Here is a 56,682-nt window from a genome sequence, read left to right on the forward strand (position 1 = left end):
TGGTCCCTTCCAAGGCTAAGAGCCCGGAAGGCTTTTTCGAGTCCTTCCTCCGACGAGTTTTAAGGACCCATTCTCGGAAGGACTCAAAAAGCTGGTGAAGTATCGATGTAACCTACAAGGGGAGGTGTCTGCGCTTGTCGCAGACGGAGGGGTCAGTCCTCGTCCTCGTTGACGAAGGACCAGATATTGTGGCGGCCGTAGGGTTTGATGTGGGCCACGAATTTCTCCTTTTTCAAGTGCAGGGGAATGTTGGGGACGGCGCGGTCGACATAGACCCGGTTGCCCGGGCAGGCGCTGCAAAGTCGGCTGGCGATATTGATTGGACGGCCGATGTAGTCATGGCCGGTCTCCAGATGGGAGGCCAAGCCGAAGCAGATGCCGGCGCCGATCATTTCCGGAGCCCCGTGGGTGAAGTGGGGGCTGTCCTGCACGATCTTCCACTTGTGCCGGAGACTCAAGGCCGCGGTCAGGGCGACATTGACGGCGATTTCGCGGTCGGCCGGGCTGGTTTCCCAGATCGCCAGCATGCCGTCGCCGAGGAACTTGGTCATTTCCGGGGGAAAGCGCTGGAGCGAGTGGTTGGCCATGTTGTAGAAGGCCGACATCAGGCCGCAGATGTAGGGCGACTCGATATTGGGCTCCTCGCAGAAAAGGCTGAATCCACGGATGTCGATGACCAGGGCCAGGATTTCACAGGGCTTGCCGAATTCGACGTCCGGTTCGGTATTCTCGATAAAGGGGTAGGTGCTGTAGATCTCCTCCTCGAACTGGTAGTAGTTCGCCTTGTTCACCGAATCGCTGTAGAAACTGAGCCCCTGCAGGTAGCGGTCGTAGGTGACCGGGCGGTATTGCAGCTCGGATATCCCGTAGCCTTCGGTGTGCTGGGTCCGGCTCGTGTAGAAACGGGCCGAATACTTGCGGACCTTGTTTTCACGGCCTTCCAGCCGCTTTAGCACCTTCGAAACATCGGGCTCATCCAGTACCAGAAAGGAATCAAAGCCATCGACCGTGAAGTAGGCATGGCGAAATTCAGGATGATTGGTCTGGAAACGGCTGCAGATGTCCCAAAAATCCCGAAAATTCAGATTCGGGATCGGGTAGTGCCGTCGTATGATGCTGGATGCCATGGAGTCGCTTGCTAATCTCGGATGCTGGGACAGGGGAATCAAGCCATTATGTCGCAGTTTGGGGACTGGTCGTGACTTGGCGAAAACAAACTGATGTAAACGGAGTGGCAGTTCGGCTTCGTCGCGCGCTACATTTACCTCTTGGAGGTGGATGATTGCCTGGAGCGTTTGAAGCAAGCCTCCGCCGTATTGGCCCCGATGCTTTCCGCCCTGCGTTCAGCGAAACAGACTTATTAGAAACGTAAATACTAGGGCCGATATTTCTCGACTCTTTACTAATCGACACCTCTTATGGCCAGCTTATTTGATGCCCCGGCCCTTGGTCACAGGCATCAGGTAAGTCTATTACTGTATTCATGTCTTCTTATTTCATCAGTCTCCCCCGAATTGGCGTTTTGCGTGTTCACTCATGCCTTATGCACGAACGGGTCGGCCGATAGGGTTTATCTGTTATGCATTGGATCGATTGGGTTATCACGGTAGTTCCTGTTACCATTATTTTATTTCTGGCGGTATACAGCCGTAAGTATGTGCGGGGGGTCGTCGACTTCCTGGCGGCGGGACGTGTGGCCGGTCGCTATGTGCTCTCTGCGGGGGACATGACCGCTGGCTTGAGCGTGATCACGCTGGTGGCGCTGGTGGAATCCAAATATCAGGTGGGCTATGCCTTGACCTTTTGGGAATACCTCACGGTGCCGGTGGGGATCATCATGGGCTTGACGGGCTATTGTCTCTATCGCTTCCGCGAGACGCGCTCCCTGTCGATCGGTCAGTTCCTGGAGATGCGCTATAACAAGCCGTTGCGTGTCACCGCCGCGACGATCCGCACGATTGCGGAGATGGTGACCAATGCGATCGGTCCGGCGGTGGCGGCGAACTTTTTCATCTACTTCCTGGGCTTGCCGCACAAGGTGATGATCTTTGGAATCAATATGCCGACCTTCGGCTTGATTGTGGCGGCATCGCTCTGCCTGTGCATGGTGGTCATCTGGCCGGGTGGCCGGATCTCGCTGCTGATCTCGGACGCGTTCCAGGGCCTGATGTGCTACCCGATTTTCGTGATTCTTGCTGGCTATATCCTGCTGCACTTTGGTTGGCATGATACGATCGGGCCTGTGATGATGGACCGGGTCAAAGGACAGAGTTTCATCAACCCATTCGATATCGAGAAGCTGCGTGACTTTAACATCTTTGCGCTCTTCGTAACGATTATGGGGAGTGTTCTCAACCGGGCCAGTTGGATCGGTAACGACACGACCAGCAGCGGTCGGACCCCGCACGAGCAGAAGATGGCCGGCATCCTTGGGACCTGGCGTAATCTGTATGCCGGTTTGATGATGCTGATGGTGGCGGTGATGATCATCGCGCTGATGACGCACCAGAAGTTTGCGGACGAGACTCACGAGATTCGTCATGAGCTCATGGGCAAGGTGGCCTTGGAAGCGGTGCCCGATGCAGCCTTGCGCGAGCAGCTCAATGCCAACTTGGCGGCGCTCCCTATCGAGCGCCATGAGATCGGAGTGGACGCCCCCCTGTCTCAGGATCGGAATATCGATACACCCTATATGGAAACGGCACTGGAGACCCTTGGAGGCACTCCGGAGGGGAATCTACAGTATCAAAAATTCCGCACGCTTTACCACCAGATGATGTTGCCGGTGGCTTTGAAGAACATTCTGCCGGTCGGCCTCATGGGCTTGTTCTGCTTATTGATGATCATGTTGCTGATCTCGACCGACGACTCGCGGGTTTTCAATGCATCCTCGACGATCGTGCAGGACATCGTCATCCCGTTTTTCAAGAAGCCGCTCACACCGAAGCAACACCTGCTTCTACTGCGCCTGACCTCTGTCGGCGTCTGTCTTTTCTTTTTCGTCGTCTCGATCTTCTTCGTGCAGATCGATTACATCATCATGTTCACGACGATCATGTGTGCGCTCTGGTTGGGCGGAGCCGGTCCGATCATGATTTTCGGTCTTTACAGTCGTTTTGGTAATACGGTTGGCGCGTTCGGGGCCTTGATTTTCGGTTCCGGGCTCTCGGCGGTCGGACTCTACATGCAACGGAATTGGGCGGAGACGGTCTATCCTTGGCTCGTATCCCATGGCTGGGAGGTCTCAGTCGGGCATTTTCTGGAGGCTGTTTCCCGTCCCTTCAATCCCTATATCATGTGGGAGATGAATGCGGTGAAGTTCCCCATCAACTCCTACGAGCTGTATTTCATGGCCATGGTTTCCGGGATTTTGGCTTATGTCATTGGATCGGCTCTAACCCAGCGCAAGCCCTACAATCTGGACCGCTTGCTTCACCGCGGGGTATATGACCTTTCCAATGAATACAAGGAGCCGTTCAAGTGGGGTCTGCGCAGCTTCTATAAGAAGCTGATCGGTATCACTCCGGAATACACGCTGGGTGACCGCATCATCGCCTGGTCGGTCTTTGGTTACGCAATCGTTTATAAGTTCGGTTTCTGCTTCATCGGGTCGCTGATCTGGAATGCGATTAAACCATGGCCGGTCCAGTGGTGGAGCAACTATTTCTTTATCACCAGTCTCTGTGTCACGTCTGCGCTCGGTATCGTCTCGACTTTCTGGTTCCTGATCGGGGGCATTATCGACATTCGGAAGCTCTTCCGTGATCTGGCCGGCCGCGTCGACGATCCGCTCGACAACGGTATGGTCGAAGGGCACGTCTCCCTCGTCGACAAAAAGGCATTCGAAGAACGCACCCACGAGCCGCAGGACGATTAATGCCGAACTTTAGGATTCGCGGCCCCGATGCCTGTCGGGATTTGGGCCGCGGACCGTTCTATACCGGCTGCGTCCGGCTAGTGTGGTGTCAGCTAAGTATCTTACATTATAAGTTGGCGTCAACGGAGTCAGGGCATCCTGCCCTGATATGATAGTGTTGCGAGGGACTAGGGCGGGACGCCCTATCTCCGTTAGCTTTCACCACTTCGAAGAACGAGGTGTATTTCTGAAGCTTACTTCGCTGACACCACACTAGAGCAAATTGCATAAAAATAGTCGTGTTGGCTGGGCTGTAATTTGCTCTAGCAGATCACGATTTCCTGTCGTGGCTTGCCGGGCTGAATCGGGATGGATAAGCCGACTGTCCAAGCATTCCGCACTCGAGGTTGGTTCCCCAATTCGATGCAACTACTCCAATCGCTCAAAGACTCGGCCAATGGACTCATTATTTTCATTAGTCCATTACAACCGGAACTCAATGGGAAGCCCCGGGCCCTGGATGCCAAAATCCTTTATGCCGATGATGAGAGCCGGGAATCCTATACCAGCCGGAAATGGTTTCTCAGCCCGGGACAAAAGAACATGATGATCCTGACTGCCGACCCTGCGAATCCGAATCGGTATCAGCTGACATCGATCCGTTATTGAGTTTCTCATGAAACCATGAGGGTGTTGGTATTCGTTTTAAATTTCAGCCAAGGCCAGCCCTGCGATGCGTCCCGTCGTCCAAGCCCCTTGGAAGTTGAATCTTCCTGTAATCCCATCGTAATCGATGCATTCTGATGGTCCACGTGCAGACCGCATGTTGTTGAGTTAATGCAGTATTCTATCTGAACTCAATATGCTCCGAAGGCTCATTGAGTGGTCGGAGATGACCTGTTGAACCTTTGTCTGTGTCTCGTTTTGAGGGGTCTGGCACGCGTCATTGAGTCGATCAATAAATTGCAGCGCCTGCCTACGGGCTTGAGTTGCTGAAAATCCGATGGCTTCCCAATAAAGATCCCAATCCCGAATGCGCAGTTCGCTCGGAAGATATGACTTGCCTATTTTCATGGCCATTTTGGCAGATAGCTCCGGGTAGCAAGCGGTGCAGATCAAATCGTAGAAGGGGGCAAGGCGAGTGGAGTATGTTTCTGAAGGGGCAGAGTAAAGCAGTGAGAAATTTTTACCATGGGCATCGTTATTTCCAATCAGGTAGTTGAAGAGCACCGCGTTGGAAAGCTGTAGCAAGTCTCTGGCGGGATTGGCGGACACCTTACGGATCAATTGAAAGCATTCGGACAACCCCGGGCCTCCCTCTGTCTGGTATTTGGTTCGACTTGGAATTCCCAGCGCTTGGCAGAAATCCTCTTGGTGGAGGCGATGGATCTTTGCATCTTGCTGGATTCGATCATATCGCTGAACCAAGAGGCACTTGTGGGGACCAAATTGTTTGGCTTCAGCTTTACATGTGGTGAGTCCCACTTCAGCTGCGAGTTGAAGGCAATAGGCTTCATTCTCGACCAAGCCGGGAAAGCGTTCGATTTCCGGTTTAAGGATGTGTGTGCTGGGGGCCTCGTGTAACGGGATTGCATAGCCCGAGGCGTCTAGTTTAAGGGCGACCTTATTCTGAGCGCCTGCCAATGAGAGCCGAATCTCTGACTTGCCTGCCAGTAGGGGGCGTTGCGGCAACTGGTCCAGAATTCGTATCAAGTCGCTTTCCGAAATCGCCTCGTAGCGGTTTGATTCCGGTTCGGGGTTCGCTTCAACTGGGATTAAGGTGACCGATCCTGCGCATTCACCACCGATCTCCTTCAGGAGCGCGAAATCGTTTCTAGCTGTTATCCCAAGGTTTCTGGCGATGACTTCACGATTATGTTCCTCCGGGAGGAGTCCTCCAAAAAATGAAATGCACTCCCGTTCATTGAACGATTGGCTCTGCAGCGGGAGTGACTGCGAGAGGGGACGTGCTTCACTGTTGGCCAGCCATTCCGGTTTATAACTGAATGCGATACGACCATCCGCACCCTGTTCGAGGCAGCCGACTTCGTTCCCCTGTAAAATGACCTTCAGCTGCTTCATCGTCATAGAACGAGTTCGATCCGAATACCTAAAGCTGCTGCGACGTGGATCGCTTTTCCGATTTGGCAGGTTGCCTTCCCATTCTCCAAATCGGAGATGAATCGGGGGGCTGTGTTTGCGGTCAATGCCAGTTCCTGTTGAGTCAGACCTTGGGCCTTACGTGCTTCCCGGATCGACTTCCCAAACTGCTCGGAATTCTGTATGTTCGCTTTCATTACTGATCGGTAATATTTCTCTAAGTTAACAGTTTTTCAAGCTTAATATTACCGTTCGGTATTATTGCTGCGCCTGCAACCCTGATAGACCTACTTCATTACTGATCGGTAATATACTCTCATGGGCCGGGTATTATGGGCATGACCCAGCTAAACTCAGTCCTGCAATGCGTCCAGTCAGTCGTCCATGCTCCCTGAAAGTTGAATCCGCCTGTGATACCATCGTAATCGAGGCATTCGCCCGCGAAGTGGAGGCCGGGAACGCACTAGCTCCATTGCCGATCGTTGGCCCACTCTTTGGCCCACTCGTCAGTTGGAGCCCATGCCTCGGGGAAATCCGGGTGCAGTTTTTCGGCAATCAGTTCTTCGTTCAGTGCTTCGATGCCGAGGCCGGGTGTATTCGGCACTTGGATATAGCCGTTGTTAATCAGAGGCGAGGGGAGGCCGATCGCCAGATCTTGCCACCAGGGGATGTCGACGGAGTGGACTTCGAGCGCCATAAAGTTGCGGGTGGCTGCGGCTACGTGGACCGCTGCCATGCAAGCAATCGGGCTTTCAGCCATGTGGATCGCCATGGAGACGCCGTAATCTTCGGCCATGTCTCCGATCTTTTTGGTTTCGAGGATGCCTCCGGTGGAGAGCACATCCGGATGGGCCACCGCCAGATTGCCGGACTTGAGCAGCGGTATGAAGTTCTCCTTCAGGTAAATGTCCTCACCGGTGCCGATAGGAACAGTCGTGGCGTTTGCGAGGCGTGTGTATTGCCCGGTCATTTGCCAGGGGATGGGATCCTCCATCCACGCCAGGTTGAACTTCTCCAGGCGCTTGGCCAACTTGATACAGTCCTCCAGCGGAATGTGCCCGAGGTGATCGATCGCCAGTGGAATCTCATAGCCAATTTCGGTACGCACATCGGCCATGTATTGCTCCAGATAGTCTAAACCTTTTTCAGTTAGATGGATTCCGGTGAAAGGGTGGGCCGTATTGAACAGGTCGTAGGCTTCTCCGCGCATGGCACGTGGATCGATGGAGCCACCCGGGGTGCTGAAGACCGTCTTCTTGTATTCTTTCATCTTCTCCAGGAAACCCAGCGGTGCACTCAGGCAACCCGGCTGGTCGATCAGTAGCTCCAAGCCCAGGTCCATCTTGAGGTAGGTGAAGCCCTGAGCCATGCGTGCCTTCAAGGCCTTGCCCATATCGCGTCCACCGCCTTCCGAGTCGGTGTCGCAGTAGATTCGGATCTGATCGCGGAACTTCCCGCCCAATAACTGCCAGACGGGGACGCCCCAAGCCTTGCCGGCTAAATCCCAACATGCGACCTCGATGCCGCTCACGCCACCGCCTTGTCGGGAGTGTCCTCCGAATTGTTTAATGCGGCGGAAGATCTTCTCTACGTTGCAGGGGTTCTCGCCGATGATCCGGCTCTTGAGCATGGCCGCATAGGTTCGGCTGGATGCATCGCGGACCTCCCCATAACCAACGATACCTTGGTTGGTATAAAGCTTGATGAGTGTGCAGCGTTTGGGTGCGCCGTCGATGTCGGCAAAGCGCATGTCTGTGATTTTCAAGGTAGCGGGATCCAGGTCGCTAACGGTGTTTGTCTGATTGGTTTGAGTCATGGTGTTTCCTTTTCTGGCCATCAGCGTGATGCTTGGAAAACTCTGGTCAAAATAATATTGATAAATAAATTACCAAATATGATAATTGAAGAATGGCTTCTTCACAAACCATTCCGGCGCTCCACAAGGCGGTTTCGATTTTAGAATATCTGGCAGACCGGAACGACGCGGTTCCCGTCAAGGAGCTGAGTTTCGCGCTCAAGATCCCCCGCCTACTGTTCCCGCATGGTTAACACGCTGCTCGCTCATAACTGGCTCTGTGAAGAGCCTGCTTCGAACTGGGGCAATACCACCCGTCGATTTTTGCTTGTTCGGTTCCACTGCAACTGACGAAAACGGATCTGGTGTCACTTACCGCGGTCGGCTGGCCCGAGGACTAGTCGATGCGACCGGTAAGCGTGTTCAGCAGGTTCCGTTGATTCTAAAAGACGAACTCTTGACCTTGCATGCTCAAACAGTGCATAAGGCTGGTGTTCAAGTCGCCTACGAGATTGTGACCGTTTTGGATGATTGAGTCATTGCCAAACCCGCGATGCGTCCGGTCGTCCAAGCCCCTTGAAAGTTGAATCCGCCGGTGATGCCATCGTAGTCGATGCATTCGCCCGCGAAGTAGAGGCCCGGGACGATTTTGCTCTCCATCGTGCGCCAGTCGATTTCATTCCGGGAAACGCCGCCGCAGGTGACGAATTCGTCCTTGTTGGTGGTCTTGCCCTGAACCTGGTAGCGGCCTTGGACGAGTTCGTTGACGAGGGCGGTTTCGGCTTTCTTGGGGATTTGTGCCCAGGTGCTTGTTTCCTCGATGCCGGCGGCTTCGGTGAGCTTTTCCCAGAGACGGCGGGGAATCGAATCGAGCGGGGTATTCTTGACGCGTTTCTTTCCTTCGACGGTACGGAGCTGCTTGAACTGCTCGCGTAGTTCATTCTCGGATACGTCACCCAGCCAGTTGACGTCGATTTCGAAATGATAGTCCTGCTCCTGCAGGCTGCGGGCTTCCCATGCGGACAGCTTGAGGATGGCGGGACCGCTGAAGCCGCGGTGAGTGATGAGGAGCGGGCCGGTCTGAGAGGCGGGGGCCTTCTTGGAGGCGGCGGTTGAGGACAACCGCCCTCCCAGGGAGACAGTTGCGTGCTGGACGGAGAGGCCGGCGAGCTGGCTGATGCGCTTGTCGGAAACGTTGAAGGCGAAGAGCGAGGGGGCGAGGGGCTCGATGTGGTGGCCCAGGCTTTCGATGGCTCGGACGAGGGGAGAGGCTTTGAGGGATCCGCTGGCGATACAGACCTTGTCGGCACGGTCGAAGCAGGCGTCGGTCCGCTCCAGCGTGAAGGTGCCGTCTTCTTCGGGGGCCAGTGTCTGCAGGCCGACACCTTTCAGCAGTTGAACATTGTGCCGTTTGGCTTCGTTGAGAAAGCAATCGATGATGGTCTGGGAGTCGTCGGTGACGGGGAACATGCGACCGTCGTCTTCCTTCTTGATTCGCACGCCGCGCTCCGCGAACCAGTTGAGCGTGTCCTGTGGCTGCCAGCGGTGAAAGGCGGCCCGCAGTTCGCGGGCACCCCGCGGATAGTAGGCGGCGAGTTGTTTGGGATCGAAGCAGGCATGGGTGACGTTGCAGCGTCCCCCGCCGGATATCTTGACCTTAGACAGGTACTGGCGGCCGCGCTCGTAGATCGTGATCCGCGCCTGTGGGTTGGCCTCGGCCACGGTGAGTGCGGTAAAGAAGCCGGCCGCGCCGCCCCCGATGATGGCGATGGTCATCGTCTTTGTGGCTTCTTTGCTCGCTTGACTGGCTGCATGGGCTCCGCTCATGGCCCTTTGTCTGACGTTCTATAACCGGCTAGACAAGCATGGATGGAGGTCTCGTCGGAGCGGGGAAGCGTCCGTTCAAGCGGTTGCGACATTTAAGGGGTCGAGGGCGCGCTGTTTCTTGCCCAGGAAATGGCTGAGGCTACGCCGTTCCGTCGGAGTCAGGCAGGTGCTTGCCAGGGGGGGCAGCATCTCGCGGGCAAGATCGCAGTCGCGCGCATCGCTGAGGGTGCTCTCTTCGGCTTTGATGGATGCCAGATATTCGTCCGTGAGTTCCAGGCGTTCCTTGAGGAAGATACTTTGATAGAAGCAGTCCTTGAGACGCTTTCGCCAGTTGTGGAGGTGTTTCTCGGTCGGGGCCTCCATGCAGCTTTGCCGCGCTTTGTCTTTGCTTGCCTCGTAGTTGAGAAGGTTCTTCTTCAAACTTTTCCAATTCACGCTGCTAAGGTCGAGTTTGTGGAAGCGCTTTCCGGCCTGCTTGAGCTTTTGGGCGAAACGCTCCTGGAGGAGGCGACACTCCTCCTCGCCGGGAAGTGCCGCCGGCTGACTCTTGATTGCATGAATCAGTTTGCTCAGCGCCCGGTCCAGGACCGGACTGCGTCCCAAGGGCAGTTCGCGGTTCCATTGCTGCAGCAAGTCCAGCAGGACTTCGCGGTCACGCAGATGGTGCAGCTTGCGGGATGCTTTGCCCAAGGTTTGGTCGATCTCCCTGCGTTCTTTGTCGGGGACGATGCCTCGGAGCAGCCTCAGGAGGGCGCGCAGGCGCTTGACTGCCTTCCGGGCTTCGTGCAGGCCTTCCGGGTTCGATTCCGGGTAGTCGGCCAAGACCGATACGGCCTCCCCGCAGAGTGCATCAAAGCATTTGCGGATTTGAGGGGCCGCTTTCTTTTGGGCTGCCAACGCGAGCTTCATCCTAGCGGATCTGTTGGCATTTTTCGCAGAGTGCGCTGGCGATCAGGCCTGCTGCTGCTTCATCGTTGAGATGGTCGGTGTTGACGATCAGGTCGTAGTGGGTGGGCTCGTCGATGTCGCTGTTGTAGTGCTTGCGTACGTAGCTGGCCCGGGCGTTGTCTTCATTGCGCAGGATGGTTTCGGCCTGCTTGGTGCTGACGTTCGCGCGGTTCATGACTTCCTGAATCCGCCGGTGCTTGGAGCCGACAATACGGACCTTGAGCACTTGCGGGAAAGCCTTGGTGATGAAGTTGCCGCCCCGTCCGACCAGGATGCAATGCCCTTCATGGGCGAGGCGCCTGATGGTATGGACGCTGTCCTCGTAGAGACTCCAGAGGGACGGGTGGCGTCCCAGCAATTCATTGATGGTGGACTGATATTCGCTGACGGAGCCGTCTGGCATGAATTGGGCCAAATGTTCCGGCAAATTGTGGTCACGCAGGATCTGGCGCACCAGATCGTGGTCGTAGAGGGTCCACGGGTTTTCTCCGCCCTTGTTGCTTTCTTCGAGAATCGTGACGAGGCGCTCACAAACCGCGGCACCACGGGAGCCGGTTTGCCGGGAAACGGTCACAGCGGGGATGGTTTGGCTGGCCGTTTGGCTGTGATCCGGATTAAAGAGATTGGCGGCCACATAGGAGCCGCATCCGCGGGAGCTGGTAGAGGTAGACATGGCGTGGATCGGGGTTGGGGTGAAATGTATCTGTGAACTGATTCAGCTGTTTTTCCGGCAATGGCTGGTTGTCTTAACCGATAGTTATTATTTAAGCCGATTTGGCCGTTTTTGCAATGGAAATCGGTGGGTCGCCGGAGGTGCTGAACCCTTGGTCAACTCATGTATTTATTTCGAACCCCTCCGTCCGCGGCGAGCGCGGACACCTCCCTTTTGCAAGGTGAGGAGCTTTTCACCGTGGAACAGACATTCTTGTCTGTTTTCTACATAGTCTGGCTGTTGGAGCTTTAGGACTCCAGTGCGCTGAGGGCTTCCCATTGCTCGTAAGCGGCGAGGGTCTCGGTTTCGAGGGCTTCGAGGCGGGCGGCGTCTTTCGCCGGGTCGTTTTTGGGGTCCTGGTAATACTCGTTGGTCGCCATTTGGGCGCTTAAAGCCGCATGCTCATTCTCGAGCTGCTCGATACGGCCGGGCAGGGTTTTGAGTGCCTCGCGCTCCTTGTTGAGTAGTTTCCGCTTTTGCGGTTTGGCGGGTTCTGTCTTGGGTGGGGGGGACGAGGCTTTGGGGGCTTCCGGCTTTTTCTGCCTGGCCTCGTAGCGCTTGAGCCACTCCTCGCAGCCGCCGACATATTCGGCGATCTGGCCGCCGCCTTCGAGCGCGATGGTACTGGTCACGACATTGTCGAGAAAGCTGCGGTCATGGCTGACGAGGAGCAGGGTACCGTCGAAATCGAGAAGACGCTCTTCCAGCAATTCGACCGTTTCGATATCGAGGTCGTTGGTCGGTTCGTCCAGTACGAGGACGTTGGCTGGTTGTAGGAAGAGACGGGCAAGGAGGAGACGCGCACGTTCCCCGCCGGAGAGCTTTGTTATGGGGGATCGCGCGGCGTGCGGGGTGAACAGGAAGTCCTGCAGATAGGTCAGGATATGTCGCTGCTGCCCGTTGATCGTAACGGTGTCGCTGTACGGGCTGACGTTTTCCATCACACTGAGAGATTCGTCCAACTGGGCGCGGTGCTGGTCGAAGTAGGCGACTTCGAGCTTGGTCCCGTGGGTGACACTGCCGCTGTGAGGCTCCAGTTGCTTGAGCAGGAGGTTGAGGAGGGTGGTTTTACCGGATCCGTTGAGGCCGACGATGCCGATCTTGTCGCCCCGCCAGATCGTGGTCGAAAAATTGCCGATGAGCGGTTTGTCGTCCCACTGGTAGCTGATGTCATCGACCTGGATGACCTTGCGACCGGACAGTTGACCTTCGTTCAGTTGCAGTTGGCTCTTGCCCTGTTGGTTCCTGCGCTGGGCCCGCTCTTCGCGCATCTTGAAGAGTGCGCGGACGCGGCCTTCGTTGCGGGTACGACGGGCCTGAATCCCCTTGCGGATCCAGACTTCCTCTTCAGCCAGTTTCTTGTCGAAGACGGCCTGCTGTTTGGCCTGAGCCGACAAGAGTTCGGACTTTCGGGTCAAGTAGGTGTCGTAGTCGCAGTTGAAGGAAGTGAGGCCGCCGCGGTCGAGATCCAAGATGCGGTTGGCCACCCGGCGTATGAAGGCACGGTCGTGCGAGACGAATAGCAGGGTGATGTCCGCCTTGCGGAGAAATTCCTCCAGCCATTGGATCCCCGGAATGTCGAGATGGTTGGTCGGTTCGTCCAGCAGGAGGATATGCGGGTCGGTGATCAGGGCGCGGGCGAGGAGTGCACGGCGCTTATTGCCGCCGGACAGGCTGTCGAACCGGCTGTCGCCATCAAGCTCCACCCGGTCGAGGATATTTTCCACCTTATGCTCCAGCGTCCAGGCATCCTTGCGGTCGATTTCCGCCTGTAGCGTGTCCAGTTTGGCCGCAAGGGCTTCATTGCCCGGGTCTTCGGCGTAGGCGTGGGTGAGTTGGTGGTATTCGGCGACAATGGCCGCATCCGGTCCGAGGCCGGATGCCACGAGATCAAAGACGGTTCCTTCAATCTCCGCCGGCACTTCCTGATCGAGTTTGGCTACACGTAGGTCGGGAATCTGTTCGATCTCTCCCTTGTCCGCTTCGATTTCACCGCTGAGGATCCGGAGCAGGGTGGACTTGCCTTCACCATTGCGGCCGATGAGGCAGACACGCTCACGCTTGTCCAAGGTCAACGCCGCATCGTCCAGCAACTTGGGGCCGCTGAATGAGATGCTCAGGTTACGGTAGCTTATGAGGGACAAGGTGGTGTTGTTTGTTGAACGTTGATCGTTGATGGGCCAAAGAGGCTGGTAGCTCGAACCAACCAACATATCAACGCCCAACTTTCAACGGATGCTTAACCTTCCGTGCTGAAGCGGTACAGCGTGGTGGACTGGAAGACTTCACCGGGCTGGAGGAGCGCGCCGCCCATCTCCGGGAAATTGACACTGTCCGCGTAGTCCTGGGTTTCCAGGCAGAGCCCGTCGCAGGGTTCGTAAATGACGCCGCCTTTGCCTTTTTCCGGCTCCTCATCGGAGAGGGAGAGCCCCGCGTAAAACTGGACACCGGGTTCGGTGGTGAGCGTTTCCATCACGCGGCCGGTGGTCGGTTCCTTGACGATGGCTGCCAGCTTTGGCTCTTGCGTCCGCCCACCATCGAGGAAGAAATGGATATCGGCATTGCCGACCACCAGTTCCTTGAGGTCACCGAGCACGACAGGCTGGCGGTAGTCGTTGAAGCCTGCCACGACGGGATCACGGCGGCCGATTAGGGTCGAGTCCTCGTCCACCGTGGCCACGGCATCGGCGAAGATCTGAACGGAGTGTCCCAGTACCTTGCCCTTGTTCTGTCCGAGCAGGTTGAAATAGGCGTGATTGGTAATGTTAAAGGGGGTGGTTTTGTCGGTGGTGGCCGTGTAGGTGATCTCGAGGGAATTGTCCTCCAGCATGGCATAGGTCACCGAGCAGGTCACGGTTCCCGGGTAGTGGTTGGTACCATCCGGGTCGGTATAGCTGAGCTTAAGCCTCTCGGTACCGTCGATTTTCACGATTTCGGCCGCCCACAGGCGCTTGTCGAAACCGACTTCGCCGCCATGCAGGCTATTCGGGCCGTTGTTGATGGCGAGTTGATAGTCTTTGCCATCGAGGCTGAATTGTCCCTTGCCGATCCGTCCGGCGACGCGCCCGGTGATGCAGGCAAAGGAGGGGTGGCCGTCGAGATAGCCCTGGAAGTCGTCTTTGCCGAGCAGGATATCCTCCAGCTTCCCGTCGCGGTCCGGTACACTCAGGCTGACGATGATGCCGCCGTAGTTGGTGACGGTTGCGCTCAAGCCGTTTGAGTTGGCCAAAGTGAAGAGGGAAACGGATTCGCCGGTGGGGAGTTTGCCGAATTCTTGGGATGTGATGCTCATGGTTTGAGCAGGAATAGGCCTGATCAGCGGAAGAGCAATACGGGAATCTTCACTGTACGGATCATTGCAGTCGTGGTGCTTCCCACGATAAGCTGACGGATTCGGGAGTGCCCGTAGGCTCCCATGACCAGCAGATCGACATTGTCCTGGGCCACAATTTCGCCGATCACTTTTTCCGGATCGCCTGCGCGCTGCTCGATTGTGACCTCAAATCCGGCGGCCTTAAGTGTGGCTTCGGCCTGGGCGAGAGCGGCCTCCACCTTGGCATTACCGGCGCCAACGTAGAGCAGATAGCAATGCATGCCCTTGAGTAGCGGGTTGGCGGCGACATATTCGACCGCTTTCTTCGAGCTGGATCCGCCATCAAAGGCGATGACAAAGCGATCCATTGGGCTGAAGGCACGGGCGGCCACCAGAACCGGGTGTCGGCAACTGCGGATGACCCGTTCGAGGTTGGAGCCCAAGTGTCCGGTTTCGAAATTGGCGTTGTTGCCGCGCTTGCCGATGACGACGAGGTCGGCGTCACTTTCGTAGTTGTCGATCGAATCGCTCAACTTTCCATGCTTCTGCTCGGCGGCGACCTTGGCGACACCGGCTTCCTTCAGTTGCAGTTCCGCATCATCGAGTATGGCTTGGCCTCGTTTCTGGGCAATACGGGCATTGGCGGCTTCGAGCTCGACCAGTTCCTTCAGCAGATGATCCCGGGCGTTGAATCCGATACTGCCGCTGTAGTCGGTTTTCACCGGAGCCTCGTGATGCGGGTTGAGCATGTGGAGGACATGGACGCTGGCATCCATGCGTTTAGCCGCCCATGCGGCGTGTTGGTAGACACTGGGGGCGTAGAGGGAACCGTCGGTACAGGCGAGAATGTTTGGCATCTTATGGATCGGTTGAGGTTGGGGATACAGATTAATGACCGCCGAGTCCTTCCAGGGCGCCGGGCTTGTCGTGTTTGGCGATTTGGAGCACGAGTGTCTTGCTGGCCTCGTTGAGGCCAACGATCTCTACTTCAGTGCCTTCACGGCGGAATTTCAAGACCACACGGTCGAGGGCGTTGATCGCGGAGAGATCCCAGAAGTGCGCCGCCGACACATCGATCGTGACTTTTTCCAGCACTTCCCGGAAATCAAAGGCCTCGCTGAAGGTACTGGCGGAGACAAAGAACAGTTGTCCACGGATGGAGTAGGTGCGCTCGGTTTTGCTGACTTCCAGCTTGGAATCGATTTCCAGCAGGCGGGACACCTTGTAGGCGAAAAAGAGGGCGCTGAGCAGGACGCCGGCCCCGACGCCGTAGGCCAGGTTGTGGCAGAGCACGGTGACCAGGACGGTGGTCAGCATTACGCAGCTGGAGGTGCGGTGGTGGACCTTCAGAGTTTTGAGCGATTCCCAGCTGAAGGTACCGATCGAGACCATGATCATGACGGCGACCAATGCGGCCATCGGAATCTGGCGCACAAAGTCGTCCAGGACCAGGATCAGGATCAGCAGGATGATGCCCGCCGCAAAAGTGGAGAGGCGTCCGCGGCCGCCGGATTTTACATTGATGACCGACTGGCCAATCATGGCGCAGCCAGCCATGCCGCCGAGAAAGCCGGAGAGGATGTTGGCCACGCCCTGGCCGCAGCATTCCCGGTTCTTGTTGCTTCCGGTGTCGGTGAAGTCGTCGACGATGGCCGCGGTCATGAGTGATTCCAGCAGGCCGACGATGGCGAGGGAGATGGCATAGGGGAAAATGACCTGCAATGTTTCCCAATTGAGGGGGATTTCGGGCAGCAGGAAGACCGGGAGCGAGGCGGGCAATGTGCCCATGTCTCCGACTGTTCTTAGGGTATCGCCCCAACCCATGAGCATGGAGAGTGCGGTCAGGAGGATAATGCAGACCAGTGGTGAAGGGACTGCCGTGGTCAGGCGGGGCAGTCCGTAAATGATCGCGAGTCCCGCTGCCACCATGGCGTACATGAGAAGGCCCTGCTCATGGAACTGCGGCAGTTGGGCCATGAAGATGATGATGGCGAGGGCATTGACAAAGCCGGTCACGACCGAACGGGATACGAAACGCATCAAATTCCCCAATTTGAAGACGCCGGCCAGTATTTGAAAGATGCCGGTGAGAATGGTGGTTGGCAGCAGGTATTCCAGACCGTGGTCGCGTACCAGTGAGACGAAGAGCACGGCCATGGCACCGGTTGCGGCGGAGATCATGCCCGGACGTCCGCCGAGAAAGGCGATCACGACTGCGATACAGAAGGAGGCGTAGAGGCCGACCTTGGGATCGACGCCCGCAATGATGGAGAAGGCGATCGCTTCCGGGATCAAGGCCAGGGCCACCACGGTGCCGGCGATGAGATCCTTGCGCGGATTGGAGAACCATTCGCGGAAATAATTGCTCTGTGTCATAGTGAGTTGCTGAAAAAAAGAAACCGCCTCCGCAGGGGAGACGGTTTCAAACAGGAAAATAGATTCGAAGAAAATTAGGGTAAGGGGGCCTTTAAAGGGATCGTGGCGGTATTGTGAAGGCTAAAATGGTTGAGACGGTGCGTTGTTGGGGGAGGGCAGGATGGGTAGGGCAGGATGCCCTACCTCCGTTGGTTGTAAGAGCGGAGGCGGTGCGTCCCGCGCCGCTTGTGTTGTAAGGGTAGGGCAGGATGCCCTACCTCCGTTGGTTGTAAGAACGGAGGCGGTGCGTCCCGCGCCGCTTGTGTTGTAAGGGTAGGGCAGGATGCCCTACCTCCGTTGGTTGTAAGAACGGAGGCGGTGCGTCCTGCGCCGCTTGTGTTGTAAGGGTAGGGCAGGATGCCCTACCTCCGTTGGTTGTAAGAGCGGAGGCGGTGCGTCCCGCGCCGCTTGTGTTGTAAGGGTAGGGCAGGATGCCTTACCTCCGTTGGTTGTAAGAGCGGAGGCGGTGCGTCTCGCGCCGCTTGTGTTGTAAGGGGTGCGGTGTCGGGACAAAAAGAAAGCCCCTCGCTTTCGCGAAGGGCTTATCAAAAGTGGCACACCCGAAGGGACTTGAACCCCTAACCTCTTGATTCGTAGTCAAGCGCTCTATCCAATTGAGCTACGGGTGCATTTGGGAAAGTTCGGGATAAAGGCAAAGACTCCGTCCCAGATCAAGCAGAACTTTCAAAAAAGTTTACCGAATCGCCACAGAGGCGGTTTAGACGTAGAGTTTAACGATATAAACCATAATGGCGGCGACTGCGCCGAGGGCCAGCAAGACCCACCAGAGTTTGTCGGCCAGCGCCGGCTTGCGGTTGATCAGGGCGATCAATCCGCCGAGGGCCAGCCAGATCACGAGTTTGACCAGGATCCAGGGCGCGCTGAAGCTGTAGCCCAGCTTGGAAATCATGGCGAAGCCCGCAACCAGGATCAGGATCAGGCCGATCCCGCTGGTGATGGATCCGAGCTTGCGGACCTTGGTGTCTTCGGTGTTACCGGCCAGACTTCGGGCGAGAAGGGCACCATAGCCTGTAAAGACCATGAGGATGCCGATGATGTGGAGGACTTGGTAGATATATACAGGCATAGTAGCTCTAAAGAGGCACAGCCCCGCGAAAAGACAAGCCCTTTAGGGACATCTACTTATGAGAAGAGGTATTACAGGCTGCAGCCCTTCGAGGTCTCGCAGTTGGGCCGGGCCACCAGACCCTTGATCGGTTCGTCGGGAAAAGGCTGCTCGGCTTTGCCGCCGTCGACCAGGTGACGATCGCAAATTGCGTCCATTTCCGCCTTGGTCTTGGCACGGCGCATGTCGTGCATGAACTGGCCGTTGGTATCGACGCCGAGCCCCACGAAATTGAGGAATTTCTTCAGATGGTTGACGTGGTAGATCCCCGTGCGGTCCGGGATGGTGGTGGCCTCGAAGAGGTCTTCCACATACTGGCGGACATCGCCGAGTGTGGGCTGAAAGACAGGTTTGCCTTCAAAATGCTCCCGTAACTGACGGAAAATCCATGGATTACGGATACAGGAGCGTCCGATCATGAGGCCTGCGCAGCCGGTCTCGTCCAGAGTCCACTGGCCTTTGGCGAGCGAGGTGATATTGCCGTTGGCCAGAACCGGAATCTTGAGGCGTTTGACGGCCCGGGTGATGTATTCGTAGTGCACTTCGCTGCGGTAGGCCTCCTTGACCGTTCTGGCATGCAGGCTGAGCAGGTCGACCCGGTGCTTTTCAAGCAGGTCGAGGATCTTCTCGAAATGGATGTCGCTCTCGAAACCGATCCTCATTTTTACGGTGAAGGGGCCCCGGACCGCGGCGCGCAGGCAGCCGAGAACCTCGTCGATCCGAGCAGGGTCCCGGAGCAGACCGCCTCCGACATTCTTCTTGTAAACCTTGGGGGCGGGGCAGCCCATGTTTAAATCGATGCCGGCGACGGGCAATCCGGCCGCCTCAATGGAGGCGACTGTGCGTTCCAGATCGGGCAGGCTTTCCCCGATCAGCTGGGCAAATACCGGGCGCCCGGTTCCGTGGTGGAGAATGGAATCGACGATGTGCTTCTCCAGCGTGGAGTGCTCGTGGACGCGGAAGTACTCGGTGAAGAGCAGGTCCGGCGCACCATATTGACCCAGCAGCCGCATAAAGGGCAGGGTGGTGACATCCTGCATGGGCGCCAGAGCGGTCGCCTTGGTGGGAATATTGAGGGTTGTCGGTTGAGCGTTGATGGCAGCCTCCTGAGATTTTGAGCAGCGAACGAAAAACGCTCCGCGGCCAAGAAGCAACGCCCAACTACTCCTCGTTTTCCTTGAGGATCTTCTCTAGGATCTCGGTCATGTCGTCGACCGCATCGATGACCGAGCGGGCGGTGTACATCGGCTTTTGGCAGATGAGCGCGAGCACGATCGAGTCGCTGGGGCGCGCATCCAACTCGACGATCTTGTGCCCCAACTCGTTTTCCATGGAAATGATCAGCCGGGCGTAGAATGTGCCGTTGTTCACGTCGTTAATGACCACGCGCTCGACTTCGGCACCGAGCCCGTCGAGAATCGTGACCATTAGGTTATGCGTCATCGGACGCTCCAGTTCCTCGCCGTTGACTGCGCGCTGGATGGCTTGCCCGATGCCCTGATCCACATAGATGACGAAAGTCTTTTCCTCATTGCCGAGGAAGACGGCGCATCCGTTGGAGGTGGGCATGACGCCTTTGATTTGAACTGGCACAACGCTGTGACTCATTGGTCCTTAAGATGGTCCCTAATACGGCTGTCTTCAAGTGTTTTGGCGAAAGAGTCCGCTTTTGAGGAAATCGGGCCAGATTGAAGGGGCCTGCCGTAGGCATGCGTTCTTTTCTCTGAATCTTACTCCCTACGCAGCAAGGGATTAGGATTCAGATTAAGAGTAAGAGTCGGGATGCTTAGAAGAGCATCATTTGGTCGTCGGTCAGGGGGGCGGTTGCTTCCACGAGACGGCTGTCGTTGTTTCGGCTGCTATTGACCCGTTGCGAGACGGTGTGGGAGAACAGGTTGCAGTCGGCAGCCAGGCGGACCGCTTCGGTTCGCGGCAGGCGCCCCTGAATCCATTCGCCGGTGCAGGACTGGGGGAGAATGACCGGCATGCGGTTGTGTACCCCGCTGACACTTTGGTTGGCGGCGGTGGTCAGGATGACACAGGATGCGGGATTTTCGTCCAGAATGGACGGGAACCAAAGGCCGGCATAAAAGAGAAGTTCCCCCGACTCCGGGTAGAAATAGTAGGGTTGCTTGGTGACCCCGTCCTGGTACCACTCATAGAACCCGTTGGCGGGGATGAGGCAGCGGTAGTCCTCCCAGCTTTCGCGGAAGCGCGGTGAAGTATCCGCTGTTTCAATACGGGCATTGATATGGAAATTCTGCGGTGTGCGCAGGCCCCATTGCATCATGCGGGGCAATCCCGGAGCCGCGCCATCGGCGGTGAGGGACAGAACCTCGCGACCGGGGGCGATATTGAAGTCCGGCTCGTAGCTGTCCGGCAGCTCACGGCCGATGGCCTCGGCGAGCTTCTTTTTATTTATGTGGAGTGTATATCGTCCGCACATCGCCGGATGAAATGGAGGTGAGAGTGGTGTTGAAGATGAGAGTGCCGGTACGCCCTTGAGCGACCTTCCTAAGTATCTGAATGCTAGCGCTTAAGATTGCAATCATTTCATGCCCCCGGAGCGGCCGGATTGGGCCGTAATCTCCAGTTGGCAGGGTCAGCGGACGCTGGTCCAGATCCGGAGGGATTGGAGGAAGAAGAGCTCGAGCGCGGCGGCCTGGTTGAAATTGAGCTCCAGCAAGCCGGCACAGTGTTCGAGTTGCTGGGTGGCCTGTTGCAGAGCGGGAACGGGGAACTCGCCGGGGTTGGCCTCGGCCAGATCGCGGGTGAACAGGGCGGTGGCTTTCTCGATTTCACCGAACAATTGCTTGCGGAAGCCCTTGCTCATGCCGGCTTCCATGGCGGCCTTCTCGTCGTCGGTGGTATGCTCCGGCAGGCTTTCCTTCTGTGCGGCCCATGCTTCGGCGGTCATGCTGTCCAGAATTCCCTGGAAGCGGGTATTCAGGCCATAGGCCCCGAGTACGATATGGGGAATACTGTCGCGGTTGGGACCTTCGATGAGGCGAATCAGCCAGCTCCGGTAGTCTTCCTCCCACTGGGCCCAGTCCGGGTGTCGGATATTCTCCATTTCCGCGGGAATGCGGAAATTCAGGCAGCGGCTGCGAATGGTGTCGAGCAGGTCGTAGGGGCGGGTGGTGAGAAGAAAGAGCGTGGTGCCATCTGGCGGTTCCTCCAGCGTCTTGAGAAAGGCGTTGGCGGAGGGGCCCATCATACGGTCCGCTTCGAAGATAATCCCGACTTTTCGCCCCCCTTGGTTGGAGGTCTTCTGGATGTCGATGACAAGACGGCGCATCGTGTTCTTGGGCCATTCGCCCTGGACCCGTTCGCTTTCGGAACCGATACGAATGAAGCGTGCCTTGCCACTGGGCCGGAGGATGAAGCAGTCCGGGTGTCCGAAGGGGTCCCCTTTGGCGGCGAGAAGCTCCTTGCTGATGGCCCGTACGATTTGTTCCAGGCTGGCGAGGCTTTCACCATGCAGGAGAATGCCGTGTCCCAGTCGGTCCTTGCTCAGCGAGCGCTCGAGCACTTCGACCGCACGGCTGTTGCGCAGGATTTCAGGGAGGGCATGGCTTATTTGCATGGATCGGATGGTTCGTTCGTATCAGCGGAAAATGGGAAACTGTTCCGCATGCTGCCGCGGTGATGCGTCAAATCAAACCGATTCTCGAAATCTTGCCGAAGTGGTATTAATTCCGGATTTCCAGAATACGCCGGACGGCTTCTTCGGGCAGGGGGGCAGCGCTGTCGGCCAAATCGAGGAAGCGCTGTAGATGCTCCGGATTTTTCGTGCCCCCGATTGTGGTGCGCACATTGGCATGGTGTCGGGCAAAGCGCATGGACAGTTCGACCAAGTCCTGGCAGCCGAGTTCGGAGGACAATTGCTCCAGCCGCCGGAACTTGTCCTTCAAGCCGTCATCCGCGCCGCTACCGGCTCCCAGATAACCGCCCCCGAACACGGAGCGCAGGGCCAGGGCGGGAAAGTCGGGCCGGGCTTGCAGAAAGTCATGCACGGTTCCGGGGAGTTCATGCTGGATCAGGTTCTCGTAGAAGATGACCCCGTCAAAAAGGCCCTGTTCGAGGGCGGTTCGGGATTCCGGCGCACGGTCTTTCTGTAGATAGAGCAGTGCCTTGCCGATCTTGCCTTCCTGTTTGAAACGTTCCACCAGCTCCCGGCGTTCGTCGTTCTGCATGAAGCCGTCGACAATGCTGGAATCGGCCGGCTGCATGTAGACCAACTGGATCAGGTCGATACAGTCGACGCCCAAGCGGCGCAGGCAATCTTCCACTTCAAAGCGGACGAGGCGCGGTTCGGCGTCGCGTATCTTGATAATCAGGGGAGGACGCTGTGCGGGAGCCTCGTCGAAGGCCATGCGCAGGACCATATAGGTGAAGCCCTTGTTGTAAGTCGGACTGCTGTGAAACCAGACGCCGGCATCCATGGCTTGGCGTGCGACGGCAATGTCGGATTTAAGGTCGAGCGGTTCCTGACCGAGGGACATGGAGCCAAAGGTGAACGGGCTGAGTTCTGGGAATCCGGGCATGATTACAACTTGAGTTTGGCTTCGACCGCCGACCAGATCTCCGCCTCGATCGCATCGATGGTTTGGCGGCCGTCGATAACCAGGAAGCGGTCCGCTTCGGCCTCGGCGAGGTTCAGGTAGCCTTGCCGGACGGCATTGAAGAAGGCCAGCGACTCCCGTTCCATTCGATCGGGCCCTTCGGCCCGTGCGTGGGCCCGGGACAGGCCGGTCTCCGCGTCCAGATCGATCAGGACGGTGAGGTCGGGCTTGGTCGTTCCGACGGCGAACCGGTTGATGCTTGCGACATCGACAGCTGCAAGTTTACGGGCGACGCCCTGATAGACCGTGGTCGAGTCCATGAAGCGGTCGCAGAGCACACACTTGCCGGACATGCGTGCCGGTTCGATTAATTCACGGGTGATTTGGGCTCGGCTCGCGGTGAATAGCAGGAGTTCCGCTTCCGGGCACATGGCCTCGCCGGCCGGGTCATGCTGCAGGAGATGACGGATGGCTTCGCCGAGCGCTGTGCCACCCGGTTCGCGCGTCTGCACGACCTCCTGACCAACGGCTTGCAAGCGCTCCGACAAACGGCGGATCTGGGTGGATTTACCGCAGCCTTCCGTACCTTCGAAGCTGATAAAAAGACCGGCCACCCCTTAGTCTTCCCAGTTGCTGATAAAGGTGGCGATTTCGTCGAGCGAAGGGCTGACTGCGGTGCGGACGTAGAAGCCAGAGGTGGAAACCGCGACAGTGAGGGCTGCCAGCGGGGACATTCCCAACATGCGGGCGGTGACGAAGCCGGAGTTGAAATGGTCGCCGGCACCGGTGGTGATCTTCGGCTTTTGGCAAAGGGGGCCGGCGGCGTAGAAGCTGCCTTCCTCCGTCGCACAGACGGCACACTCCACCGGGTGGATCACTACGGTATCGACCTTCAGTGTCTCGCGGATACGGACGGCCATGGCTTGGAGGTTTTCCGGGTTCTTCTCCAACTTCTCGAAGCCCAGCAGCTCGTCGATTTGCTCGGCTTCACGGTAGTTCAGGCCGAGGATCACTTTGCCGAAGGCCTCAAACTTGCCGAAAATATTCAAGACTGCGTGCAGGTCCTCGCGGGAGCGCTTTTCCGGGTCGGCCAAGTCGAAGAAGAAGATCCGGTTCGGGTTGGGCTTCACATGGGGAAGGAGCCGGTTGAGAAAATCGTTAAAGACGTCGGAGAGGTAGGGGATCATGGTCCAGTTGACCATGGCGATGCAATCGGACTCCCCGAATACCTTGGCCAATTCGTCTGCACCCATGGCGCCGACGATATGCTCGTAGTTGATTTCATCGAGGCTGGCCATCATGCCGAGCATGATCTTGCCGTCTTCAAACTCCGCGGCGTGGGTGATGCCCGGGTCTGTAATCGATATTGCGTTGGTCTTCTCGGCGAATTCCTCGAAAACGGGGTGGATGTATTCCTTGCCCAGTGCCCCCAAGTACGTCACCTCGACGCCCTGTGCATACTGTGCGTTGGCCATGATGGGCCCGTTGCCGCCCAGTTTTTCAACCACCGGCGCGAGCTCGATGTTGGCGCTTTTGCCTGCGGCGGAGCTGATACGCGCCCCGAAATCCGCAATCGTGGGGATGGCTTTGAAATGTTCACCCGGACCGTAACGCTGATCGACGGGATGGACAATCTTGTCCACGAAACCGTCAATACCAACCAGGGCTTTTTTACAGCCGACGGAGGCAGCTTTATCTTTCAGTTCTTTTAGGGTCAGGGTCTTATTATCCATAGCGTAATTATCTAGTCGAGCGCATGATTAAACCTGTTAGCATTACGGGCAAACACTTTTCTAATGAATGTGATACGTAATTTCATTGAGTCTATGCCGCGGTTGCGTGCCTCTTCTTTCCCGGCCGCAGGCAGCTGAGCCCGATTAGTACTGCCTGGCTGATCCAGAAGGCCATGAGCCAGAGGAAGGCCTTGTCCATAAAACCGTAGCTGTGGAGCCCGACACCCAGCATGTTGGTGCCGAACCAGGACCAACTGGTGACGATGTTCCCCGCCACGGCCAGACGCATCAATTGTGCCGTATCGACCATCGTGGTGCGCAGCCCGTGGAGAATAAGGGCATTCCAGAGGACGATCATCAAGGCCCCGTTTTCCTTCGGGTCCCAGCCCCAGAAGCGCCCCCAGGACTGGTCCGCCCAGATTCCACCCAGAATGGTGCCGACAAAGCTGAAGAGCAGGGCGAAGCACAAGACACCGTAGACCATGCGGTGCAGGGTTCCGGAGGTTTCGTTGTCGGGCTGGCCGGGAAGGTGTTGCAGGACGATGTAGAGAATACCCAGAGCGCCCGCCAGGAATGTGGCTGAGTAACCGATCGTGATGGTTGTGACGTGGGTGGAGAGCCAAAAGTTCGAGTCGAGAACAGCCCGCATCATTTCCATGGTGTCGTTTCCGCCGCTTGCGGCCAGGTTGTGTGCGATGATCAGGGTGGTGAATCCTGTGAGGCTGGCGGCGGCGGTGGCGAGGCCGTTACGGAAGACACGCTCGAAGGGAAGGGCCAGTAGGACCGCAGCCCAGCCGACAAAGACGCTGCTTGAATAGAGATTCGTCACCGGCGCATACCCGCTCAGGTAGATGCGTGCGGCCAAGCCTGCCGTATGCAGGATGAGTGAGACCACTGCGATCCCGACGGCGGTCCGTGCGAGGAACGGATTGCCCAGCATCCAGAAGAGCGCGATGGCGATGAAGGATAGAATGTAGAGTTCCAGGCTCCGGTAGAAGGGCTGCCATTGGTTGAAGCGCACTTCGGTCGCACTCCGGGCCTGGGTGCCGGGGAGGCGTGTGCCGATTTCCTGATGGATGCTTGAGAGGGCGCGGTTGAAGCTTTCCGCATCATCCGCACGCCAGGCATCCGCGAGTTGCAGGTAGCCCCTCAAGACGGGGTCCGCTTCGGCCCGGACGGTCGAACCGAGCAGTGCCATGCCGGGGGTGGTCCAATGCTCCATGTCCTCGGCCTTCAAGAGTGGATTCTCGGTGGGGATGAGGAGGAGGCCGCTGCCCCGGTTCTGTTGCCTCAGGAATGCGGCTGCCGCGGCATCATCCCGCGGGGCGGTCTCCTTGTTGCGCTCGATCAAATGGTCGAGCATGGGTTCGAGGGCATGTTGTCCTCCGATCTGTGGGAGAATGCCGTTCTGCAGGCTCTGGTAGCGGATCAGGCTGCGGTGGAGCTTGAGCAGGGCGCTGTGGTAGGGGCTGCGCTCCTGGGCTTCCTCCGGCACCAGCTTGGCCTGTTCGTCAATCTTGCGTAGTTGCGGCTCCAGTACGCTGTAGGATAAATGGGCGGTTTCGGTGTTGGGCTGGCCGAGCAGGTCGAGCAGGTCCGGATTGTCGACCCGGAACATTTTGTACTGGGCGGCGTCCTCCGCCTTGAAGAGAAGGTCGGCCAGTGAGATGAGGGCCGGGATGCGTTTGCCTTCGGCATTGAGTGCGGTTTGCTTCGCCCGGGTCAGCAGCAGGGTGTTCCGGGCCAGGCTGTCGAGCGGTTTCAAACGGCCTCCGTCCAGCAGCGGCAGACGGGCAAAGCTTTTCATGTCATAGGCGGCATAGGCGTCGCCGCCAATCGGCCCGCCGGTCAGGGCTTTGTAGAGGATGGAGCCGGCGGTCAGTGCCAGCAGGCCTGAAAGGACGAGGGCTGGAATGCTGCGGCTCGCGGCGGGACCCCGCTGCGCCTTGGCCGCGGTTGCGGAGGTTTTTCGCCGCCGGGAAAATTTCAAGAGGCCCCAGCAGAACTGCCAGACCATGCCGATGGAGACGAGGGTGCAGGCAAAGTAGGGGCCGAGCCATCCGGGGTTGCGAACCACCTGCAAGCGGGAGGCGCGATCGGCACGTCCCATGGCGTCCTGCCCGAAGCCTGACTGGTAGAAGGTGAGCCCGGCGAAACGCAGCGGATGGTTCATCTTGATCAGGACCTCGCGGGATTCCCCGGTATCGGTATCCTCGATACCGATCAGGCTGGAAAAGTTGTTGGGGATCTCGGTGCCGGGGTAGCGGTCATGCCTGAAGTCGAGGAGCGTCATCCTGAAGGGCAGTGGCTTTTGGGCAAAGCGCAGGCTCAGCCCGTAGTCGCGTCCCTTGTATTGGAATGTCTGGAGGGGCATGCTGGTCTCGAACAGATTGCTGACCAGCCAGGTGCCGAGAACCGTTTCACCATCCCGCAAGCGGATGTACGCGGTGGTGCCGTTACGTTCGTTGCTTTTGTAGGTTGGCTCGAGGGCGCGGACGGTAAAGCCCCGGCTTCCCGCGAGGCCTTTGTCCGCAATGGGGACGTTGTTTCCCATCGCAGGGTTCCCGGGGAGGATTGCCGCGTTCGAATAGTAATGAAGGGTTTCGACGGTAAAGGGCAGATCCGGAGACTGGACGGGAGTTTTGGGGCGTAGAAGTTCGGCCGGAATCGCGACCACAGTGTCCGTGTCCGGGGCAGTCATGTCGATTACCGCCAGTTCATCCGCATGAAAACTCGTGAGGTGACGAACGCTTTGCCCCTCTTCAAACCAGATGTAATCCTCTTCCTGCAGGAGTTGGGTGGCGAGCTGACTGAAGATCAGCAGAAGGATGCCGAAGTGAATGCAGACGATGCCTCCGAGGGACCAGCGGGGCCTAAAATGCCTGAAGTGTGCACAGGCTAGATTCAGGACCAGCAACGGCCCGAGAAGGTAGCCGCCGGGGATGGGCAGGTGCACGACGTGCAGGTACTGTCCCAGTGGCCAGGACTGCGGGTAGCCCCAGGTGGTGAGCAGGCTCTCGAAATATTTCATCTGCGCCCCCCGGACTCCCAGGTCAACCTGGTCAAGGGTCCCGAAGAACACCAGTGCGAGGGAGGCCAGCAGGAGCCAGACAGTTAGACGGAGTGAGGCGAAGTATCTGTAGAGGGCATTCACGGCGTGCGCAGGACGGTCGGGTTACGGAGGCCGATCATTCGGCCAGCGTGCCGTCATGGCAATCGCTACATAAAAAACCTTCGACGTCGCCGCCGGGGTGCTTGAATTCCACGCCGTCCGGATGGAGGGTGCGCAGTTCCTCCGAGGTGGAGCCCTGGGCCAGGATGGAATGGCAGCTGTTGCAGTTGGACATTTCCACGGTGCGGGAACCGTCCTTGGTGCTGTGCATATCGTCGTGGCAGCGGAAGCATCCCGGCCAGTTCATGTGCCCGATGTTGTTCGGGTAGGCGGACCAGTCCGCCTTCATCTTGGGGAAGAAGTTCGCCGCGTAGATGCCCTGTAGCTCCTGGATGCCCGCAGTCAGAAGCTCATCGCCTTCGTAGGCCTCGGTGAGACCGGCTTCGATGGCGGCCAAGGCTTCGGCGCTATCTGCGTATTCACCGGTCAGCAACTCTACGGCGAGGCGCTTGACACCGGACAGCTCGGTGGGGAGTTGGCCGAGGTAGAGGGACTGGTCGACCAGTTCCGAGGGGGGCTTGAATACGTGGGCCGGCCGATTGTGGCAGTCCATGCAGTCCATCTTGTGGATTTCGTAGTCTGCAGGGTTGCCTTCGAAATCCGGGGTGACGTATTCCGCAACGGAGCCGTCGGGATAGGTCACCCGGATCCATGGAATGGTTTGCAGCTGTTCATCCTCCGCAATGAATTCGACCATATTGCTGGCGCTCATGTGCCAGTGGATGCCCTCGGCCGCACCGCGACGGGGATCCGCACCGCCGACATTGAGCGACATTCGTACGGTAAAAGGCGTGTTTTCGTCGTCGGCGAGAAAGTGGGGGTAAGTGCGGTCCAGGTTGCCGGTGAATTTCTCCGGCCAGTGGCAGGCTTCGCAGGTGTCGCGTGCCGGACGCAGGTTATGGACCGGTGTCTCGATTGGGCGGTTGTATTTATCGAGGGCGACGGAATAGACTTGGTAGAGCCCGCTCAGCTTGGATTTGACGTACCATTCCGCTCCTGAGCCGATGTGGCACTCCACGCAGGCGACACGGGCATGGGCACCGGTCTGGTAGGTGGTGTATTCAGGCTCCATGACCGCGTGGCAGACCTCGCCGCAGAACTCCACGGATTCAGTGACATGATAGGTCTTGTAGCTGCCGATGGCCGAGAGAATAAGGAAGATGAAGGTCCCCGCAGTGAAGATGATGAATTTTTTCCGGTCGCTGCGGTTCGCGAGATTGAGCGAGAAGGTCAGCGCCGAAATACCCGATTCATTGCGCAGGATTTGCCGGCGGTGCAGAAACCAGCCCACGAGCATCAAGCCCATGCCGAGGATGAGAAAGGCGGGGGAGGCAATGTAGGTCAGGATACCGAGGTAGGCATTGCTGTGCCCGGCAAAGAGGTCCATCACGAAGAGGAAGATGAATGAGAACGCACTTCCGATCGCGATGACTGCGCCACAGAGGCTGATCCAGTTGTTAAAATAGGACAGGCTTGATTTCCGGCTCATAGGTTCAGGGCCAGTTTGGGTTCAGATAAAAAATGATCCCGCCGTTTCCGGCGGGATTACGAAGCTTACTTTGCAAAAGAGCGAATCAATGGCACCATTGCCTGAATTTCTTCCTCGCTCAATTTTTCGGCATAGGGCGGCATTTTCTTTTTACCGCCGTCGAACACGCCTTCCTTTGTGGTCTTGACGATTTCCTCGTCGGTCATTGAAGCCTGGACGTTGGCATCGGTGTAGTCCTTGATGCCGAGCTTTTGGCCGATTTTGGTCGCACCGCTGCCATCCTCGGCGTGGCATTTCTTGCAGTTGGCTTTCCAGACTGCGGTGGCATCAATCGCTTCGGAGTCTGCCAGCAGGTTGAGGCTGGAGAAGGCGAGGGCGGTCAGGCCCAGAAGGGAAATACGAATAGTTTTCATAGACGACTATAAGGGTTAATGGTTCAGGGGTATCTTTCGCCCTGAATTCTAAGCGAATCCGTACCAGGAAATCAAGCCTGCAAGGCTTAGAAGCGGTACTCGTATTTGGCGCTGAGCATGTGGGCTGAGTAGTCCGAATCACCCGCAGTGGCATCGTCCTCATGGTCGAGGTAGGTGTACTCCAGCATGATCTTCTTGTTGGCTGCGAGCCGCTTGGTCACGCCGAAGCTCAGGCTGTATTCATCCAAGTCATTGCCGTACGGCACCGTGGTGGCGCTGTTGCTGGTGTAATTGTCGCTGGTCAGGGTGCTGACCGAAGCGCTGAAGTCGGTGCTTTCGTTGTAGGCGAAGTGGGCGCCGATCTGTGCGGTGAAGTAGTCCATCTCGCTGTCGGCGATGACATAGCTGCTGACGCTCTCGTAGTGGTCGCTGGCCGGGGTGGTCAACTTGTCCTGTACATAGTTCAGGCTGCCGAAGAGCGTGAGCCGCTGGGTGGCCATGTAGGTCAGCGACTGGCTGAGGAAATAACGCTCTTGCTCGGAGCTTTCCGTCTTTTCGGTCACCTTGCTGTCGCTTTCGATCTTGGACTTCTGCAGGTCAACCCGTGACACCGAGGTCAGGTTGGGGAGAATGCGCCAGTTCACCCGGACATTGAAATCGTTGGTCGCCCGTGTCTGGTGGGTGATGTAGGCCGGATACCGGTCGAGGTCGGTGGTGATGTGGTCGTACTGGTTGTCGGTCCACTGATGGTAAGCCTGGAAGGCGACGGTTACGGTGCGGTGGGCATTCCAGTTGGCTCCGACCGTGAGCTTGGCTTTATTGCGCTCATAGTCGGTGTCCCGCTCAATGTAGCTGCTGCCGCCAAACTCTTCCAGGTTGCCGCTGGTTTGGCTGCCGAGCAGGCTGCTGTACAGGGTCCAGTTTTGGCAACCGGTGTAGCGCGCGCCCAGTTCGGCGGTGATGACGTCGTAGTAGTCTTCGGTTTCCGTGGGTTCCGGATCATCGGTCAGATCAACGATGCCATCTGCATCCTGCTCGGTGCGCTCAAAGCGAAGCGATGGGGTGACGATCCAGTCCTCGGCCGGCTGATAGAGTGCGCTAAGGGTGAATGCGTACTGGGTCAGGTCGAAGTCGGCGTCCACTTCATGCTCCAAACTGGCGCCGGAGGCCAGGGTCGGATAGAAGCCGCTGTCCCCTTCGAGACGGATGGTGGAAACATCCCCGTCGAGATAACTGACCATGCCGGCAGCGTTGACGGTGAGCATTTCGGATACTTTGTGCTGCACACTGGCATGGCCGGTGAAGCTGTCGGTTTCCATGTCTTCCTCCTGGGCGACGAAGGTGGTGGATCGGCCGGTGTTTCCGCCGACCGGGTATTCGACCGAGCGCAGCGCGTTATCGAGCTCGACATGGTCCCAACGAAGGGCGGCGCCCCAGTCGGTGGCTTCCGTGTCGCGCTGGACTTCCACTTCGAGTGTGTGGTGGGTTTCATCCAGGTCCCAGAAGGAGGGGGAGATCTTGCGGCGTTCGCCCGAATCGTTGTTGATCGTTGCGTAGTTCCAGTGGGTGGTGGCCTTTTTCCCTTCGCGCTCACGCAGGGTATAGCGGAAGGTGTAGGTCATCTCCTCGTCCGGTGTGAACACGGATTCAATGTAGAACTTGCTGCGGTCGAGGTGGAGCTTCGGATCGAAGGGCACGAGTGCGTCATTGTTCGGAATCGCGACGCTGTTCCCGTCGGACCAGTAGCGCTGGGTTTCAAAGCCGATGGTGGTACGGTTGACGCCGAATTTCTCGAAGGTGGCTTCCAGTGAGTAGTCACCTTCGTCAATCATGCCTCTGGCATCCAGATTGAAGGTCCAACCATCCCGTACATCGGTTTCGAAGTGCAGGGATTCGATACCACCTTGCAGGTCCGCCGTGCGGTTCGTCCGGGCTTGCCAGGCGGCGTCGCTGCCGTCGAGGTCGATGCCGGTGACGCCGAAGACGATATAGTTCTTATATTCTGTATCCGCGCTCTCCTCGGCGGCCAGGAAACTGGCCGAGAGGGCGAGCGGTGTGATCCACCGAAGCCATTTGCCGGTGGAGCGGGGGGAAGTAACAGGCTTTTTCATGGGGTGGTGGGGTGAAGATTAATAACGCAGGTGTGAGTTGATGTTGGAGCCGTGGATCGCCTCGTGGCATCCGGCGCTCCAGCAGGTGCCTCGTCCCAGGAAGCTGGAGTGCTCGCGGCCACCGATCAACACGCTGCCGCCGGAGGCGGGCTCGAGCATGTGGCATTGGAGGCAGAGGTTGGCGTTTCGCACCTTGAGTAGTTTGGCATTCACCGAGCCATGAACCGTATGGCAGGTCGTGCATCCGTCCCGCAAGGCCTCGTGCTCGAAGACGTGGGGGCCTTTTTGTGCATCGTGGCATTGGAAGCAGGTCTGGTTCTCGCTCATCAGTGCCGTGCCGCCACCCATGACGGCCGGTCCCTCATGCGGGTTGTGGCAATCCGTGCAACTGATCTTGCCTTCCAGAACGGGGTGGGCGCTGGGAAGATGGAATTCGCCGCGCTTGTCCAGGTGGCATTGGAAGCAGCTCTCCGGATTCTTTCCAGGATTGACGATCTGTCCCGGGATTTCGCCGCCGTTTTCCGCGTGGAGCGAGCCCGGGCCGTGGCAGGCTTCGCAGCTCAGGTCCAAGCCCTCCTCCGAGCGAAGACCCAGGCGCGCATGGGAGGCGCTGTGGAAATTGCCGGTGACATTGTCGTGGCAGAGGGAGCATTCCTCGCTACCCACAAAAGTGGCGCCCGGAACACTGTTTGGAATGTTCATGACCGGGCCGTTCATGGTCATGCAGGAGGTGATCAGAATCGACAGGGCGATGCCACCGCCCAGGAGAAGTTTTTTGACGCCGCGCTTGCGGATGAGTTGACGCAGGCCGGCGACGTGAGTCGGGGATATGGGGTCCATGTGAGTTGTTGTTGAGCTAGGGGTGGGGCTTCGAGCAGAAATCCTGAACAGAATGCCTGCTTTGCTGTTAAAGATGCTAATAGTAGTATTTGAAATGTTGCAATTCCGGATCCTTGGACAGTTTGTGCTATTAGCAATTCTACAGTTGTTTATATTTCTGCTAATCCTTTGGTTCTGGCTTTTCTAAGTGCCTTTATCTTAGGCAGATGTCATTGGAATTGCAGGGCCCTAGAAATAGCGCTTTGACACGCTTTTATGGCGTTTGGGATGGGGTAAGTTAGGCGCTGCGCATGAGAAAAGATTCTTATTTTAGATCCGAATGAGTGGATTATTGAGAATATTTCTAATGTTATTCGCGTAGCGCGTGGCGCGATTTTACCGTAGTGCGGCGATGTCTGTATTTTGTGTGTGCGGGCTGGCCTGTTTTTTGAACTCTCGCCTGTTTTATGCTGGAAGCCTATTCCGGGGCTGTTGTTAATGGGCCACTACCGACTTTCGCATCTCCTTTGTATTTGAAATGAGTTTCTCTCTCTTCCTCGATTCGCTGATCATCCAGGCTGCGGGTGGTCCCAATGTCTTTACCTACTTTGCCCAATCCAATTTCGCCGGTAAGATCGTCATCTTTATCCTGGTTGTGTGTAGTGTGGTCGCGTGGTCGGTCATGCTGGGGAAATACATGGACCTCTCCCGCCTGCGTTCCCAGAATCAGCGCTACGAGCATATGCTGAGCAAGGAACCGCATTTATTGGCGCTCGATCCGGATCGTCCCGGAAAGGGGGGCGGGCCCTATTATAACATTGTGCGGGAGGCGCTGGAGGCCTTTTTCCGCTACGGCGGGCATGTCGCGGATGCGGATGTGCACCGCGCGACCCTGCGTATGGGGCATGTGGAAAATGCGCTGCAGCGGGGTGTGGCGGAGCAGACGATCCGCTATGAGGCTAGGATGGTCCTGCTTGGCTCGATCGTGACCGGCGCGCCGTTCCTGGGCTTGCTCGGTACGGTCTGGGGGGTGATGGATGCCTTTGGCGGCATGGCCGGTGCGGGATCTGCGAGCCTGCAGAGTTTGGCTCCCGGTGTGTCCGGCGCCTTGCTTACCACGGTGGCCGGCCTTGTTGTGGCGATTCCTTCGGTTTTCGGGTACAACTACTTGCTGCAGCAGACCAAGATCTCGGTGGTTGAACTCGAGAACTTCGCCAGCACGGTGGCCGACCGGATTGAACTCGAGGCGCAGGCGGCCGCGAACGCGTGATTTGCCGCTGCGATTGAATTTCCTATTTTTAAGACGTGGCTCGTAACTTTCATCGCAAAGACCGCCTCTCGGCGCTGACGGAGATCAATGTGACGCCTTTGATCGACCTGGCTTTTGCCCTGTTGATTATTTTCATGATCACCACGCCCTTGCTTGAGCAGACGATCGAGGTGAATCTTCCGGTCGAGTCGTCCAGCTCCCAGCCGGAGGATCGAGAGGAATTCCAGTCGGTGGCGATCGACCGGGCGGGGCGTTACTTCTGGGGTGAGGATCCCGTCAGTCGGGCCGAATTGGGCGAACTGCTCGATGTGCTGGCCCAAGATCCGGCGCCGCCGGTTCTCAGTATCCGGGCGGATGCGACCTTGCCCTATCAAAAGGTGATTGCGGTGATCGACATGATTAAGCAAAGGAAGCTTTCCAAAATCAGTTTGGACACTAAAGTCGAGTAGTGCGGATGAATTGGAAAAACAACCAGCCTTTCTGGACCTCGGTGATCCTTCACCTAGTGGTTCTGCTTGGTTTGTTTCTCGCGACCATCGTGGAGGCCTTTAAGCCCAAGGAAAAGGAACATGTCTTTATCATGGTCAGTCCGCCCGCCGATACGGTGGCGGATCGTCCCTCGGTGGATACGAATGAGCCGATTCCTCAATTTGATCTCCCCGAAATTTCGCAATTGCAGCCGGTGCCGGAGATTCCGGAGGTGCAACCGGCTCCGCAGCCAAAGCCGCAACCCGTGGTGAAGCAAACGCAACCGGCTCCTGCTCCAAAGCCAACGCCGAAGCAGAAGTCGATGACCTATGAGGAGTACAAGAAACAGTTTGGTGAGCCGAAGGCGCGCAAGCAGCCGACGGTGACGCGTCCAACGACGGAAGTGCGCCAGATCGATACAGACTCGATTCAGGATAATTTGAAAATCTTGCTGCGGAACCAGACGCCCCGGCAGAGCAGCGGAAATACCTTGGCCAAGCAGAATGCCTTGGCGCAGTATGGGGCCCAGCTGAATGCCCGACTGAACCGGGCCTGGGGCAAGCCGTCGAATCTGGCCGGGGTCCGATTGTCGGTGACCGTGGTTTTTGATGTATCCCCTTCCGGGCAAATTTATAAAATGCGGCTTCAGCCATCTTCGGGAAATAGTGCCTTCGACCAGTCGGTCTTGGCTGCGTTTCAGCGGGTGGCCAACGCCGGGCCCACGCCGACCGGTGAGCAGCATACCTTTACCATGACCTTCCGTATGACGGAGTAGGTGCGGGAAGGTCGATTTCCTGAACGAAGCGGCCTTTGGAACCGGTCATGTAGCAGCCGGTGTCAACCGGATGAGTACTGGGAATGCTACGATTATTCAGAATCGGTATTCGATTGTGGAGCCCAGTTGCCCTCGCTGCGTAACCACTCAAGTAGAGTCTTGAGGCGCGCTTCGTCGGTCCGTCGGGTGTCCCAGGCGAGGTAGGCCGGTACGGCGCGCTCCTTGCGGCCAAAAGGCGCGATCAGGCTGCCTTCTTCCAGTTCGGTCTCAATATAGGATTCCGGTGCGATCATGTAGCCCAAGCCCACCTTGGTGGATTGAATCAACATGGAAAGGTCGTCCCGCATGCTTGAGGGGGCCGTGTGGTCCTCCATCTGTGCGTAGTGCTGGTCGTTGATCCAATCGTCCAGTGACTCGGGGCGGATGGTGTTCATGATGAATGGCAGGGGGCGCAGGTCCTCGACGCTGTGCAGCGGCCCGTGTTTTTCCGCAAAGGCCGGAGACATGGTCAGGACGGCAATGTTTTTCCGGAAAGGTTCGAGCTGGGCAGTACGCATTTTGGGCCTGCGACCCTGGTCGATCCAGGCGTCCAGGGCGCGGAGTCCGCTTTCATCATTTTCGGGCAGGGGAACAATTGAGAGGGTTTGCTCCGGGTGGAGTCGGCTCCACTTGTGTAGTCGCGGCAGGAGCCAGTGGATGGCGAAGGCTGCGGTGCAGCCCAGGATGATCGGAGCACCCGGACCTTCGCGGCGGATTGCCTCCAGCCGGGTGCGGATCAGGCCGAATGCTTCGCTGGCGGCTTGTTGGACCTGTTTTCCTTTTTTAGTCAGTTCCAGGCGGTTGCCGATGCGTTCAAACAACCGGGTGTCCAGTTCGGCGGAAAGGTTGTGGATCTGCCGGCTGATCGCGCCGGGAGTGACATTCAGTTCCCGGGCTGCCGCTTTGACGCTGCCGCATCGGCAGACGCTTTCGAAGGCGCGCAGCGCGGTGAGGGAGGGGAGCAGGTCGTTCATGGTAGGCTCAATTCGTGAGAATAGTTGAGTTTATGTAAATATGAATTGAGCTTTTTGCGAGTTTAGGTGGCTCGAAAAGTGGTGTATTTGAATTCGTGTTTACAAATGATCAATTAACTGCGCTGCCCGATGAGTGAGAAGACCGAAATCAAGGTATTGGTCATTACGACCTTTGAAACAGGTGAAGATATCGGGGATGTGCCGGGGGAGTTCCAGTACTGGGTGGAGCGTGAAGCACTTTTTGAAACAATCGAGGTCCCAGGGCTGAAGCATCCCCTTCGCAGGAATGACCGCGGCTTGTATGCCATGGTTTGTGGCACCACCTCCCGTTGTGTGCTCCAGATCATGGCGCTTGCCGCGGATCCACGTTTTGACTTACGTAAGACCTATTTTCTGGTTGCCGGGGTGGCTGGTTCCGACCCCTTGACCGCGGCCCTGGCGACGACCAGCTGGTCGACCCATGTGGTCGATGGTGCGATGGCTTTCGAGATCGATGAGCGTGAAATTCCCGGTGACTGGCCTTATGGCCTGGTGGCTTTCGGTGCGACAGCGCCCGGGCTTGGGTCGCAGGATGTGGATGATGTACCCTCGCCTTGTGTGCCTGAAGGTAGCGCGGGGGGCGTGCAGACAGTCTGCTACAAGCTCAATCCCAGCCTTGTCGAATGGGCTTATGATCTGACCCAGACGCTGGAGATCCCGGACGACGAGGTGATGGCGGCTTACCGGGCTCAATTTGCCGAATTCCCGGAGGCACAACGCGCACCTCGGGTGATGAAAGGGGTGAGCCTGGCTTGCGATCGATTCTGGCATGGTGAGCTGAAAGCCCGTTGGGCGAGGGATTGGGTCCGCCTCTATACCAAGGGCGAAGGCGAACTGGTTATGTCTGATTGCGAGGACCAAGGTGTTTGTGGCTCGATCAAACAATTAGAACTCATGGGGAAGGCTGATTTCAGCCGCCTGTTGGTGCTTCGCGGCTCCTGTAACTTTGTCATGCCGCCGCCAGGCAGGTCGCCGGCGGATTGTCTTTTTGGCGAGACTATTGAAACCGCCTATCTGCAATCCTTAGATGCGGTTTACCGCGTTGGAAGCGTGGTCGTGCATGCGCTCCTCGAGGGCTGGGCGGACTATCGTGAGCATTTGCCGGAAACGGCCTCATAAAATCATCACTGCTGCTGTGTTTTCGGATGCAGCAGCTTTTTTATGGGTAAATGCCTTGACATCAAGGCAAATGACGCTCTGTTTGTCATCTTCTAATGGCAAAAATCTACCAGCACTCCGGGCCGCACTTGTTTCTTCTTCTTTGGAAGGCATCGCATGCGGTCATGGGCTACGATCAGGCAAGCATCGCGAAGGCCGGCTTTCGCTCGCTTTCCGATTTCGCGGTGATGGAGGTTATTCTGCACAAGGGGCCGACTCCGGTTAATGCGATCGGGGAGAAGGTTCTTTTGACAAGCGGTTCGATTACCACGGCGGTGCAGCGTTTGGAGAAACGCGGACTTGTCCGCCGTGAGCGGAAGGCTGAGGATGCCCGGGTTGTCCTGGTGCATTTGACGGATGCGGGGCGTGCACTGATCGAAGCGAGCTTTGCCGCGCATGCGGCCAATCTGGACCGCTTGTTCGAAGTCTTTGATACGGAGGAGCGCAATCAGTTTGACCGCTTGCTGAAGAAACTCGGCCGCCGGTCCCGGGAAATTCGCCCTTAATGTTTGCGATATATCTTGATGTGAAGATATATGCACCTCTGAAACAAAATTAAATTACATAGAAAGGGAAATTGTATGAAATTGAAAACAGTCCTTTTGGGAACGACGAACAGCTTGGCCTTTTTGCCGCTCCGGATCGGGGTGGGGCTGGTGATGGCCGGACATGGTGCACAGAAACTCTTCGGTTGGTTCGGAGGCTACGGCCTTCAGGGGACCGGGCAGTTTTTTGCGGAGAATCTGGGTTTGAAGCCGGGAGTTTTGATGGCCGCGTTTGCGGGCGGCACTGAATTTTTCGGGGGTGTACTGCTCCTCCTCGGTTTATTGACGCGGCTCGCGGGTCTTAGTCTGGTGGGGACCATGTTGGTTGCCATCATCACGGCTCATCCGGATGCCTTTTTTGCGAGCGACAATGGGATGGAATACCCGCTGACCTTACTTTTGGCCAGTCTGACTCTGACGATCGGGGGAGCCGGAGCGCTTTCGGTGGACCGTCAATTGGTTAAATAAAATCATCACAGGCCATCGTAGCCGACGGGAGTCAAGTCGGTTGCGATGGTCGCATGGGGAGGTACGAATCATGAAGCTGCCGAATTACATGATCACACGATCAGTCCAGCGGATGCGCACGCAGTTGGATTGGCTGGATAGCCGGCACAGTTTTTCGTTTGCCGGGCATTACGATCCGGACCGTATGGGCTTTGGTCCGTTGCGGGTGGTGAATGACGACCGGGTGGGGCCTCGGGGTGGTTTTCCGCCGCACCCTCACAAGGACATGGAAATCATCAGCCTGGTGCTGGAGGGGCGTCTCGAGCACAAGGATAGCCTCGGCAACGGGCGGGTCATCGGGGCCGGGGAAATCCAATACATGAGCGCCGGTAGCGGGGTGGTGCACAGCGAGTTCAATCCCTCGGAGACGGAGGCGGTGCACTTTCTCCAGATCTGGATCGAACCCTGGGAACAAGGTGTGGTGCCGCGTTATGCGGAACAGGCGATTCTGGGTACTTCCAGCAATGTGTGGAAGCTCTTGCTGTCGCCGGATGGCCGCGAAGGCTCCATGGCGATTCGCCAGGATGCCGAGCTTCGTAGTCTGCGGCTTGAGTCCGGAGCGTCGATTGAGTATCACAGCACGCGGACTGGGCGGGGCTTGTGGCTCTTTGTCCTCTCCGGCGATGTTCAGGTGGCAGATATGACCCTGCATTCCGGGGACTCTCTAGCCGTGCAAGATACCGGAGGTTTGGCTTTGGATGCTAGAGGGGCCTTGCCGGTGGAAGTGCTGCTATTTGACCTGCCGCTTTAGAATCTGCTCAGCTCTCCTGCGAGTTCGAGCGTCAGCCATGCTCCGGCGATCGAGAAGGATTTTGCCACGATGCTCGCCAGCAAGGCCGAGCTCTTTCGGTGGATCGAGTCGACCTGAAACAGGATCAAGGCGAGGAGTATCCCACCGACTGCTGTCATGATCGGATCCGGCACGGGGGTCCCCATCCAGAACCCGGGCAAGCCTGAAGCTACGGATACAAGGCATGCGATCAGGCCAATCGTCCTGTAGCGAGGGTGTACCGGATCGAAATGTAGAATGAGTGAAACGACGAGGGTACAAATGATGCAATCCGCGACGATCACAATGAGCCGGGATAAGATCTGTCCGTAGGTGTTTGTACTGTATTCCGGCTCCTGAACGGACATTCCCTCGAATTCCTTGGTGCTGCGCTTTAGCAGGTCGGCATAGTCCGGATCCTGAACGAGTGCATCGAAGGAATTCTTTCCGGTCATCCTCGAGCTCTCCGTTATTGTCTGGGCGTGCGGGATTTCCGGCAGCTCTTCTTCTAGGATATTTTCGCCGCTTAGTAAGCTGGGGGCGTCGCTTGTGGTTTCGCTCGGCCCGGACAGATCCTCGTTCATGCCTTCGCGGGTCGTGGTTGTTCGGTCCTCGGAGGCCCAGGTCATACAGTAGCAGCAAAGCAGGATGCAGAGCAGGGAGGCGCGCGGGTGGGGCATGGCCTCAAATTGGTGGAGGAAGCGGCGTTTGGAAATAAAATTGTCTCCTGAATGCCTCTTTCCTTTAAGAATGTCTGTCGAAAGAGGATGCTTGCCCGTGCACGCATTCCTGCTTTGCTGCTGCGGCATATGCGACAGATTATACTCGCCACGGGGAATGCGCACAAGGCGCAGGAGTTTCAGGGCCTCTTCGCCGGTACGGAATTGGAAATCTGTGCGGCATCGGTCTGCGGTGGCATGCCGGACGTTGAGGAGACTGGAAAGACATTTGTCGCAAATGCGAAGCTCAAAGCCATGGCCTTACGCGAGCTTGCGCCGAAGGATGCCTGGGTGCTGGCCGATGATTCGGGACTGTCGGTGGACTTTCTGCGTGGTGGGCCCGGAGTCTATTCCGCACGCTACGCGGGTTGCGATGCGACGGATGCCGATAATGTGGAGAAACTGCTTTGGGTGATGCGGGGCGTCCCGATGGCTCAGCGTGCCGCGCGTTTTCGTTGCGCCCTTTGTCTGATCGATGAGGTCGGTGAGTTGCGGGTGTTTGAGGGGCATTGCGAAGGGCACATTTTGGAGGCTCCCCGGGGGGATGCCGGCTTCGGCTATGATCCGGTTTTTCAGCCGCTGGGCTATTCGGAGTCCTTCGGTGAGCTTGGAGAGGAAGTGAAGTCGCGCTTGAGTCACCGGGCCAAGGCAATTGAGGCCCTCCAGAGCTGGCTGCCGGTTTAGGGCTGCGCGATCCGCTCGGTCCTTGCGCCCAGGCCCGTTCGATCTCTCGGATCAGTCGTTCTCGCAGGATCTATGCGGCCTCGCTGGTAATGGTGTTCGGTTCGGCTGGTCCAGTCTGCTTTGCTGAGTCGCTGTGGCTTACTGATCGTCGCTGTCATGGTCTTGATTGGCGCTCAGTTCATTGGCTTGAGTGAGGTAGTAGACCATGACGACCCAGCAGAGGAGCAGGGGATAGAGCAGGAGGCAGAGTAGGATGGAGCCGACGATCCCCAGGGTGACGCCGGTCCAGAGTCCGATCTTGTCCGTCACGACTAGTATACAGACCGGAACGATGACAAAGAGGAAGGCCAGGACATAGCCGATGGAGGTGGTGCCCAGATAGAAGCCGGATTCCTCGCCTTCGAGAGGCATCCCGCAGTGCCGGCATTTGGCGTGTAGGCGAAACCAGTTACGGAAGAGGCTGAATCCCCCGCAATTCGGACAACGCCCGGTCAGGCTGCGTTTAGCGATCTGGCTGCGGGCGACATTCATCCTGAGCGCAGCATGGATGGATCGACGGGGAGGTCAATGATGACCGCAGAGTTTCAGTACCTTGTTTTTTTTGGTTCGTCGTCGATTTCCGGGAAAGTGTGGCATTGGATATGAGTCCTCGTATGCTCCGACCCCTCCGTGTGCGACAGGCGCAGCCATCCGTCGTCTCTTTGATACGCCGTGACAAGCCTCCCCTTGGAAAGAGGAGGTGTTTTTCTGTACAACGACGTCAACTCACACGCAGAGCCCCAATAAACTCCTCCTCCATGGCTCGGCGTAGTCTTAGACGAAGACGGGTGCAGGCAGGGGAGGTGGATCCGCGGAGCGGAGGCGGAGGGGTCCACAATCAAGCCTACCCATAGAATCACTCGAACTCACGGATAAGCGATACGCTAGTCTGACCCGATGGAATCCGTCCACTTCAACAAGCCCTTACCCGGTAAGTGACGATGATCCTTTTTTTTTTGGGGGGGGGTGTATGGCGGTGTGCCCGTTTCAGGATTCCACCGGCTCCAGTTTTTCGGCGAAGCGGGGGTTGCTGACCATTTCGCCGGAGCGTACGCCCAGTATGAAATCCACGATATAATGGAGCAGCTTTTCCTTGTCCTTGTCGCTTTTCAGTTCACTGAAGTAGGGGAACATCGGTTTGTACTGGTGTCCGATCAGCCGTACATTGGCAAATACCTGAGGAACCTGATCGATTTCCGCGATCTTGATCTCCAGAGCTACTTGGATGCCATGTAAGCTCCGGTATAGCGAAATTCGGGAGTAGGAGAAATAGTCGCTTCGGCTGTCATGACGGTGATGCTCGATTTCTGCGGCATCCAGTTCGCTGCAGAGCCACTCCGTCAAGCGGTTGACGACTTGGGAGGAAATATGCGGGGCGGACTGTTTTACTTCCAGCAGAGCTTTCAGTGATAATGCGTTGGTTTCCATTATTACGTGATGTATTTTGACTAAGTGCGGGATGGTTACGGCAATAATGTGGGTGGTTTCCTTTACAAGTTGTAAATGTTGAGGCGTGCTAATATCGGTTCATTTTAATGTGGGAATAAGTAGACCTGCTGGGTTGCGGCGGCCCTTCGTTAGGGAGCGACCTCGCTTGGGAGGCTGTGCGGCTGCTTGGTTCTAGCGAGGTCGGCGTCACTGTTGGGGGGATGACCCCTGCGTTTCAGGGCATGTCTCCGGGCGTTGCTGGTGAGTTTTAACTAACTGAATTGTAAAATGTTCAGGTTGTTCGACATTAGGTTTCCCTTCTGCCGGAAAATGCTTCATCTTGAGACTTCAATTTGGCGGTCGAGGTACGATTGAAGCGGGAACAAAGATGCGACACACAACTTGGCCAGTATATCTTCTCTGTGTGGTGTGGATCTTCGGGATCTGGAGTCCCCGCATGTTGTCGGCAGACCCGGTTTCTTCAGCCACCTATGCCGAGGCGCTGGAGATGGCGGAGTTGATCGCTTCGCAAAATGTGCAATGGTCCATCTATCGGGCAAAAGGGGCTTCCATGGGGGATTATTTTGGTAGCCACTCCCTGCTACTGGTTAAGTGTAGTGGGATTCGGGAAGTTCAGGAGGGGATGATCGTGCTCTACCGCTCGTCCCGGGGGGAGGTTGTTGCCCACAAGGTACTTCGCCACCGCGGGGTCTGGTTGGAAACGGCCGGCGTGAGCAATGATCGACGGGATCCGGTTTTTGTGCGTGCCAATATGGTCGTGGGCACGGTTTTCGGAGTGATTCATGCGGCTTCTATTCCGGATGGGCCGCTATATACCTCTGACGGGCGCCGGCTTGCCGTCGCGTATTGCAAGAATTAAGAGAGGGGGTAATCGGGCGCATGCGTCCGCTGGTGCACGGATATGCTGCAGTGTACGGGGGCGGGGCCGTCGCGATCAGGCAGGCTGAGCCCGGCCGGTTCGATGCAAAGATGGAGCAAAAAGGCTCCTTCGCCCCTTTTAGGCCTTGGCGCGCTTTTGCTTCTTCTGGTCGGACAAGACAATCATGAACATGTTGCATGCCAGCCAGAAGGTGGTGGAAATCGGTACTGCCGCGATACAGGCCTGGAATTGTGCGACCAGAGGATCCGGCGAATAAGTAAAAGGCCGGAGCGCGAACGACATGAAAAGAAACATGCCGAAGCTCAGGATGAAACCGAGGGCGATTTGGCCAGTGCTGAGTAGTTTTTGGTAGGGAGCCTTGTCCATTTGGCCTAAGAAAGAAGTCCGTCGTCACTTTCTGTCAAAGCGAAAGTGCGGCTTTGTTTCGAAAACCGAACGCATTTATCGCTTGAACTTGTCCGCAGGCTGTCCATTTTCCCTGCCTTTTGCCATTTTATTATCACCAGTCATGGGTCCGCTTCTTATCAGTCTTCTCACTTTAGTCCTCATCCTTATCTCCGCTTTCGTGGTGCTGATCATCCTGATGCAGCGCACCAGCCAGAGCGGAGGCATGGGGGCCGCGCTTGGTGGCGGTGCCGCCGAGTCGGCTTTTGGCTCGGAAACCACCAATATCCTGACCAAGGGCACGATCTACGGTATCATCTCCTTTTTCGTTATCTCACTTTGCCTGTTCCTCTTGTACCAGTCGGAAGCCAAGGATCAGCTCGAAGCCAAGGATCCGACCCTGCTGGTTCCGGGCGAAGCCGAAGAGGCGGGTGCGGAAACCAGCACCTCGGTCATCGATCTGGAAAGCCTTGCGGAGGGAACCAGTGCCGCCGTTTCGGAGTCTGTTGAAGTGCCTGCGGAAGAAAGTACGGCTCCCACGACGGAAGCTCCGGCTGAAACACCTGCGGCTGCCACGAATTAATGGACTATCCCCGAATCCGAAGCTCTCGTATTTCTAAGTTTAGGCTGGCCGGTAGCGTGTGCGCTGCGGCTGGCCTTTTTTTTGCCGTTCTGCTCATCCCCGTGCAGGCGCAGCGGCCCGATACGGACAGTCGTGCCAGCCGCGGACTGGAGCGTTTGGATGAGGCGGAGAGCCTGGCGCGCATGGCGGCCTTTAGGAGTCAGCGGCTGGAGGGGGATTTTTGCTTCCAATTTGAATTGGTGCACAAGCCGCGCCGGGCTCGCAGTCTGTACTTTGACGGCACGATGTGGGGCTCATGGAACGAGCAAGGGCCGGTGACCCGCTACGAGCTCATCAATGACGCAGGTGAGGCAGACGCTCAGCGGATTGAATTGATCGTGCAGAACGGAAGTGGTGCCGGAGTCTGGCGTCGGGTTGACGGGAAGGGCCGCTTTCAAGAGCTGATCGGTGAAGACATGTTTGATCCTGTTCTTCCAGGCACCCTGTTCCGTCCTTTCGATTTATTGATGCCTTTTGTCTATTGGGATCGGTTTGAATACGAAGGGCCGGGGCTAGTCGGTGTCGGTGCCTACTCCGCGGTGCAAAACTATTTGATGTATCCGCCCGAGGACTTCGTTGCGGATGAGCTTGGTGCCGTACGTCTTTCGATTAGTGATGATTTCAATGCGTTGTTCCGGATTGAAATCCTATCGCCTGAAATGAAAGTGATGACGACCTTCACGGTTGAGAGTGTGCGTAAAGTCCAGGGACAATACATTGTAGGGGAGATGTCGCTCTTTGATGTCTCAACGCGCGATCGTACCACATTCAAGGTGGAGCGCGCCGCAACGGGACTCAGTTTGGACCGGTTATACTTTGACCCCTTGGCAGATGCGGTTCCCGGGGCGTCCGCAGATGTCATGTCCGAGTAAGCTTGGACGTTTGCAAAGCGAGTAAAGTGCTGGTTACGTTAGTGTGCCGGTTTCGTAAATCTTTTGTATTGACATTGTTACTACATGTTGCTTTGTGGGATGCGTCGTTTGACAAAATATTATGACCAGCCCTACTGCGAGTCCCCTAACATTCGATCTGGAGCAAGTGCTGCTAGATAAGCTGAAGAAGCTTCAGTCCAAGACCGGGGCACGTTCCGTAAGTGAACTGATCCGGTATGCAGTCGGCGTTTTTGATGCGTCTACTTTGGAGAGTGGTTCACCCTCACACCGTCAGATTTCTGTCCGCTTGGCACCCGAGATGCGCCAGCAACTTGTGCGTTTGAGTCAGCAGAAAAAGATAAGCGTGGGTGAAGTGTTGCGTGCGGTGGTTGATGCCCTGCCCGAAACCTTGCCAGATTTTAACCCCGAGACTAACATGCCTAAGAAGAAGACAAACAACAAAAAGGCCGCTAAGAAAGCACCCGCCAAGAAAAAGGCAGTGAAGAAGGTGGCCAAGAAAGCACCAGCCAAGAAAAAGGCTGTGAAGAAGGTCGCCAAGAAGGTTGCTAAGAAGGCGCCGGCCAAGAAGAAGGTCGCGAAGAAGGCAGCCAAGAAAGTGGCGAAGAAGGCACCAGCCAAGAAAGCAGCCAAGAAGAAGGTGGCGAAGAAGGCACCGGCTAAAAAGGCAGCCAAAAAGGTGGTGAAGAAAGCAGCCAAGAAAAAGGCAGCCAAAAAGGTGGCCAAGAAGGCGGTTAAGAAGGCGGTCAAAAAGGTCGCGGTGAAGAAGGCAGCCAAGAAAAAGGTGGCCAAAAAGGCACCGGCTAAGAAGAAGGTAGCCAAGAAAGCACCCGCCAAGAAAAAGGCCGTGAAGAAAGCAGCCAAGAAGGTTGCCAAGAAAGCACCCGCCAAGAAGGTGGCAAAGAAGCCCGCTAAGAAAGTGGCCAAGAAAAAGGTCGCCAAGAAAAAGAAGTAATCCGCAGGACTGCGTTTCTTAGGCTAGGCTTGCTTTTGCCGAGGCAGAAGTTTTCATTCAGCGCTCTTGTAGGTCCGGCATTCCGTCGGTCACCACAAGAGCGCTTTCTTTTTATCCATGGCTAACCTACTCAAACTATCCAGCTGGGCCAGCAACATCGCGCCGTCGCCGACGCTGGCTGTCGATGCAAAGGCTAAAGAACTCAAGGCCGCGGGCGAGGACGTCTGCGGCTTTGGCGCGGGCGAACCGGATTTTGACACCCCGGAATTTATCAAGGAAGCCTGCGCCGAAGCTCTGATGGCAGGCAAAACGAAGTACGCGCCCGCCCCCGGACTCCCGGAGCTGCGCGCTGCGATTGCGGAGAAATACCGCCGCGACAATGCTGTCGAGGGGGTGGAGGCCGCCCAGGTCGTGGTCAGTCCCGGTGGCAAGTATTCCTGCTACCTTGCGATCCTGGCGGTGGTCAGTCCCGGCGACGAAGTCATTATTCCTGCGCCCTACTGGGTGAGCTATCCCGAGATGGTGAAGTTGGCGGGCGGCCTGCCCAAGACGGTTTTTGCCGGTCAGGACGCCGGTTTTAAGATTACTCCGGAGCAGCTGCGCGCGGCGATTACGCCGAAGACCCGCATGCTGATTCTGAACAGCCCTTCGAACCCGACCGGCGCCATCTATGAGAAGGCCGAACTGGAAGCGTTGGTCGCAGTCGCCCTGGAGGCCGGGATCTATATCATGTCGGATGAGATCTATGAATATTTGCTCTACGACGGTGTGACGCATGCCAGCCCGGCCTCTTTCTCCAAGGAAGCGGCGGCTTCGGTGATCACCGTGGCGGGTTTCAGCAAGACCTTTTCCATGACCGGCTGGCGCTTGGGTACGCTGATGGCACCCGCCCCGGTGGCCAAAGCGGTGTCGAGCCTGCAAAGCCAGACGAGTTCGAATGCCACGACTTTTGCACAATACGGCGCGCTGGCTGCTATGCAGCAGTGGGACAAATCCATGGCTGCCGTGAATCAAATGATCGAAGTCTTCGACCGTCGCCGTCTGCGTTTGCTGGCCGGGCTCAAGGCGATCGACGGCATCGAGTGCGCGCGTGCACAAGGTGCGTTCTACCTCTTCCCGAATATTGAAGCGCTGGGTCTGAGTGCCAATGAGTTCGCCGCCAAGATCCTCGAAGAAGAGAAGGTCGCCGTGGTGCCGGGGGAAGGTTTCGGGGCGCCCGGCTACATGCGCCTGAGTTACGCGACTTCCGACGAAGTCATCGATAAGGGCTTGGAGCGTCTCGCTCGCTTTTGTGCCAAGCTCTCCGCATCCTGAATTTAGAAAACGAACTATCCTATCATGAGCGACAAAGAGAAGATCCTCTATACCATCACTGACGAAGCGCCGGCTCTGGCGACCCAGTCCTTATTACCGATCATCGAGGCTTTCACGAAAGCTGCCGGTGTGTCGGTGGAAACACGTGATATTTCCCTGTCGGGGCGTATCCTTGCCAATTTTCCGGATGTCCTGACTGAAGATCAGCGTATCGCCGACGATTTGGCAGAGCTCGGCGAGCTGGCCAAGACGCCGGAGGCCAACATAATCAAGCTGCCGAACATCTCGGCTTCGATCCCGCAGATGAAGGCCTGCATCAAGGAACTGCAAGCCAAGGGCTATGCACTGCCGGATTATCCGGAAGAGCCGAAGACTGAAGCGGAGAAAGATGCCAAGGCCCGTTACGACAAGATCAAGGGCAGTGCGGTCAATCCGGTCCTTCGTGAGGGGAACTCCGACCGCCGCGCGGCCGCTGCGGTGAAGCAATACGCGAAGAACAATCCGCACCGTATGGGGGCTTGGAGTTCGGATTCCAAGAGCCATGTTTCCAGCATGAGCGAGGGCGATTTCTTCGCCAATGAGAAGTCGGCAACGATTCCGGAAGCCACCGTCGCAAAGATCGAGCTGGTCGCCAAGGATGGTTCGGTCACCGTATTGAAGGATAGCTTACCGCTGCTAGCGGGTGAAGTCATTGACGGCACTTACATGAGTGCAAAACAGCTGCGTGCGTTTTTGGCTCAAGAGATCGATGCTTCCAAAGCGGAGGGCGTGCTCTTTTCGCTGCATATGAAGGCCACCATGATGAAGGTGTCCGATCCGATTATCTTCGGTCATGCGGTTTCGGTCTTCTATAAGGACGTCTTTGAAAAGCATGCGGCCACGATCGCCGAGCTCGGTGTCGATGTGAAGAACGGCTTGGGCGACCTGATCGCCAAGCTCGACAATCTTCCGACTGAGAAGAAGGAAGCCATCGCATCCGATCTGGCTGCCGTCTATGAAAGCAGCCCCGATATCGCCATGGTCGACTCCGACCGCGGGATCACCAATCTCCATGTGCCGAGCGATGTGATCATCGACGCTTCCATGCCGGCTGCAATTCGTACTTCCGGCCAAATGTGGAACAAGGAGGGCAAGCAGCAGGACACGAACTTTGTCATCCCTGACCGCTGCTATGCCGGTGTTTACGCGGAAACCATCGACTTCTGCAAGAAGAACGGTGCCTTCGATCCCGCCACCATGGGGAGCGTGCCGAATGTCGGCCTCATGGCCCAGAAGGCCGAGGAATACGGTTCGCATGACAAGACCTTCGAAGTCCCTGAAGACGGCACCGTGCGCTTGGTGAATGCCGCGGGGGAAATCATTCTCCAGCACGCAGTGGAGCAGGGCGACATTTGGCGTGCCTGCCAAGTTAAGGATGCGCCGATTCGCGACTGGGTGAAACTGGCCGTGACTCGTGCCCGTGCCACCGGTGTGCCCGCCATCTTCTGGTTGGATGCCCAGCGTGCGCACGACGCCCAGCTGATCGAGAAGGTGAACACCTACCTGAAGGATCACGACACCGAAGGTTTGGATATTCGTATCTTGCCCCCTGAGGAGGCGACCCGTGTCTCGCTTGAGCGGGCGAAGGCCGGAGAGGACACCATTTCGGTGACAGGGAATGTGCTGCGTGACTACCTGACCGATTTGTTCCCGATTCTGGAGCTCGGCACCAGTGCCAAGATGCTTTCCATCGTTCCCTTGATGAATGGTGGCGGGCTCTTTGAAACCGGTGCCGGTGGTTCCGCGCCGAAGCACGTGCAGCAGTTCGAGAAGGAGAACTACCTGCGTTGGGATTCCCTGGGCGAGTTCCTGGCTCTGGGCGTTTCCCTTGAGCATTTGGCCACGGTCTTCAGCAATGCCAAGGCACAGGTGCTGGCCGAAACACTCGACGCAGCCAATGCTAAGTTCCTCGAGGAGAACAAGTCGCCGGCCCGTAAGCTCGGAAGCATCGACAACCGCGGCAGCCATTTCTACCTCGCTCTTTATTGGGCGGAAGCGCTGGCCGCGCAGGACAAGGATGCTGACTTGAAAGCTCGTTTCACGCCTTTGGCGAAAGCGCTTTCTGAAAGCGAGTCTAAGATCGTCGACGAACTGATTTCCGCTCAGGGTAAGCCTATGGATATTGGCGGTTACTATCGCCCGGATCCGAAACTTGCCTCCGAAGCCATGCGTCCGAGCGCGACCTTTAACTCGGCTCTGGCCGCGCTCTAAGGAAAGCCACTTTGATCAGCCGCAGCAGGTTCAACCTGCTGTGGCTTTTGGGTGTTTCTTGGCTGCCAGGTTCAACGGGTCATGCCGGGATTTCCTGTAGAAGCGTCTGTCGTCGCTTCTCTACTATTTCTCTCTCCTGTAGAGAAACGACGAGAGTCGTTTCTAGGCCGGTTCCGGAGAAGTCGAGAATCGTGTTATGGAGATCGCAAAGATTGACGAACTCATTGCGGACCTGCGCCCGACGCACGAGCGTAGCGGGACCTTATACCACTTCGAAAAAATTCTGGTAGTTATGTGCTGCGAAATTTTGGAGCAGCGCAAGGCGGCGGGGCAGGAGTGCGCCGAGGCACATGACTGCCCGGGCAACGCCGCGAACTCCAAAATTTCGCGCATCCATTCTGGACAGGCCCAAATGGCTTCCAGAATTTTTTCGAAGTGGTATTAGATGATCATCGGGATCCGGATGGTCTCCTCAGTCAGGTTCAGGGGCACGCTTCCGTTGGCTTTGCCGTAGAGGCCGTCCTGACCGGTCATATGACCATGGTCCGAAGTGTAGATGATCACTGTATCTTTCAGTAGATCCCGGCCCTGCAGCGCGTCGAGCAAGCGGCCGATCTGCTCGTCGAGCAGAGTGACCGCGGCAAGGTATTGCGCGACCCATTCCTCGTGTTCCGTTATGTTACCTTCGTCCCCGTTCGAGCGTCCGGTCCAGCTGTTGTCGCCGTAGGGAACGAGCTTAGAGGCGAAGCTCCGGTAGTAGTGTTCGGCGTCGCCAATTGGAATCAGTATCTAAGCAGAGGGAAGTCGCCCAGTATAAGCGGGCGCTTTCTACGTTGGCGCATGCGAGCTGTGAGGATGACAAAAATCTCGGCGGTGGTAAATGCATCGCCGGCTGCAGTGTGACGTTCGATCGCCGGAATACCGAGTTGTACGCAGACCTCATCCAGTCCCGGCGGTCGCTGGTTCGCATATCCAGTGGGTCTAAAGGGGCTCAGTTCCTGTTGGGCTAGTTGTGCTGTGTCGATGGCCCGGTTTCTTAATTTGATATTAAACTGCTGCTTGAGTGCCTTGTTTATCATCTGGATGTCAAATCCGATATGGTGGCCCACGATTAACTTGTTTCCCAGACGCTGAAGGAATGCGAGCAGGACTTGCCTCAACGGTTGGCCCATTGCGCTTGCTGATGGCAGTATGCCGTGAACTTCGATGGCTTGATTCCAGGAGGCGTGGTCCTGATGGACGAGCCAGTCTTGAAGGCTTTCTATTTGGATCGCTCGGTCTTTTATTTCAATGCTTGCGAGTGACAGCAAACGGTCCCTTCGCGGGTTTAATCCCGAGGTTTCAGAGTCCAGGACAAGGATCCCAAGATCATCGAGCGCTTGTTTGCTGTCCTGTTTTTTACGTGTCTGGTCGCGGTATGCAGATAAAATACCTTGGGACTCCTGTTCTGGATTGCCTGCTTCCATTCGCTAGAGTGAAAATTCCGAACGAAGTTGGCCCTGAACCATGCGAAGGACGTCGAAGACATTCGAAAGGTGTGCACGTTCGAGTCGGGTGAGTTCGGCCGGATCGATGTAGCGGCCGTCATCTCCCCGTTTGAGTCCATTCAGAAGGCGGAGCCGCAGGAGAAAATCATAGGCCTCGTAGGCCAACTCGGCTGTTTCTTCGAGTTCCGGAACGGCCTCCTTTATTTGTTCATAGCGGCCACCGGTAGAATAATGCCGTGTCAGCCGGTACTTGAAGGCGAGTGCGCGTGCTGCGTCTCTCAGAGGGGATAAGGCGCGCTTCTTGAGGTCGAAGAGTCCGGCATGCATGCCTTTTTTCTCGACGATGTATTTGCCACGGAAGTTGAGTGGTGGTGGTACTGCAAGTGTCAGTTCGGCCAGTTTCCGCTGGAGTCTTACATCGTTCTCGACCTGGTCGAATACCGCGTCCCGCACACGTTGGGTCAGTTCTTTGCTGCCGCTTACATAGCGCAGGTCGAACAGGATGACAGAACGAAGCAGGGTATTTTCATCACTCCAGGTCGGAGTGCGTATTTCATTTAACCAGGTGGATTCACTCTGGCACCAATTTGGATTCGATGCCATCACGCCACCCTGACAGCGGGTGAAACCGCATTCGGTCATCAGCTCGATGACGTGGTTGCTGAAATCTAGAAAGAACTGTCGATTTGCAGCATCCTGCTTCGCGTTCCCGCTCTCGGCGTAAACGAGGGCATTATCCATGTCGGTGCGAAGGATCTGTTCACGACGTCCATCGCTTCCGACCGAAAGCCAAGCCCAGGGGACGGCCGGGAATCGACGCTCATGGTCTGCCATATGCTCCGCTGCCATCCCGACAAGGCGCTGGGTCAATTCATCGTACAGCTCCCCGCAAATTTGCCCGAGAAAAATTCCTGAGATCGCATTGGTGGCATAGCGTCGCATCAATCCTTCAATTTCATCGCAGAGTTCGCGAAGCCTCGCAGTGGAACGCGCGTTACGGATCTCACGTAAAATACCCGCCGGATGGTGGCCGCTTTGAGCTAGCAGGTCTTTGTGGGTACAGACGTCCAGGGCTTTTGTCGCCGAAGTGCCGTCTTCGGTGACGCATATTTGAGGAATGCGTTCCCGCAGCATCAAGAGGAGTGCTGCCGTGGTACTTGAATTCGGGGAGACCGTATATACCGGTTTGGCCATGATGTCATTGACCGGTGCATCGGGGGAGCTGCGATTGATGATAATATGCCGAATCAACTGCAAACTGGTGACGATCCCCAACGGGCGTCTCATCCGGTCAACGACCAGAACAGAAGGCAGGCGTTTGTTGACCATGAGCTGTGCCGCCCGGTATATGGGGGAATCCGGCGTACAGGTGACCAGTCGCTCAATGGGGCGTGTGTTTAGATATTGTGCTCCTTCGAGATGGGATTCCAGAATCGTATGTTTCGCGGCCATTTGGGCTTTTTCAGGAATCTGTACCTTGGCTCCCACGCGCGTGGACCAGAACATGTGGCGGCGAACATAGTGACGCGCTTCATCATGAGCATCCAGCAGCTCTTTAAACGGTTTGCCGGGGATCACATAGAGGAGACTGTCTTCTTCGACCACTGCATGAACCTTGTGTGGTTCACCTTCCAGAAGGGACGTTAGTCCCAGCAGGTCGCCGATGTCGCGTACGTCGACACGCTCTGTGACACCTTTGTTTTCCCAGTAGTACTCGATTCGTCCGGTGCTGAGAAAATAAAGGCGATCCAGCGGAGGATCGCCTTGCTGCCAGAGCTTTTCGCCGACTGCCAAGGCGATCACACTGGCTTGGGCCGCCAAAGAAGGGACCGCATCGTCCGGAAGCAAGCTAAAGGGAGGGTATTGCTTGATCGCCCGGGCGATGCGGTCCGGTATGGCGTTGTTGGTCTTCGAACGCATGGGCGTTCTGAGTATTGATGATTTTTAGAAGACCAACCCAAGCTCGATGCCAAGTACGAGTGCGTCGTCTATCTCGCGGTAACCACTCGGGTTAAATACGTATTGAATATTGGGACGGATATGCAGGTAAGGTGTGACCTGGAACTTGTGGTTCAGCTCGATCCCGGCTTCGTAGTTTTGAGTCTCCAATCCCGCTTTGCGGTAGGCGTCATTGCGTTCGTCGCTGAACCATGCCGAGTAGAGGCCGAGCGCAGTCTTGTCCTGTGGGCGTGATGAGATGAGCCCGTCGTAGAGTAGGCCAGCAATGCCGTAGTAAGGCATCGGGCTCTTCTCTTCTTCAGGGGACATCGACCCGGCGATAAAGAACGTCAGTCCCTTACCCGGGTCTTCGTCATGTGCCATGAGCATTTGTTCGAAGACGAAGTAGATGCCGTATTGGGAATCTTCTTCCTTGCCCGGGAGTCCGGAGATATAGGGATTCCCGCCTGCAATATCTTCTGTGATGCTGGCAAAGTCACCACTGTGGTAGAAGCCGCCGATCGCGTAGCGTCCGGGCAAGTCGAAGAGTCCCGATTCTGGAGTGTAGTTGAACTCGGCCAGATACAAGGCACCATTGTCACCCACGCTGAAGTCTTCACCGTGGTTGTCTCCGCCTGCCGGCCCGATTGGTCCGCCGTCGTAGACACCGACTTTAAGGTGCGTTTGTTCGCTGGTGTCGATAATCATGCGGGCACCCAGGGTCGCTACCGGATAGGCGCTTAAGCCGTCCGGCATGTTATAGAACGGGGAGTTGAGCTGGCCGCAGATTGCGTTCGTGACGTATTCACCAAAGAGCGGTGAGGTCATGAAGTCGCTAGTCGCTGTCAGTCGCCCATAGGCCAGATCCACCTTCTCATCGAAGAGCTTGTGGCTCATTTGTACTTCGACCAGACGATGTGTTTGTCCGCCTCCGTACAGTTGCTGTACACTAATGGTGTTGCCGATGTAATCAGCCGACAAGCTTTTGCCCGATCGTTCCGAACCGCGAACCATCAGGCTCGTATTCTCAAGCCCGAACAACTTTTCGAAGTCAAAATCGAGTTCAAGGTAGAAATTATGCAGATAGGTAGCGCCTTCTTCGAGACCGCCACTGACATTGGCTGCGGGTTCTGTTGTATAGGATCCGTAAATCTCAATGCCGTTATTGTATAGGTCGTTTCGAAGGCCGCCCCAGTCTCCGGTCAGGTGGGTCTCGCGGCTGAAAGGACCGGTTGTTTGTGCCTGGACCTGACTTGCGATGCCAAAGGCAAGGGCAATTGTCAGTGGGGCTTTAGGGAAGAATCGTTTTTGGAATTTCATATATTTGTTTGGGGGGATTTTTTTTGAAGGGGTAAAGGGCCTCACCTGCCTGCAGTGTGAATTCACTGTCGCTTGCAGGTGAGGCACCAACGTTTACCTGATTAACCTCTGAAGTAGAGATAAGCGCTAAGGATCAGGACGAGGATCACGCCGGACCAGACGATGTCTGTCGTATTCCAGCTCTTGCGTGTCTCCGCCTTTTGTTCGTCCGTGACCGTACCGAAGGTCAAGCCGCTGATCTTTTCGTAATCGGGCTCGCGGGTCATATAGCTGACCGCGTAGAAGACGATGATACAGACGACGAGGATGAGCATCGAGTAATACTGGAAGAAGACATTATTCATCACCCAGAGGAACGAGCCCTCATCGTAGGTATACCCCATGAGGGCAACCGGCGTATCAATGGCCAGACGGATCAGGCCCATGAGAAAGCCGACGACCAGGGTCGCCAGACAGCCGGGACCATTGAGGCGCTTGAAAAAGACACCGAAGAAGAAGACCACGAAGATCGGCGGAGCCAGATAGGCCTGGATGCCTTGCAAGTAATCATATAAGCCCTTGGCTCCTTGAATCACCGGGATCCAGAGCAGGCCGATCACGACCAGAACAGCGGTTGCCACCCGGCCGATCCAAACCAGCCGTGCCTGACTGACGCCCTTGTGGAGGCGTGAATAGAAATCCATGGTAAATAAAGTCGCTGTTGCATTCAACACCCCGGCGAGCGAACTCATCAAAGCTGCCAGCAGACCGGCGACCACGATTCCCCGGAAACCGGTCGGCAAGACGTTCTGTACCATGAGAGGGAAGGCCGCTTGCGCATTTTCACGGATGACTTCACCCGTTGTCGCATCCAGCAGGCCGGCGGCCAGTTCCGGTTGGGCACCGCTCTTTGCCAGAGCCATGCAGATCATGCCCGGAATGATGAAGAGGAAGACCGGCAGCAGCTTGAGGCCGGAGGCGAAGATCGTGCCACGGCGGGCTTCCGTTTCATTGGGTGCGCCCAACATACGTTGAACAATGTATTGGTCGGTACACCAATACCAGAGGCCGATTACCGGTGCGCAGAATAGCATGGAGAGCCACGGGTAGTTGCCGTTGAAATACCAGGCTTCCTTCACGATGGCGCCCGTTTCGCCGACTTCGCGAATCGGTGCCCAAGAGCCTTCGGCTCCAGCGCGGACAATCGGCTTCCAGAGATTGAACATCTCACCGCCCAGGACCTCGCGCATGTTGTGCCATCCGGTGGCGACGCTGCCGTCACCTAAGGCTTTCAAGCCGAAGAAGGTGACGAGGAAGGAGCCGAACACGAGAATGAAGGTCTGCAACGCTTCGGTGTAAGCCACGGCTTTTAGACCCCCTGTGATCGTGTAGGCGCCAGTCAGTAGGAGGACGGCGATCGAGCCGATCCAGAAACTGTTAATGTTGCCGATGTGTATTTCGGGCAATAGCGTCGCGAAGACGATCCCACCGGCGAAAATGCCCACCGCGATCTTCGTCAACACATAGGCGAAGAGTGAAATGAGAGATAGGATTGTCCGGGCGTGAGGGCTGAAGCGCCGTTCCAAAAATTCAGGCATGGTGAATACTTTGGAGCGCATGTAGAATGGCCCGAGAACCCAGCCGAGGATGAGCAGACACCAGGCGTGGAGTTCATAGTGCGCCATCGCGACACCGTCGGTTGCTCCCGAACCGGCCAAGCCGACCAGGTGTTCGGAGCCGATATTCGATGCAAAGATCGACGCTCCAATGACGAACCAGCCGAGATTCCGGCCGGCGAGGAAGTAGTCATCCGAGGTGGCGTTCCCTTTTCGAATGACCCACCACGCTACTCCAAGTAGAATGGTGAAATAAATGGCTATCATGAGCCAGTCCAGTGCTTGCATAGTTTTAGTCCTTTCGGTTTTCCCGAAAACTAAACGGACCCGCCGGGGTCATTTGAGTTTGGGATGGGGGATTTTGATTGAGGTGTGCGAAGCTCAGGGGCTTCAGTTGGGTCTATTCCTTTTGGAATGGGGGTATTTTTAGTTCTATCTTATTCTTTGAGGAATATTTTGCTGACATTACAGTCAAGTAAACGGCGCGTAGGTAATCGTTTACATGGCTGGGTTTTGGGGTAGTATTTTAACTAAATGCTAAATTTTCAGGTCTTTTTTTTATTCGGGGCAGTGAATTCCTGAATTTTTGGGAGGGGAGAAAAGCTCAAAAAAAATTTTTCTAAATCTAGCTGAATTCCCGCGAGATGCAACGTTAGTAATGCTTTCCTTGCCAACTGTCGACAGTCGCGAGATGCTTCTCCAGCAGCTGCAGCATTTGGTCGTTGCGAAGATCCCACTGGATGGGGCTTAGGTTCTTTTCGGGAGGCGCCTCGGCAAAAAAGCGTTCGATGACGAAAGCGGGGTTCAAGCGCTCGATGAAGCGGGTGATGAACTCGAGATAGACATCGAGCTCGTAGAAGAGGAAGTCCTGCGGATGATGCTGGTAGTCTTTCACCATCGCGGTGCCGCGAATCAGTTGCAGCTGGTGGAACTTGATATTGTCGAGCGGGAGTTTGGAAAGCATCTCTGCTTCGGCCAGCATGTCATCCTCGCTTTCTCCCGGTAGTCCGAAGATCAAGTGGGTGCCCACCTTGATTCCGTATTCGGCGGTCAATTCGATGGCGTCGACCGCCTGTTGGTAACTGTGCCCCCGGTTGATGCGTTTCAAGGTGCGGTCGTAGCAGGATTCGATACCGATCTCTAGAATGACATAGTGGGACTGTGCCAGCTCGCGGAAGTAGGCGAGCTTTTCCCTGTCGATGCAATCCGGTCGGGTGC

Annotated in this window: 53 protein-coding genes and 1 tRNA gene (1 of these 54 only partly in view); 18 read left to right on the forward strand and 36 right to left on the reverse strand. The window is 56.7% G+C overall.

Translation table 11 applies throughout. From position 1 onward, the window contains the following. Positions 1–152: 152 nt before the first annotated feature. Complete coding sequence (locus tag O2597_RS11500) at positions 153–1,127, reverse strand: adenylate/guanylate cyclase domain-containing protein (RefSeq protein WP_269524947.1); 975 nt, start codon at positions 1,125–1,127, stop codon at positions 153–155. Between the two features lie 452 nt (positions 1,128–1,579). Between O2597_RS11500 and O2597_RS11505 the strand changes: the two genes are divergently transcribed. Further along, positions 1,580–3,877, forward strand: coding sequence for a sodium:solute symporter family protein (locus O2597_RS11505; RefSeq protein ID WP_269524949.1), 2,298 nt, complete (start codon positions 1,580–1,582; stop codon positions 3,875–3,877). 402 nt (positions 3,878–4,279) lie between these two features. Further along, positions 4,280–4,525 (forward strand): hypothetical protein, encoded by a 246-nt coding sequence (locus O2597_RS11510; RefSeq protein WP_269524951.1) that lies wholly within the window; start codon positions 4,280–4,282, stop codon positions 4,523–4,525. Positions 4,526–4,690: 165 nt separating this feature from the next. Here O2597_RS11510 and O2597_RS11515 read toward each other — a convergent pair whose 3' ends face one another. From O2597_RS11515 to O2597_RS11525, 3 genes are all read right to left on the reverse strand, one after another. Continuing rightward, the gene (locus O2597_RS11515) at positions 4,691–5,938 is read right to left on the reverse strand and encodes a type II toxin-antitoxin system HipA family toxin (RefSeq protein ID WP_269524953.1); all 1,248 of its coding nucleotides are present in this window, start codon (positions 5,936–5,938) and stop codon (positions 4,691–4,693) included. 2 nt (positions 5,939–5,940) lie between these two features. After that, positions 5,941–6,153, reverse strand: a complete 213-nt coding sequence (locus O2597_RS11520) for a helix-turn-helix domain-containing protein (protein ID WP_269524955.1) — start codon at positions 6,151–6,153, stop codon at positions 5,941–5,943. A gap of 266 nt (positions 6,154–6,419) precedes the next feature. After that, complete coding sequence (locus O2597_RS11525; protein WP_269524957.1) at positions 6,420–7,772, reverse strand: mandelate racemase/muconate lactonizing enzyme family protein; 1,353 nt, start codon at positions 7,770–7,772, stop codon at positions 6,420–6,422. Positions 7,773–7,864: 92 nt separating this feature from the next. Here O2597_RS11525 and O2597_RS11530 point away from each other — a divergent pair, with 92 nt between their 5' ends. Beyond that, positions 7,865–8,005, forward strand: coding sequence for a hypothetical protein (locus tag O2597_RS11530; RefSeq protein WP_269524959.1), 141 nt, complete (start codon positions 7,865–7,867; stop codon positions 8,003–8,005). 250 nt (positions 8,006–8,255) lie between these two features. Here O2597_RS11530 and O2597_RS11535 read toward each other — a convergent pair whose 3' ends face one another. The 21 genes from O2597_RS11535 to O2597_RS11635 form a co-directional block, all read right to left on the reverse strand. Then, positions 8,256–9,578 carry a BaiN/RdsA family NAD(P)/FAD-dependent oxidoreductase gene (locus O2597_RS11535; protein WP_269524961.1) on the reverse strand — a complete coding sequence of 441 codons (1,323 nt, stop codon included), beginning with the start codon at positions 9,576–9,578 and terminating at the stop codon, positions 8,256–8,258. A gap of 75 nt (positions 9,579–9,653) precedes the next feature. Next, positions 9,654–10,487: a CHAD domain-containing protein gene (locus tag O2597_RS11540; protein ID WP_269524963.1), complete on the reverse strand. Its 834-nt coding sequence runs from the start codon at positions 10,485–10,487 to the stop codon at positions 9,654–9,656. 1 nt (position 10,488) lies between these two features. Then, on the reverse strand, positions 10,489–11,199 hold the full coding sequence (locus tag O2597_RS11545) for a cytidylate kinase-like family protein (RefSeq protein ID WP_269524965.1): 711 nt from the start codon (positions 11,197–11,199) through the stop codon (positions 10,489–10,491). A 287-nt stretch (positions 11,200–11,486) separates the two neighbouring features. Further along, complete coding sequence (locus tag O2597_RS11550; RefSeq protein WP_269524967.1) at positions 11,487–13,382, reverse strand: ATP-binding cassette domain-containing protein; 1,896 nt, start codon at positions 13,380–13,382, stop codon at positions 11,487–11,489. Positions 13,383–13,477: 95 nt separating this feature from the next. Beyond that, positions 13,478–14,530 (reverse strand): aldose epimerase family protein, encoded by a 1,053-nt coding sequence (locus O2597_RS11555; protein ID WP_269524969.1) that lies wholly within the window; start codon positions 14,528–14,530, stop codon positions 13,478–13,480. A gap of 23 nt (positions 14,531–14,553) precedes the next feature. After that, positions 14,554–15,408, reverse strand: a complete 855-nt coding sequence (locus O2597_RS11560; RefSeq protein WP_269524971.1) for a universal stress protein — start codon at positions 15,406–15,408, stop codon at positions 14,554–14,556. Between the two features lie 31 nt (positions 15,409–15,439). Further along, complete coding sequence (locus O2597_RS11565; protein WP_269524973.1) at positions 15,440–16,927, reverse strand: SulP family inorganic anion transporter; 1,488 nt, start codon at positions 16,925–16,927, stop codon at positions 15,440–15,442. Between the two features lie 591 nt (positions 16,928–17,518). Continuing rightward, a tRNA-Arg gene (locus O2597_RS11570) sits at positions 17,519–17,595 on the reverse strand. Positions 17,596–17,684: 89 nt separating this feature from the next. Then, positions 17,685–18,053 (reverse strand): hypothetical protein, encoded by a 369-nt coding sequence (locus tag O2597_RS11575; protein ID WP_269524975.1) that lies wholly within the window; start codon positions 18,051–18,053, stop codon positions 17,685–17,687. A gap of 71 nt (positions 18,054–18,124) precedes the next feature. Beyond that, positions 18,125–19,132 (reverse strand): tRNA dihydrouridine synthase, encoded by a 1,008-nt coding sequence (locus O2597_RS11580; protein ID WP_269524977.1) that lies wholly within the window; start codon positions 19,130–19,132, stop codon positions 18,125–18,127. 121 nt (positions 19,133–19,253) lie between these two features. After that, on the reverse strand, positions 19,254–19,700 hold the full coding sequence (locus O2597_RS11585) for a bifunctional nuclease family protein (protein ID WP_269524979.1): 447 nt from the start codon (positions 19,698–19,700) through the stop codon (positions 19,254–19,256). A gap of 178 nt (positions 19,701–19,878) precedes the next feature. Continuing rightward, the gene (locus tag O2597_RS11590; protein WP_269524981.1) at positions 19,879–20,538 is read right to left on the reverse strand and encodes an SOS response-associated peptidase; all 660 of its coding nucleotides are present in this window, start codon (positions 20,536–20,538) and stop codon (positions 19,879–19,881) included. A 156-nt stretch (positions 20,539–20,694) separates the two neighbouring features. Further along, positions 20,695–21,678, reverse strand: a complete 984-nt coding sequence (locus O2597_RS11595; protein ID WP_269524983.1) for a hypothetical protein — start codon at positions 21,676–21,678, stop codon at positions 20,695–20,697. A 106-nt stretch (positions 21,679–21,784) separates the two neighbouring features. Then, complete coding sequence (locus tag O2597_RS11600) at positions 21,785–22,639, reverse strand: aldo-keto reductase family protein (RefSeq protein WP_269524985.1); 855 nt, start codon at positions 22,637–22,639, stop codon at positions 21,785–21,787. Positions 22,640–22,641: 2 nt separating this feature from the next. Continuing rightward, the gene (gene tmk, locus O2597_RS11605; RefSeq protein ID WP_269524987.1) at positions 22,642–23,271 is read right to left on the reverse strand and encodes a dTMP kinase; all 630 of its coding nucleotides are present in this window, start codon (positions 23,269–23,271) and stop codon (positions 22,642–22,644) included. 3 nt (positions 23,272–23,274) lie between these two features. Further along, a complete protein-coding gene (locus O2597_RS11610) occupies positions 23,275–24,390 on the reverse strand; it encodes a PfkB family carbohydrate kinase (protein WP_269524989.1) in 1,116 nt (371 codons plus the stop codon). A 91-nt stretch (positions 24,391–24,481) separates the two neighbouring features. Further along, positions 24,482–27,544 carry a cytochrome c biogenesis protein gene (locus O2597_RS11615; RefSeq protein ID WP_269524991.1) on the reverse strand — a complete coding sequence of 1,021 codons (3,063 nt, stop codon included), beginning with the start codon at positions 27,542–27,544 and terminating at the stop codon, positions 24,482–24,484. Positions 27,545–27,578: 34 nt separating this feature from the next. After that, positions 27,579–29,051: a cytochrome c3 family protein gene (locus O2597_RS11620; RefSeq protein ID WP_269524993.1), complete on the reverse strand. Its 1,473-nt coding sequence runs from the start codon at positions 29,049–29,051 to the stop codon at positions 27,579–27,581. Between the two features lie 65 nt (positions 29,052–29,116). Next, the gene (locus tag O2597_RS11625; protein ID WP_269524995.1) at positions 29,117–29,464 is read right to left on the reverse strand and encodes a c-type cytochrome; all 348 of its coding nucleotides are present in this window, start codon (positions 29,462–29,464) and stop codon (positions 29,117–29,119) included. 86 nt (positions 29,465–29,550) lie between these two features. Further along, on the reverse strand, positions 29,551–31,575 hold the full coding sequence (locus tag O2597_RS11630; RefSeq protein WP_269524997.1) for a TonB-dependent receptor: 2,025 nt from the start codon (positions 31,573–31,575) through the stop codon (positions 29,551–29,553). Between the two features lie 18 nt (positions 31,576–31,593). Beyond that, positions 31,594–32,415, reverse strand: a complete 822-nt coding sequence (locus O2597_RS11635; protein WP_269524999.1) for a cytochrome c3 family protein — start codon at positions 32,413–32,415, stop codon at positions 31,594–31,596. Between the two features lie 517 nt (positions 32,416–32,932). Here O2597_RS11635 and O2597_RS11640 point away from each other — a divergent pair. Genes O2597_RS11640 through O2597_RS11650 form a run of 3 tightly spaced genes read left to right on the forward strand, consistent with a single transcriptional unit; the run spans position 32,933 to position 34,907 of the window. After that, entirely contained in the window at positions 32,933–33,664 is a 732-nt protein-coding gene (locus O2597_RS11640) for a MotA/TolQ/ExbB proton channel family protein (protein WP_269525000.1), read from the forward strand. A 35-nt stretch (positions 33,665–33,699) separates the two neighbouring features. Then, on the forward strand, positions 33,700–34,113 hold the full coding sequence (locus O2597_RS11645; protein ID WP_269525002.1) for an ExbD/TolR family protein: 414 nt from the start codon (positions 33,700–33,702) through the stop codon (positions 34,111–34,113). Positions 34,114–34,118: 5 nt separating this feature from the next. Then, positions 34,119–34,907, forward strand: coding sequence for a TonB family protein (locus O2597_RS11650; protein WP_269525004.1), 789 nt, complete (start codon positions 34,119–34,121; stop codon positions 34,905–34,907). Positions 34,908–34,999: 92 nt separating this feature from the next. Here O2597_RS11650 and O2597_RS11655 read toward each other — a convergent pair whose 3' ends face one another. Then, positions 35,000–35,920 (reverse strand): LysR family transcriptional regulator, encoded by a 921-nt coding sequence (locus O2597_RS11655; protein ID WP_269525005.1) that lies wholly within the window; start codon positions 35,918–35,920, stop codon positions 35,000–35,002. Positions 35,921–36,049: 129 nt separating this feature from the next. Here O2597_RS11655 and O2597_RS11660 point away from each other — a divergent pair, with 129 nt between their 5' ends. The 4 genes from O2597_RS11660 (at position 36,050) to O2597_RS11675 (ending at position 38,920) form a co-directional block, all read left to right on the forward strand. Then, positions 36,050–37,078, forward strand: coding sequence for a purine-nucleoside phosphorylase (locus tag O2597_RS11660; protein WP_269525007.1), 1,029 nt, complete (start codon positions 36,050–36,052; stop codon positions 37,076–37,078). A 95-nt stretch (positions 37,079–37,173) separates the two neighbouring features. Then, complete coding sequence (locus tag O2597_RS11665) at positions 37,174–37,623, forward strand: MarR family winged helix-turn-helix transcriptional regulator (protein ID WP_269525008.1); 450 nt, start codon at positions 37,174–37,176, stop codon at positions 37,621–37,623. Between the two features lie 75 nt (positions 37,624–37,698). Then, a complete protein-coding gene (locus tag O2597_RS11670; RefSeq protein ID WP_269525010.1) occupies positions 37,699–38,130 on the forward strand; it encodes a DoxX family protein in 432 nt (143 codons plus the stop codon). A gap of 88 nt (positions 38,131–38,218) precedes the next feature. Further along, positions 38,219–38,920 (forward strand): pirin family protein, encoded by a 702-nt coding sequence (locus tag O2597_RS11675; protein WP_269525012.1) that lies wholly within the window; start codon positions 38,219–38,221, stop codon positions 38,918–38,920. On the opposite strand, the gene O2597_RS11680 is transcribed toward O2597_RS11675, so the two are convergent. Next, a complete protein-coding gene (locus O2597_RS11680) occupies positions 38,917–39,618 on the reverse strand; it encodes a hypothetical protein (protein WP_269525014.1) in 702 nt (233 codons plus the stop codon). The genes O2597_RS11675 and O2597_RS11680 overlap by 4 nt on opposite strands. Positions 39,619–39,747: 129 nt before the next feature. Between O2597_RS11680 and rdgB the strand changes: the two genes are divergently transcribed. Next, positions 39,748–40,341 carry an RdgB/HAM1 family non-canonical purine NTP pyrophosphatase gene (gene rdgB, locus O2597_RS11685; RefSeq protein WP_269525016.1) on the forward strand — a complete coding sequence of 198 codons (594 nt, stop codon included), beginning with the start codon at positions 39,748–39,750 and terminating at the stop codon, positions 40,339–40,341. Between the two features lie 138 nt (positions 40,342–40,479). On the opposite strand, the gene O2597_RS11690 is transcribed toward rdgB, so the two are convergent. Continuing rightward, complete coding sequence (locus O2597_RS11690; protein ID WP_269525018.1) at positions 40,480–40,872, reverse strand: DUF983 domain-containing protein; 393 nt, start codon at positions 40,870–40,872, stop codon at positions 40,480–40,482. 495 nt (positions 40,873–41,367) lie between these two features. Continuing rightward, positions 41,368–41,808 (reverse strand): hypothetical protein, encoded by a 441-nt coding sequence (locus O2597_RS11695; RefSeq protein WP_269525020.1) that lies wholly within the window; start codon positions 41,806–41,808, stop codon positions 41,368–41,370. Positions 41,809–42,196: 388 nt separating this feature from the next. On the opposite strand from O2597_RS11695, the gene O2597_RS11700 reads away from it, so the two are divergent. Beyond that, positions 42,197–42,688, forward strand: coding sequence for a hypothetical protein (locus O2597_RS11700; RefSeq protein ID WP_269525022.1), 492 nt, complete (start codon positions 42,197–42,199; stop codon positions 42,686–42,688). A gap of 138 nt (positions 42,689–42,826) precedes the next feature. Here O2597_RS11700 and O2597_RS11705 read toward each other — a convergent pair whose 3' ends face one another. Beyond that, positions 42,827–43,075 carry a hypothetical protein gene (locus O2597_RS11705; protein WP_269525023.1) on the reverse strand — a complete coding sequence of 83 codons (249 nt, stop codon included), beginning with the start codon at positions 43,073–43,075 and terminating at the stop codon, positions 42,827–42,829. Between the two features lie 142 nt (positions 43,076–43,217). On the opposite strand from O2597_RS11705, the gene secG reads away from it, so the two are divergent. The 6 genes from secG to O2597_RS11735 all read left to right on the forward strand — a co-directional run bounded on the left by secG (position 43,218) and on the right by O2597_RS11735 (position 49,569). After that, the gene (gene secG, locus O2597_RS11710) at positions 43,218–43,676 is read left to right on the forward strand and encodes a preprotein translocase subunit SecG (RefSeq protein WP_269525025.1); all 459 of its coding nucleotides are present in this window, start codon (positions 43,218–43,220) and stop codon (positions 43,674–43,676) included. Then, positions 43,676–44,587, forward strand: a complete 912-nt coding sequence (locus O2597_RS11715; protein ID WP_269525026.1) for a hypothetical protein — start codon at positions 43,676–43,678, stop codon at positions 44,585–44,587. The genes secG and O2597_RS11715 overlap by 1 nt, the downstream gene beginning before the upstream one ends. A gap of 121 nt (positions 44,588–44,708) precedes the next feature. Continuing rightward, positions 44,709–45,560, forward strand: a complete 852-nt coding sequence (locus tag O2597_RS11720) for a CopG family transcriptional regulator (protein WP_269525321.1) — start codon at positions 44,709–44,711, stop codon at positions 45,558–45,560. 117 nt (positions 45,561–45,677) lie between these two features. Next, complete coding sequence (locus O2597_RS11725; RefSeq protein WP_269525027.1) at positions 45,678–46,874, forward strand: pyridoxal phosphate-dependent aminotransferase; 1,197 nt, start codon at positions 45,678–45,680, stop codon at positions 46,872–46,874. Positions 46,875–46,898: 24 nt separating this feature from the next. Further along, entirely contained in the window at positions 46,899–49,124 is a 2,226-nt protein-coding gene (locus tag O2597_RS11730; RefSeq protein ID WP_269525029.1) for an NADP-dependent isocitrate dehydrogenase, read from the forward strand. A 196-nt stretch (positions 49,125–49,320) separates the two neighbouring features. Then, positions 49,321–49,569 carry a hypothetical protein gene (locus O2597_RS11735; RefSeq protein ID WP_269525030.1) on the forward strand — a complete coding sequence of 83 codons (249 nt, stop codon included), beginning with the start codon at positions 49,321–49,323 and terminating at the stop codon, positions 49,567–49,569. On the opposite strand, the gene O2597_RS11740 is transcribed toward O2597_RS11735, so the two are convergent. From O2597_RS11740 to mnmL, 6 genes are all read right to left on the reverse strand, one after another. Beyond that, positions 49,566–49,913 (reverse strand): sulfatase-like hydrolase/transferase, encoded by a 348-nt coding sequence (locus tag O2597_RS11740; RefSeq protein ID WP_332108364.1) that lies wholly within the window; start codon positions 49,911–49,913, stop codon positions 49,566–49,568. The two genes, O2597_RS11735 and O2597_RS11740, sit on opposite strands and share 4 nt — an antisense overlap. Further along, positions 49,907–50,590: a 3'-5' exonuclease gene (locus O2597_RS11745; protein WP_269525032.1), complete on the reverse strand. Its 684-nt coding sequence runs from the start codon at positions 50,588–50,590 to the stop codon at positions 49,907–49,909. The genes O2597_RS11740 and O2597_RS11745 overlap by 7 nt, the downstream gene beginning before the upstream one ends. Positions 50,591–50,593: 3 nt before the next feature. Continuing rightward, entirely contained in the window at positions 50,594–52,531 is a 1,938-nt protein-coding gene (locus tag O2597_RS11750) for a DUF294 nucleotidyltransferase-like domain-containing protein (RefSeq protein WP_269525034.1), read from the reverse strand. A 24-nt stretch (positions 52,532–52,555) separates the two neighbouring features. Continuing rightward, positions 52,556–53,869: a carbohydrate porin gene (locus O2597_RS11755; protein ID WP_269525036.1), complete on the reverse strand. Its 1,314-nt coding sequence runs from the start codon at positions 53,867–53,869 to the stop codon at positions 52,556–52,558. Positions 53,870–53,970: 101 nt separating this feature from the next. Further along, positions 53,971–55,752 (reverse strand): sodium:solute symporter, encoded by a 1,782-nt coding sequence (locus O2597_RS11760; protein ID WP_269525038.1) that lies wholly within the window; start codon positions 55,750–55,752, stop codon positions 53,971–53,973. Between the two features lie 364 nt (positions 55,753–56,116). Further along, a protein-coding gene (mnmL, locus tag O2597_RS11765; RefSeq protein WP_269525040.1) for a tRNA modification radical SAM protein MnmL/YtqA crosses the window boundary here: on the reverse strand, positions 56,117–56,682 show its 3' portion. Its footprint extends 379 nt past the window's final position; only the last 566 of its 945 coding nucleotides appear in the window; the start codon falls outside the window, past its right edge — the gene reads right to left on this strand; its stop codon occupies positions 56,117–56,119.

Source organism: Coraliomargarita parva, from assembly GCF_027257905.1.
In the GTDB taxonomy this organism is placed as follows: Bacteria; Verrucomicrobiota; Verrucomicrobiia; order Opitutales; family Coraliomargaritaceae; genus Coraliomargarita_A; species Coraliomargarita_A parva.

Excerpts from the sequence above, each read along its gene's own strand:
- O2597_RS11500 (WP_269524947.1), bottom strand. The coding sequence starts at position 1,127 with ATGGCATCCAGCATCATACGACGGCACTACCCGATCCCGAATCTGAAT.
- O2597_RS11505 (WP_269524949.1), top strand. The coding sequence starts at position 1,580 with ATGCATTGGATCGATTGGGTTATCACGGTAGTTCCTGTTACCATTATT.
- O2597_RS11510 (WP_269524951.1), top strand. The coding sequence starts at position 4,280 with ATGCAACTACTCCAATCGCTCAAAGACTCGGCCAATGGACTCATTATT.
- O2597_RS11515 (WP_269524953.1), bottom strand. The coding sequence starts at position 5,938 with ATGAAGCAGCTGAAGGTCATTTTACAGGGGAACGAAGTCGGCTGCCTC.
- O2597_RS11520 (WP_269524955.1), bottom strand. The coding sequence starts at position 6,153 with ATGAAAGCGAACATACAGAATTCCGAGCAGTTTGGGAAGTCGATCCGG.
- O2597_RS11525 (WP_269524957.1), bottom strand. The coding sequence starts at position 7,772 with ATGACTCAAACCAATCAGACAAACACCGTTAGCGACCTGGATCCCGCT.
- O2597_RS11530 (WP_269524959.1), top strand. The coding sequence starts at position 7,865 with ATGGCTTCTTCACAAACCATTCCGGCGCTCCACAAGGCGGTTTCGATT.
- O2597_RS11535 (WP_269524961.1), bottom strand. The coding sequence starts at position 9,578 with ATGAGCGGAGCCCATGCAGCCAGTCAAGCGAGCAAAGAAGCCACAAAG.
- O2597_RS11540 (WP_269524963.1), bottom strand. The coding sequence starts at position 10,487 with ATGAAGCTCGCGTTGGCAGCCCAAAAGAAAGCGGCCCCTCAAATCCGC.
- O2597_RS11545 (WP_269524965.1), bottom strand. The coding sequence starts at position 11,199 with ATGTCTACCTCTACCAGCTCCCGCGGATGCGGCTCCTATGTGGCCGCC.
- O2597_RS11555 (WP_269524969.1), bottom strand. The coding sequence starts at position 14,530 with ATGAGCATCACATCCCAAGAATTCGGCAAACTCCCCACCGGCGAATCC.
- O2597_RS11560 (WP_269524971.1), bottom strand. The coding sequence starts at position 15,408 with ATGCCAAACATTCTCGCCTGTACCGACGGTTCCCTCTACGCCCCCAGT.
- O2597_RS11565 (WP_269524973.1), bottom strand. The coding sequence starts at position 16,927 with ATGACACAGAGCAATTATTTCCGCGAATGGTTCTCCAATCCGCGCAAG.
- O2597_RS11575 (WP_269524975.1), bottom strand. The coding sequence starts at position 18,053 with ATGCCTGTATATATCTACCAAGTCCTCCACATCATCGGCATCCTCATG.
- O2597_RS11580 (WP_269524977.1), bottom strand. The coding sequence starts at position 19,132 with ATGCAGGATGTCACCACCCTGCCCTTTATGCGGCTGCTGGGTCAATAT.
- O2597_RS11585 (WP_269524979.1), bottom strand. The coding sequence starts at position 19,700 with ATGAGTCACAGCGTTGTGCCAGTTCAAATCAAAGGCGTCATGCCCACC.
- O2597_RS11590 (WP_269524981.1), bottom strand. The coding sequence starts at position 20,538 with ATGTGCGGACGATATACACTCCACATAAATAAAAAGAAGCTCGCCGAG.
- O2597_RS11595 (WP_269524983.1), bottom strand. The coding sequence starts at position 21,678 with ATGCAAATAAGCCATGCCCTCCCTGAAATCCTGCGCAACAGCCGTGCG.
- O2597_RS11600 (WP_269524985.1), bottom strand. The coding sequence starts at position 22,639 with ATGCCCGGATTCCCAGAACTCAGCCCGTTCACCTTTGGCTCCATGTCC.
- O2597_RS11610 (WP_269524989.1), bottom strand. The coding sequence starts at position 24,390 with ATGGATAATAAGACCCTGACCCTAAAAGAACTGAAAGATAAAGCTGCC.
- O2597_RS11620 (WP_269524993.1), bottom strand. The coding sequence starts at position 29,051 with ATGAGCCGGAAATCAAGCCTGTCCTATTTTAACAACTGGATCAGCCTC.
- O2597_RS11625 (WP_269524995.1), bottom strand. The coding sequence starts at position 29,464 with ATGAAAACTATTCGTATTTCCCTTCTGGGCCTGACCGCCCTCGCCTTC.
- O2597_RS11630 (WP_269524997.1), bottom strand. The coding sequence starts at position 31,575 with ATGAAAAAGCCTGTTACTTCCCCCCGCTCCACCGGCAAATGGCTTCGG.
- O2597_RS11635 (WP_269524999.1), bottom strand. The coding sequence starts at position 32,415 with ATGGACCCCATATCCCCGACTCACGTCGCCGGCCTGCGTCAACTCATC.
- O2597_RS11640 (WP_269525000.1), top strand. The coding sequence starts at position 32,933 with ATGAGTTTCTCTCTCTTCCTCGATTCGCTGATCATCCAGGCTGCGGGT.
- O2597_RS11650 (WP_269525004.1), top strand. The coding sequence starts at position 34,119 with ATGAATTGGAAAAACAACCAGCCTTTCTGGACCTCGGTGATCCTTCAC.
- O2597_RS11655 (WP_269525005.1), bottom strand. The coding sequence starts at position 35,920 with ATGAACGACCTGCTCCCCTCCCTCACCGCGCTGCGCGCCTTCGAAAGC.
- O2597_RS11660 (WP_269525007.1), top strand. The coding sequence starts at position 36,050 with ATGAGTGAGAAGACCGAAATCAAGGTATTGGTCATTACGACCTTTGAA.
- O2597_RS11665 (WP_269525008.1), top strand. The coding sequence starts at position 37,174 with ATGGCAAAAATCTACCAGCACTCCGGGCCGCACTTGTTTCTTCTTCTT.
- O2597_RS11670 (WP_269525010.1), top strand. The coding sequence starts at position 37,699 with ATGAAATTGAAAACAGTCCTTTTGGGAACGACGAACAGCTTGGCCTTT.
- O2597_RS11675 (WP_269525012.1), top strand. The coding sequence starts at position 38,219 with ATGATCACACGATCAGTCCAGCGGATGCGCACGCAGTTGGATTGGCTG.
- O2597_RS11680 (WP_269525014.1), bottom strand. The coding sequence starts at position 39,618 with ATGCCCCACCCGCGCGCCTCCCTGCTCTGCATCCTGCTTTGCTGCTAC.
- rdgB (WP_269525016.1), top strand. The coding sequence starts at position 39,748 with ATGCGACAGATTATACTCGCCACGGGGAATGCGCACAAGGCGCAGGAG.
- O2597_RS11690 (WP_269525018.1), bottom strand. The coding sequence starts at position 40,872 with ATGAATGTCGCCCGCAGCCAGATCGCTAAACGCAGCCTGACCGGGCGT.
- O2597_RS11695 (WP_269525020.1), bottom strand. The coding sequence starts at position 41,808 with ATGGAAACCAACGCATTATCACTGAAAGCTCTGCTGGAAGTAAAACAG.
- O2597_RS11700 (WP_269525022.1), top strand. The coding sequence starts at position 42,197 with ATGCGACACACAACTTGGCCAGTATATCTTCTCTGTGTGGTGTGGATC.
- O2597_RS11705 (WP_269525023.1), bottom strand. The coding sequence starts at position 43,075 with ATGGACAAGGCTCCCTACCAAAAACTACTCAGCACTGGCCAAATCGCC.
- secG (WP_269525025.1), top strand. The coding sequence starts at position 43,218 with ATGGGTCCGCTTCTTATCAGTCTTCTCACTTTAGTCCTCATCCTTATC.
- O2597_RS11715 (WP_269525026.1), top strand. The coding sequence starts at position 43,676 with ATGGACTATCCCCGAATCCGAAGCTCTCGTATTTCTAAGTTTAGGCTG.
- O2597_RS11720 (WP_269525321.1), top strand. The coding sequence starts at position 44,709 with ATGACCAGCCCTACTGCGAGTCCCCTAACATTCGATCTGGAGCAAGTG.
- O2597_RS11725 (WP_269525027.1), top strand. The coding sequence starts at position 45,678 with ATGGCTAACCTACTCAAACTATCCAGCTGGGCCAGCAACATCGCGCCG.
- O2597_RS11730 (WP_269525029.1), top strand. The coding sequence starts at position 46,899 with ATGAGCGACAAAGAGAAGATCCTCTATACCATCACTGACGAAGCGCCG.
- O2597_RS11735 (WP_269525030.1), top strand. The coding sequence starts at position 49,321 with ATGGAGATCGCAAAGATTGACGAACTCATTGCGGACCTGCGCCCGACG.
- O2597_RS11745 (WP_269525032.1), bottom strand. The coding sequence starts at position 50,590 with ATGGAAGCAGGCAATCCAGAACAGGAGTCCCAAGGTATTTTATCTGCA.
- O2597_RS11750 (WP_269525034.1), bottom strand. The coding sequence starts at position 52,531 with ATGCGTTCGAAGACCAACAACGCCATACCGGACCGCATCGCCCGGGCG.
- O2597_RS11755 (WP_269525036.1), bottom strand. The coding sequence starts at position 53,869 with ATGAAATTCCAAAAACGATTCTTCCCTAAAGCCCCACTGACAATTGCC.
- O2597_RS11760 (WP_269525038.1), bottom strand. The coding sequence starts at position 55,752 with ATGCAAGCACTGGACTGGCTCATGATAGCCATTTATTTCACCATTCTA.